Raw genomic sequence first — 47691 nt, 5'->3', positions numbered from 1 at the left:
GCAGGCGGTCGAGTTCGCGCAGCGCCGCCTCGGAGTGATCCGTGCTCACGCGAATCGAGGCCGCGTGATACTCGGTGAGCAGGCGACCGCGATCGCCCAGCCCGTCAGCCACCACCTCGAACATCGTGCCGGTGAGCGCCAGCGGCATCTCCTGATCGAGCCGCGCCATCGTGATGCCGCCCAGCTTCACCACCGCCCCGCTGTCCGGCACCTGCGTACCGTCGAGCACCTTCATGAAGGTGCTCTTGCCGGCGCCGTTCCGCCCCAGCAGACAGACCCGCTCCCCCCGCTCGATGGCGAAATCGGCGTGGTTGAGCACGGGGGGACCCCCGAAGGCGACACTGACGTCCTGCAACGATACGAGCGACATGCCGCACATTAGCTTGCAGCCATGGCCAATGCGACGGACACCTTGGTATCGGCGCGCCTGCCGGAGACCCGATCGGTGCTCCTGTACGACGGAGAGTGCGGATTCTGCGCAGGCAGCGTGCAGTTCGTGCTGCGGCATGAGCCGGCGGCGGCCCGCGCGCGTCTCGCCTTCGCACCGTTGCAGGGACCGTTCGGGAGCCGTGTGCGTGCCCAGTTCCCGGAGCTGATCGGTGTGGATTCAGTGGTGTGGTACGACCCGTCGGGGCCATCGGTGCGGGTTCGGAGTGCGGCCGCCCTCGCCGCCGTGGCCCACCTCGGGGGCGTGTGGGCGGTGGCGGCCGCGCTGGGCCGACTGGTCCCCCGACCGCTCCGCGACGCGGTGTACGACCTGATCGCCCGGCGCCGCTTCGAGATCGCTGCCCCCGCCTGCCTGCTGCCGACCCCGGAGGAACGCTCGCGCTTCCTCTCGTAGGGGCGGTAGTTTCCCGCATGTCTCTCCCCCTCCCCGAGTATGATGGGCTCGATGGACTCGCCATCGCCGATCTGGTGCGCCGTCGTGCCCTGAGCGCCGCCGAGGTCACCGAGGCCGCGCTGGCCCGCATGGCCGCCCGCAATCCACGGCTCAACGCCGTGGTCCGGCCCCTCGACGCGATGGCCCGAACGATGGCCGCCAAGGTCGACCTCGACGCGCCCTTCGCCGGCGTGCCGATGCTGATCAAGGATTTGATGACGACCGTCGCCGGCGTGCCCACCAGCAACGGGACGCGGGTGCTACAGTCCATCGTCCCCGATCACGACAGCGAACTCGTGGCCCGCTACCGGGGCGCCGGGGCCGTGTTCATCGGCAAGGCCAACACGCCGGAACTGGGGCTCACGCCCTACACCGAAAGTGAGGCGCTCGGCCCGGCCCGCAACCCGTGGGATCCCACCAAGACCACCGGTGGCTCGAGCGGTGGGTCAGGGGCCGCTGTGGCGGCGCGTATCGTGCCCATCGCCCACGGAGGCGACGGCGGCGGCTCACTCCGGATCCCCGCCTCGTGTAACGGCGTGTTCGCCATCAAGCCCACGCGCGGCCGTATGCCCACCGGTCCCGATTTCGGCGACGCGTGGCGCGGCTTCGTGCAGGAGCATGTGATCACCCGCAGCGTGCGCGATTCCGCCGCCATGCTCGATGCCACCGCCGGCGAAGATGCCGGCACCCCGGTGGCCTGCCCGCGACAGGATCGGCCGTTCCTCGAGGAGGTCACGCGCGAACCGGGGCGCCTGCGTGTGGCCGTCACCACCACGCCGTTCTTCGGCAGCACCGTGCACCCCGACTGCGTGGCCGCGCTGGAAGACGCCGCGGCGCTGCTGGAATCGCTGGGGCACGATGTGATCCGCGCCGAGCCGGTGGTCGATGCGCAGTCGCTGTCGCAGGCGTTTCTCACCGTGGTGGCGGCCGAGGCGCGCGCCGACATCGAGTGGATCGGCGAGCAGCTCAAGCGCGCCCCGCGCCGCGACGATGTGGAGCTTACCACGTGGGCGCTGGGGCTCGTGGGCAAGGCCGCCAGCGCCGCGGACTACGCGACATCGGTGCGCACGCTGCAAGTTGCCGGGCGCACGGTGGGTCGGTTCTTCACCAACTACGACGTGATGGTTACGCCCACGCTGGGCGCACCACCGTTTACGATTGGCGCGCTGCAACCGAGTGCCGCCGAGCGGGCCATGCTGCGCGTGGTGTCGGGGCTCGGTCTTGGTGGCGTGCTCAAGGCAGCGGGGCTGCTCAATGAGACCGCGAAAAAGGTGTACGGCTTCATTCCCTACACGCCGCTGTTCAATGTGACGGGACAGCCGGCGATGTCGGTGCCGTTGCATTGGAACGCCGCGGGGCTGCCGATCGGTACGCAACTGGTGTCGCGCTTCGGCGACGAGGCCACGCTGTTCCGCGTGGCCGGTCAGCTGGAACGCGCCCGCCCGTGGGCGGGGCGCGTTCCGCCACTGGTGTGATGCGTGATCTGATCAGGCGCTGACTACAGCTTGGTCGCAGGCTTGAGCGTCGCGCCGGGGCTGGCTCGATTCGAACGCGCGAATGTCACGGCAAGCGGCTGGAGGCATCATCGGCGCGCCGCCAGCGCAACCGACGGATCACGGGCGATCCGTCGGTCCGTCGTGCTTCGAACCAGATTAGCAGCGAGTCCCCCGCGACCACGAAGTGGCGGGTGAGCGTTCGCCCCACGTCGCCGGCCGACAGGGCCCCGATCAGTCGATGGGTTACCGTCCCCGCCACCGCGTCCACCTGGTAGGTCCCGAAGTACGCGTCATAGCCACCACTGGCCGCACTGTTGTTCGGATCGGACACCATGGATGGGGCACTCGCCGCCGCTCGCGCACGGTCGCGCGCCATGAGCTGTGCCTGCACATGGCCGCGTGTGTCGTAGCTGATCCAGGCAATGGGATCGGCACCGAGCGGCCCATCGGCAGGCTCGACCCCGCGCGCGGAACTGTCCGTGCGGGACACCAGCGTCCATGTGCCGACGGGAGCCTGCGCGGCAGCAGGGATCGCTGTGCCCACCACGGTGGCAATCGTCCACAAGATTGATGTGCATCGCATCGACTGTACTCGGTGGAAGTGGAAATGGACGTTGCATCGGGGTAGGCAGAGATGAGGCCACCGCCGCCTGCCTTGCGAGCTATTTCCCGAAGAAGGACTAAGGTCTCTTCCAACGGTTACGCAATTGCATTGGGCTACCGTCTGGACGAGAGCGTCTGTCACGCCTACGCTCGGTAGGCGAGCCTTCCGCCGTCGGTGTGATCAGGCGCTGACTACATCTTGGTCGCAGGCTTGAGCGTGGCACCGGCCAACCGGCCCACGCCGCCCAACGTGGTCTGCGCGGCATTGAGTCCCAGTCGGAAATCCTTGTCGGTGTACGTCGACCACACGTCGGTGGGCTGGTGCCAATGCGGGTTCCAGCCATTGCCCGTTTGCGTACCGCGCTCGTTCTCCCGCAAGCTGATCGCGGGAATGAGATCCTGGAACGGTCCCGAGTCGGTGTTGGTCATGTGCGGACCGACCTGCGCCGGGTAGTCGGTGGCGTACTTCGTGTTGGACTGGTGCAGCGCCCACGCCAGCTCCGACGACGCCTTCCACATCTTCGAGTTGATCTGAAACTCGATGTTCACATCGGCTTCGGGGCGCTGCTCCTTGGCCATGGTGCCGTCGGCCTTCGGCATGCCGTGATCCCACATCATCATGTCGTGCTGGATCATCCCCAGCCACTTGGGCTCCGGATACTTCCCCGATCCCTTGGGCTCTTCGATGCCCTGCAGCTTCGCACGCTGCTCGATGTACGCCCGCGCACCGTTCAGGCCACTCTCTTCGTTGTTCCACAGCACGAAGCGAATGGAGCGCTCCGTCTGCACATCAGGACTGCTGAACACGCGGGCCAGTTCCATCACGAGCGCGGTGCCCGAGCCGTCGTCGTTCACGGCCTCGCCCCAGCCGATACCGTCCATGTGCGCGCCTACGATGTACATCTCGTCCGGGTGCGTAGTGCCGATCTTGGTGCAATACACTTCCTGCCGCTCGCCCGGCATGCTCGGCTCCGCATTCAGCGCGCGCAGCTTCGGATCGGGCTGCAACAGGGAGTCGTTGTTCACCCCGGTGCGCGTGCGGATGCCGCGGTTGCGTCCACCGCCCGAGGCCTGCGTGGCCGGCGGGCCCACGCGGCGCAGCGGCGGCTGACCGGGGGCGGGCGGCGCGGCGGCAGGCGGTGCCGCCGGACGTTCGGCCAAGGTGGGCGGCTCGTAGCGATACGTGATGCGCTCGGTGTTCGAGCAGCCGTAGCTCTTGAGCTGCGCCTCGATCCAGTCCACGGCGTCGCGGTTGCGCTTGGTGCCCTGCTTCCGATCGCCGAACTGCGTGAGCCCCTTCAGCGTGGTCTTGTACCGCTCGAGGTCCAGTCGCGCGACCATCAGGGCCACCGGATCGGTGGAGTCGATCGGGGCGATCGCCGGCGGAAGCACCTGCTTCTGGGCCAGCGCCGGCGAGGTCGCCAACACGGCCACGACGGCCGAGACGGACAGGGAGGTAAGCGTGCGCATCGGACGCATGGTGGGGCGGGTGGGAAGGAAAACGTGGCGGGACCTTCAAACCATTCTGACGGACCGCGGCATCCCAGCGTTGAGGTCACCTCTCGGTTCTTGCCCGTGAGCTCAATGCTGGCCGCCGTTTCAAGCTCCGCCCGGTTCGCGCCGCGCGCAACCGTGGCGGCAGCAGGTTCCGTATCCGTCCGCTTGCGCCGGCCGACCATGTAGTTGAGCGTTCGCGCCATGCTCGATATGGCGCAGGACCACAACGCGCGGTCGTGGTGGCACTCCGTGCGGGGCGCGTTGCGCGGCACCAAGCACGATTACACCACCGGCCCGATCGGGCGCTCCATTTTCCTCCTCGCCATTCCGATGGTGCTGGAGATGATCATGGAGAGCCTGTTCGCGCTCTCCGATGTGTTCTTCGTGGCGCGACTGGGCGCGAGCGCGGTGGCCACGGTGGGGCTCACCGAGTCGATGATGATCGTGGTGTACACGATCGCGATGGGGCTGGCTATCGCCGGCACGGCGGTCGTGGCGCGACGCGTGGGCGAGCGCGATGCCGACGGCGCCGCGCGCGCGGCGGTGCAGATGATCACGCTGGGCGTGATCGCCTCGGTACTGATCGGTGTCGCGGGCGCGCTGGCCGCCCCCGCCCTGCTGCGCGCCATGGGTGCGACCGATGATGTGCTGGCCACCGGCACCATGTTCACGCGCGTGTTGTTGGGCGGCAGCGGCACGGCGTTCCTGCTGTTCGTCATCAACGCGGCCTTTCGCGGAGCCGGCGATGCCGCGGTGTCCATGCGCGTGCTCTGGCTGGCCAACGGCATCAACATCGTGCTCGGGCCGATGTTGATCTTCGGCATTGGACCGTTTCCGCAGCTCGGCGTCACGGGGGCGGCCATCGCCACCACCATCGGCCGCGGCACCGGCGTGTGCTACGCGCTGTGGCGACTTACGCGCGGCTCCGGACACCTGCGCGTCACGCGCACGCATGTGGTGTTCGAGTGGGATACCATGCGTTCCGTGCTGCGCCTGTCGGTGAACGCCACCTTTCAGGTGCTGGTGGGCAGCCTGAGTTGGATGGTGCTCATTCGCCTCATGGCGTCGTTCGGCAGCGCGGCCATGGCCGGCTACACGATTGCCGTCCGCATGGTCATGTTCGCCATGCTCCCCGCCTGGGGGCTCGGCAACGCCGCCGCCACCATGGTGGGCCAGGCGCTTGGCGCGCGGAACCCTGATCGCGCGAATGCCGCCGTGTGGACCGCCGCCCGCTACAACGTGGCGTTTCTCGGGCTCATGGGCGCGATCTTCGTGCTGTTCGCCCGGCCGATCGTGGCGGGGTTCACCAGCGATCCCGCCGTGACCGAGGTTGCGGTGTTCGGTTTGCGCATCATGGCGGCGGGCTTCCCGTTCTTCGCCTTCGGCATGGTGCTTACGCAGGCTTTCAACGGCGCCGGGGATACGCGCACGCCCACCAACATCAACATCGCCGTGTTCTGGGCCTTCGAGCTCCCGCTGGCGTGGCTGTTGACCACGCAGACGCGCATGGGCTCACATGCGGTGTTTGTGTCGGTGCTGGCCGCCTACACGCTGCTGGCGGCGGTCAGCGCGGTGATGTTCCGCAAGGGGGCGTGGCGCACGCAGCGGGTGTAGCGGGCGGTGTGCCCGCGGCACTGTCGGGAGCGAGCGCGGCGCGAAGCGATCCCACCAGCGTGCCACGATTGCCGAAGTCCCAGCTGGCACCGTAGCGCAGATCGGCGATCACGAACTGCGGGCTCTTCGGCTTGGCATTCGCGCGCGGCACGATCACCAGCGTGTCGGTCCACTTCACCGTGGGCGGTTGCATGGCATTCGTGAACGCCATCACGGCCAAGGTCGTATCACCGCGCGTGGCAATGCTGCGAATGCCGAACGACGTGTTTCCCTCGAACAGGCTGCTGAACAAGTCGCCGTCGATGAACGGAGGCTTCTCCCTCGGCACCAGGCGTGCCACCGAATCGCGCGCATGCCGCGCCTCGACCAGCAAGCGCACCAGCGTGGAATCGAGGTACGGCTGCACGGCGTCGAGCGCCAGCGAATCGGGCACGCCGCTCACGCCGAGGCCGTCGAGCAGCGTGTAAAACTGCGCCGCCGTTTCGGATGGCGACGACGGCGCGGAAGGACGGCAGCCGGCCGCGGCGGACAGCACAAGCGCCGTAGATGCCGCAGCCAGGCGCAGGCGATGCGTGAACGGCGCGATCACTTGGGCATTCCCGGTTTCGTTCGGCTCGGTACCCGCGACGACAGCGGCGCCGGCGTATACGACGGCACAAATCGACAGCCCTTGGCCGGGTCGTACATCGGGTCCACCGTGGCGCACGATGCCGCCACGGACGTGGGCGTGGGTATGGTACCCCGCTCCACCCACGCCAACAGCGCGCGCATCGCACTCACGTACTGTGCGTCACTCGTGTAACTGTGCTCGCTGTCCTGCGTAAACAGCTGCACCAACGCCTTGCCACGCCCCGCTCGCTCCATCGTGACGCGGAACGTGCTCTCGAGTTCCACGAACGCCGTGGGATCGTCGATGGCGTGCATGGTGAGCACGGGCACCGGAATGCGGCCGGTGGGATCGGCATCGGCGGCCAACGTGGCCACGGCCACGGCATCAGCCGCGTAGCGCGCGATCTTCTCGTTCAATGCCGCACCGCCGGCATAGGCCACTCCCACGGTCGTAAACGGATTCGCGCCGTTCGTCCGCTTCGTCATGATGTCCTGAAAGTGCCACGTGCCCCAGTTCAGGTGCGCGATCAGCGTGCGCTCGGGCACCTTCACCGCCGCAAGAATCGTGGCCAGCTTCTGCGCCTGCTCCGGCGAGCGCGCAGCTGCGGGCTTCCGTACACCAGTGCAGGCATCCACGCGATCCGCCAGCTGCGCGCGCGTGAGCTTCGAGCCCACGGGCAATCCCTGCCAGAGCGGATACTGCGGTTCGTCGGCCCGTGGATGGTCGCCACACACGGCTTGATACACCACGCGCAGATCCATCCGGAAGTCGTACGACAGGCTGGCGCCCCCCAGCACGCCGCTGGTGAGCAGCACGGCGTCGTACGGCACATGCCCCTGCGCATCGCGCGCGCCGAACAGCTCCGCCGTGCGCGCCGCCACGCCGGCGCCCCACGACTGACCGTGCAGGATCGTGCGTTCGGGAACGCCGAACTGCGCGATGAACCGCTGCCGTGAGCGCTCCACATCTTCCGCCGCCGACCGTACGGCCACGCCCCCCTGATGGTACGTGCTCGCCACCACGGCGGAGCCCATGCGCGTCCAGATGTTCCAGCGCGTGAGATCGTCCGCACTTCCCTTCGCATCGGGGGCACCGAGGTCGGGGCCACCATGGGCGTGCACGACAAGCTGCTTGTTCCACGGCGACGGCATGGCGATCCAGTAGAACGCCCCCGCGCTGTCCTTGCCAAGCGAACACTGCGTGGTGGCGGGGATGCCGTCGGGGCATGGCGTGGGTTCGGCGCGAGTCTCCTGCGCGCCACTCGATGCCGCGGCGAGCAGCGACAGCGCGGCGACCGCTCTGACACATCGCGTCACGCTGCCAACCGCGCCGATGCCATCTTCAGCTCCTTGCGCTGCAACTCGCTGCGCAACAGCCACAGCGCGAAGCCGGCCTGCAGCGTCATGGTGAGTACCGAGAGATACCAGACCTGCTTGATCTCAAAGCCCGCACGATGCGACAGCCACCACACCGGCACGGCGAAGGTGAGCAGGCGCGTGCCGCTGGCGATCAGCGAGGGCACAGTGTTGCCGAGCGCCTGGAACATGCCGCCACAGGTGAAGAGGAGTCCCGAGGCCACGAAGTTCCACGAGATCGTGCTCAGGAACTGCGTCGCGACGGCGAGTACGGCGGCCTCCTGGGTGAACCCCCGCACCAGCATGTCGGGGCGCCACTGACAGAGCAGCGTGAGCAACAGCATCGGAATGCTGCCCATGATCGCCGCCCACGTGAACGTGTCACGCACGCGATCGAGATGACCAGCGCCCATGTTCTGGCCGGCCATCGGCGCCGCCGAGAACGCGACGGCCATGGCGGGCAGGAACAGCGACTGCATGAGCCGTGAGCCGATGCCGTAGCCCGCCTGCGCTTCCGGGCCGAACGGCTTGATGGCCGTATAGATCACCGCCGTGAACACGAACATCAGCGCGAACTCCGCACCGGGCGGTACGCCGATCTTGAGCATGCGCGCGAGCACATCGGTGCGCACCGCCAGCAGCTCGCGCCGGAAGCCGACGTAGTGCTCGAGCCGGATGAAGTACAGCAGCATCACGAGCACGCCGATGCCGATCGCCAGTGAACTGGCGAGCCCCGCCCCGGCCACACCGAGCGGGCGCCCCGTTACCCACCCGGCAATGAGAATGGGTGCGAAGACCACGTTGAGCACCACCGTGAGCATCTGCACCAGCATGCCCGGCTTCACGATGCCCGTGCCGCGCAAGGCACTCCCCATGGACACCAGCGCGAACTGGAGCGCGAGCCCGGGGATGTACCAGCGCAGGTACGACGTGCCGGCGGCGATCGTGTCCGCGTTCGACCCCAGGGCGCTCATGTAGCGACCGCAGAGCACGTAGCCGACGACCAGCGTCCCGATGCCGCACACAAAGGCCCACAGCACGCTCTGATTGAACACCAGATTGGCGTCGGGCTGGTCCTTGCGACCCACTGCGTGCGCGATGAGCGCCATGGTGCTCACGCCCAGGATCTGCGTGAACGACATGATGATGAACTGCACGTTGCCGGCCGCACTCACCCCCGCCACCGCCGCGTCACCCAGGCGGGCCACGAAGTAGAGGTCGACCAGGTAGTACAGCGTCTGGAAGATCATCCCCAGGGCCATCGGCACCGCGAGGCGTACGATGTGGCGGGGGATGGAGCCGGTGGTGAGGTCGTTCATCCGTGAAGGCTGCCATCCACGCCTGCCGTTGGCAATCGCCGGTCGCGTCTCTTGCCCATTTCCTGATTGCGTGCTGATTTCCTTGCCTATGCGTACTCCCGCCCCGCTCCGTCTGTGCCCCCGGCGCCTGCTCGCCCTGGCCGTTCCCCTGTTCGTCGCCTGCGCCCCGAAGGGCGACGACAAGCCCGTGATCGGGCTGATCACGAAGACCGAGTCGAACCCGTTCTTCGTGAAGATGAAGGAAGGGGCCGAACAGGCCGCCGCTGCGCAGGGGGCGACGCTGATTGCCGCCGCCGGCCGTACCGATGGTGACAACGCCGGTCAGGTCACGGCCATCGAGAATCTCATGGCTGCCGGCGCCAAGGCCATTCTCATTTCCGCCAGCGACTCCAAGGCCATCGTGCCCGCCATCAAAAAGGCGCGCGACGCCGGCATCCTGGTGATCGCACTCGACAGCCCGACCGATCCGGTGGAGGCCACCGATGCCCTGTTCGCCACCGACAACTACAAAGCGGGGCAGCTCATCGGCCAGTACGCCAAGGCGCGCCTGGGAACCACGCCAGCCAGGATCGCCACGCTCGACCTCATTCCGGGGCACCCCACCAGCGCGCAGCGCCACAACGGCTTCCTGAGCGGATTCGGGCTCCCGTCGTACGAGAAGACGCGCAACGAGCTCGCCCAGCCACCGGAAGTCGTCTGCATGACCGATGCGATGGGTGATCAGGCCAAGGGGCAGACGGCCATGGAGAACTGCCTGCAGGCGCACCCGGACATCAACGTCGTGTATACGGTGAATGAGCCGTCGGCCGCGGGCGCCTTCACCGCGCTCAAGAATGCCGGCAAGGAGAAGGGCGTGTTGATCGTCTCGTTGGATGGGAGCTGCCGCGGGGTGCAGAATGTCGTGGACGGCGCGCTCACCGCGACCGCGCAACAGTATCCGCTTCGCATGGCCGAGTTGGGGGTGGAGGCAGCGATGGCGTTTATCACGACGGCCAAGAAGGCGAGCGGCTACGTGGACACCGGTGTGCAGTTGATCGCGAAGGACAGTGTGGCCGGCGTCCCCAGCCTCGGCGCAGACAAGGCCCTCGGACTCTGTTGGGGCGATAAGTGATCATTCGGCGGCTGGCCTTTGCCGGTCCGTTGGTTGCCTTGCTCTTGGCCTGTACGTTCTTCGCCGTGCAATCGCCGCGCTTCCTGACCGGCGCCAACCTGTCGCTGGTGCTGAGTCAGGTGATGGTGGTGGGCGTGCTCGCCATCGGACAGACGCTCGTGATTCTCACCGGCGGCATCGACCTCGCCTGCGGTATGGTCATGGCGCTGGGGTCCATCGTCATCAGCATGTTGGCGGTGCAGCACGGCTGGCATCCGGCGATGGCCATCGCCGGGGGCATGGGTGTGACCACCATGGTCGGCATGATCAACGGTCTGCTGATTACGCGCATCAAGCTCCCGCCGTTCATCGTCACGCTGGGCACGATGAACATCGCCTTCGCGATCACGCAGCTCGTGTCGCAGGCGCAGACGTTCACCGACTTGCCGCCGCTGCTCACGTGGCTTGGGAACGGCGTGCGCCTGGGGACCACGCCGATCGCGTACGGCGCGCTGGCCATGTTGCTGATGTACGCGCTCGCATTCGTGATGCTGCGCGAGACGGCGGCGGGCCGACACGTGTACGCCGTGGGGAACAACCTCGAGGCCGCACGCTTAGCGGGCATCAACACCAACCGCGTATTGCTCAGCGTGTACGCGCTTTCGGGACTGTGCGCCGGCGCCGCGGCGTTGCTCTCCATCGCGCGCACTGGCGTCGGTGATCCGCAAAGTGGACAGACGGAGAACCTCGACGCCGTGACCGCCGTCGTGCTGGGTGGCACGAGCCTCTTCGGTGGACGCGGGATCGTGCTCGGATCGATCGTCGGCGCGCTCATCGTGGGCGTGTTCCGCAACGGCCTCACGCTGATGGGCGTGTCGTCGGTGTATCAGATTCTCGTCACCGGCGTGTTGGTGATTCTCGCCGTAGCGACCGACCAATGGTCGCGAAGGTCATGAGGACGAGCATATGAGCACGGCGAACGCACCGATGGTGCTCGAGGCGCGTGGCCTGGTGAAATGCTACGGACACGTCACCGCGCTCGATGGCGTCGACTTCGAAGTGCGCGCGGGCGAGATCATGGCCGTGATCGGCGACAATGGCGCCGGCAAGTCGTCGCTCATCAAGGCGCTGTCGGGGGCCATGATTCCCGACGGCGGCGAGATCTGGCTGGATGGCGCGCGCGTGCAGTTCAGCGGCCCGATCGATGCACGTCGCGCCGGCATCGAGACCGTGTATCAGGATCTGGCGCTGGCTCCGGCGATGTCGATCGCGGAGAACGTTTTCCTCGGGCGCGAGCATCGTCGGGCTGGTATCGCCGGGTCGCTGCTGCGCTTGCTCGACCGCACGCGCATGGAGCGGGAAGCCGCCACGCATCTACAGCAGCTCGGCATCGGCATTCGCTCCATCACGCAGCCGGTAGACACGCTCTCCGGCGGCCAGCGCCAAGGGATCGCCGTGGCGCGCAGCGCAGCCTTCGCACGGCACGTGGTCATTCTCGACGAACCGACGGCCGCGCTCGGCGTGAAGGAGAGCGGCATGGTGCTCGACCTCATCACGCGCGTGCGCGATCGCGGATTGAGCGTGATTCTGATCAGCCACAACATGCCGCACGTGTTCGCGCTGGCCGATCGCGTGCACATTCAGCGGCTCGGGCGGCGGGCGGCGCTGGTGCGCACACGCGACATCGCAATGGCGGAGGCGGTGGCGGTCATGACGGGGGCAACGGCATGGCCGGCAGCTCTCGAGTAGTCCGATGATCGATTCGGCGGCTAGCGCAAGCTACGCCAATGGCTTTCAGTCCCTCATGCGCTTCATCGAGTCGCCGGTCTTCACCGCCGGTCTTCACCGCCGGTCTTCACCGCCGGTCTCCGGCGGCGTGGGCTATCTCGCCCGTCGCACGCCCGAAGAGACCGCGACCACGAGGACGATTGAACGTGCGCGCGTGACGGGAGCAGAGACGCGTGCGCGTCGATCTGATCGCCGGGCGAGGGATTCATCACCAACTGCCTGCCCTGCGCCGCCGAGTCGAGCCGCCCCGGGGGCCCACTGTCAGTCGCCACCGGCCCCACGCTCGGCAACGTGGGCATGACCGAGAGGGCGGGAGCGGTGCTGTCGGCGGTCCGTGTTTCCGGCTCGCGCGAGGGCGAGAAGGCGACGAGGGCGAGCCGGCGACGAGGGCGAGCAGGCGAAGCGGGCAGCGGCGAGCACTGCGATGGTGCGAATGACGGAAAGACGCTGAACCGGAAGCCCGTCGCAGCTCACCGTCTCACCGGCCGATCCACCGGGCGAACTTGATCAGAAACACATGGCGCCCCGGGTCGGCGAAGGCACGGCCCACCTGGTTCGCCACGCCGAAATCCGCCGCGTCGAAGTCCGCCTCACGCTGCTGGGACCACACGAAGAAGAGCGACGACCCCGGCTGGTATTCCCAGCGCAGCACCGCATTGCCGCGCAGGGCGCGCACAGTGAAATCCTGCGTCGGCACGAAAAACGGGCGCGCGGCTCCGCTGCCGTCCGGATCCACCGTGAGACCACCCGTGGTGGCGCTCACCCGTCCGCGATCGCGGCCATACTCGGCGAACGCGAAGGTGCGGGGCGTCGTGTATTCCTTGAAGCGCGAGAACTCGCCGGCCGATGCGAACGGCTGCAGGAAGAGCTGCAGCGACAGCCACGGCGAGAAGGTCCAGTCGACCCGCGCATCGAGGCGGGCTTCACGCTGGCGCACATCGGCGAAGACATACCGGCGTCCATACGTGGCCACGGCCAGTGGATCGGTGACGGCCTGGATGTACTGCCCCGTGGTGATGCCACCCCGATAGGAGGGACCGAGCCGGATGCGCGCCTGCGGCACTGGACGCCAGTCGACCTCCAGTTCCACCGAGTGCACGTCACGCCCGCTGCGGTCGGTCGTGCGCTGGGCTCCTACGTTGAAGATGATCGACTTGCGCCCATCGGTGGACAGCCCGATCGAGTGCAGCGTTTCCGTGGGGCGCAGCGCAAGGGGGCCACCACGCAGCAATCGGTCGTTCAGCGTTTCCGGCGAGTACGACAACCGGTAGCTGAGCTCCCAGAAGTTGAGCAGCGTCGTATTCGCAAGGAGACTCGTGCGCGTTTCGTTGCGATCGCCGGCGAAGTTGAAGCCGACCGTCTGGAACACACTGGCGCCCCATTCACGCGACCAGCGGTTCAAGAACGGATTCCGGAATGTCAACGCACTCGAAACAGATCGAGTATCGGAGCGCGTCTGAAACCCGAGATCGTTCGATTCGAACCCGGGGCTCGTTTCTTCATAGGTCACGCTGCCGAGGACGCGCTGACCGGCCAACTTCGCAAAGGAGAGCGCGACGAAGTGGCCGCTGAGTGAGGTGCGGTTGAGGTCGAACTCGAGATGGTCGGCATCGGGGCGTTGCCAGCTGCGGTAATTGGCCGTCTGCAAGCGTCCCATCACCGTTTCGCTCCCCGCCACACGACTGCCACTGAACACGCCGCTCACAGCATACGTGCGGTTGTTCCACGCGTGCTCCCAGTCGAGCCCGGCCACCGTGGCGGCACTCGGCAGGCGCGACGCAAGCACCGTGTCGCGCAAGTCACGACGCGTGTCGGCGAGGAATCCGCCCACCCCCGTATTGCCGCCGCGCAGCAGACGACGCAGCCGCGACACATGATAGTTGGCGCGGGGCTCTACCGGTTCACGCAGCACGCGGCCGTTGTTGAGCTGCACATCGGCATGTTCATGCGCCGTGACCGCATTGAGTACGCCCACCTGCCAACCGCTGGGCGTGGTACCGCTCAACTTGAGCGCGCCGAGGATGGGCGTCTGGGTGGTGATGCGGGTGGCCTGCAGACTGTCGCCGGTCGGGCGACGCTGCGGGGCCCGACCCACGCGGCGGCTGTAGAAGAAACGCGGGGGGTCGTTGTCGTTGAGCGTGCGCGTGTTGCCGAACGCGAACCCGTCGGCGTTTTCGAGAAAGAACGGACGACGCTCCGGGAAGAACACCTCGAACGCCGTGAGATTGACCACGGCCGGATCGGCTTCCACCTGCCCGAAGTCGGGGTTTATCGTGGCCGTGAGCGTGAGCGACTGCGGCAGCTTGAATCGCGCGTCACCACCCACCGCACCGACCAACTTCTGCCCAGGCACGAACGCATTCCGTGCACGCAGCGGCTGACTTTCGAGCTGCGTGCGCACATAGGGAATGAGCTCCGTACGCGACGGCGGCCGCAATGAATCGAGACCGGTAAGGGTACCGAAGCGCGAGACGAAGCCGGGGGCGTCGGCAGGGGTGGGCGCCCAGTAGGCTTCCTCACCGTGACGGGCGATTTCACGCCCGAAGTTCACCCCCCACGGCCGCACCGCGCCGCGGCCGTTCGCAACATCGTAGCGCAGCTGCGAAAGCGGGATGCGAAACTCCGCCGTCCATCCTACACTGTCGATGCGCGCCACCACGTTCCACACCGCATCCCACGTGGCGTCGAAGTTGTCGCCGTCGTCGTTCGTGACGTAACCGTCATTAAGCACACCGCGCGGATTGACACCGAACACGAACGCCGTGCGCTTGTCGCCGTAGCTGTCGAAGCCCACGTAGAACCAGTCGGCGTACAAGTCTTCGGCGTCGCGGCGCCCCAGCTGCTGTGCGATACTGTCGGGCGCCGTGTCAAAATTGCGCACGCCAACATAAAGCGCGTTGGCATCGTAGGCGATCCGCACTTCGCTCTTCTGCGAGGCGGGACGGCCGTTCTGCGGGGTGCGCTGCACGAAGCCCGTGGCCGGGGTTCCGGTTCGCCACACCGGCTCATCGAGCTTGCCATCGATCGTGATCGGCGCCGTAGCCCACTGAGCGTGAAGCGACGGCTGGGCAGCGAGGGGCACGGCGGCGAAGGCAAGTGTCACCGGGACGGCCAATAACGAGAGGTGCCTGAACATCCATGAAACATAATCAGGCACCCTGTTCCCTTGCGCCGCGCCGTCTCAGTTTCCGCGGCGCGCTGCCCGCCCTGGTTACCGCCGCTGTCACCAGGCTCGTGCTTCAAGGGGTCAGAGTCCTTGAAGTTTGCGTCGAGCTTCAAGGGGTCAGAGTCCTTGAAGCTTGCCTCGTGCTCGACGCACTGAGCGCACGCGCGTAACCGTCAGTACGACTGGCCATCGCGGAGCGGGGTCCGCAGATCGTCCAGTTCCTGCAGTTGCAGGCGGTCTTCCCAATGCGGCGCGAGCTCGCCAACGATCCAGCGTATCGCGCCGTGCGCGAGGAGAGCGGCATCGCCGCGTTTCTGCAAGAGCGTGCATGCGTCACGCGGGCGTCGGACCCGGCGACAACGTCGGCACGAAACGTCCCGCCTGCGCCGGAGTGATTGGCGGACGCGTGCGACCGGCATCATCGGCCGAGCGACGCGCAATCCACAGCCACGGGTCGAGAGACGTTTCCACGGCAATGGTGTCTGCTCCCTGCGTGATCTGCACGATGCCCCCATGCGCGGCCTCCAGCACGATCGTGTGCGTGAACAGGAGCACGCCCAGCGCGGCGCCGCGTATGCACGTCGACGGCATGGCGCTCACGGGTAGAGGTGGTAGGGGGCACTGATCGCGCGGAAGTGCTTGAGTTCTGTTTCCCACGCGGCAAAGATCTCCGCGGGTGTACGCCCCGCCTCCAGCATCTGCTTGAGCCGCGGTGTCGCCGCCAGCCGGTCGAGGGTCGCCTCGTTCCAGACGAGCTGGTCGCGGTGCAAGGCGTGTACCGCCCAGAGCATCGCCACGCCCACGCGATACGGTTGCACCGTGCTGCGATCGGTGACGTGAACGCGAATGCCACGCGCCAGGTCGCCGGCGTACATCGGCGGTCTGGCATGGAATGCCTGTTGGACCGGCGTGAAGGTGTCCGCCGCGAAGCGCACCCCCGGAAGTTTCAAGTCGTTCAGTAGCACGACCGCGCGCTCGTGCGCCAGCCAAGGCGCACCGATCAGCTCGAACGGCGCATCGCTTCCGCGCCCCGCTGACACGTTGACCGCCTCGAAGAGGCAGGTCCCTGCGTACGCAATCAGCGACGAGAACGTCACCAGGTTCGGCGATGGCTTCCGCCACGATTGGCCGGTCTGATCGAACCACTGATCCCGGGTCCATCCACGCATCGGCACCACGTGCAATTCTGCCATGCGTCCACCGCGTAGGCGCCGCTCGCCATTGTAGAAGCGTGCCAGTTCACCGGGCGTCATGCCGTGCAGCGCCGGAATGGCCGTGTACGAGCCGAAGCGATAGAACGCTTGCGAGTCGGCCACGAAGCCATCGGCGCCACGCCCACCCAGCGGGTTGGGCCGGTCGAGTACCACAACGCGAATCCCTCGCTCGGCGGCGGCCTCCATGATGAACCCGAGGATGTTGACATGCTCATAGAAGCGGGCCCCGACGTCCTGAATGTCGTAGAGCAGCACGTCCACGCCATCCAACATCTCCGGTGACGGCTTATGCTGTTCGCCATACAGACTGTACTTCGGCACACCGGTGCGGGCGTCGCGGGTGCGCTCTGGGTCGCGCGGCACGGAGTAATCGTTGCTCCGGATGTCGTACTCCATGCCGAAGAGCGCCACCAGCCGCACATCGCGATGTGCCGCGAGCGCATCGGCAAGATGCGAGCCGTCCGCCAGGCGCCCACTGTGATTCGAAACGAGCGCGACCGCACGACCGCGCACCAACTCGGCAAATTCGTTGAACAGGCGATCGGCACCCATCGTCACCACCGGTCGGGTGGAGGTGGACGACTGGGCCGACGTCGCCACTGGGAGCGCGAGCAGGATGAAGGCTAACAGCCCTCGAATGCGTACTGGCATATTCCGCCGAGGTTGTGGTCAGGACGGCTCGCATGAAGCCCTTGCCGCGTACCAGCTAGCGCATCCGGACGGGGTCGGGGACGGTCGTGGCGCAGCCTCGCCAGGTGGAGTCACCGCGCGTGAGCACCGCGCTGGCCGGATAGCGTCGCTCCGATGTCCCGTTACGGCACTCGCCACGCGCAATGACCAAGGTGAACTGCGGATCAACGCTGAAGCGATAGCTGCGGAACACCGCACGACCGTCGGCGTCAAACTCCGGCGCCGAGTATGGGTGGACGGTGCTGTCGGCGCCCGTCCGGCGGAACTGCATGAAGCCGGAGTGTACTTCAACCGACCAGAACGGCTCGGTGCCGATGGCGACGGTCAGCACGACGGGCTTGGGGCGCACGCGGGAGCGGTAGGTGACAATGGACAGGCCGACAAAGGCGATGAGTGCCAGGACTGCACAAAAGGAAGGCGACATATCGGGACGTCTCCAGCGGGACCGTAAGGACGCACGCAGGAATATGGCGGTGGATCGCTCGCTCCGAAACATGGACGAGCCGTTTGTCACCGTGTCTGCCGATGACTGCACCCCGATCTCTCGGTGCGCATTCCGAGACAGGACCGTCCGCGTTCCGTTGCGCCCGCACGCCCCGCGCACATGCTTCCGTCACTCGAAGGGCTGACGCGTCGGCGTCCGGTGTGGATCGTCCTGTCCGAGCTCTGGCTCGATACCGAGCTCACCGATGACGACCATCGCCGCATTGCGGCGGTGCTCCGAGTGTCGGGCTACACCATTCCCGAACTCGAGGCCATCTGCCGATCCGAGGTCGCCCCGGAGGTTTCGGGCAACCTGCGTTCCGTCCGGGATAGGAATTTCAATCGGGCTGGTCCACTATCGGTCGAGCAGACGGCGCGACACAGCCGCGCACGCCGAACGTCCCCGCGTGATCGCGGGGCGTCAGGGGCGCCAGACGCCCGGGTGGGTCGGGGCGTCGGCGGGCGGGCGTGGGGCGCGTGATGCCCCTCGGCTCGCGGGGGCCCGCGTCGATGGCGGGCTCCGCCTGGCCGCCTACAACGTCGACCCGTTGAACGCGCTCACGGCCGCTTCGGCAACGCCCCCAACAGCGCCTGCACCGCCGCATCCAGCTGCGAGTCCTTCCCCGCGTACGATTCACCGATCGGACGTACGACGGGAATGTCGACCGGCCGTGGGTTCATCTCCATGTCTTTGCCGCTGTTGTCGCTGACGCGCGTGCTGGGAAGCCGCAGCGACGTCGCGCCATCGAGCAGGGTCACGTTCGACGTGAAGATGATCCACCCGGCGGTGGGTTCGCCGACCACTTTGCCAAGGCCGAGCGTGCGGTAGCCCTCGGTAAAGTCCTCGCCGTCGGACAGCGTCTGCTGGTTGGTGACGAGAATGGTGGGGCGGTCGAGCATGCGCTGCCCGAGTCCGCTGCGCGCCGGCGTGACGACGCCGGTGCCGCGGTCGGTGAAGTTGAGATAGTTGCGGCGTGCCAGCACATCGATCGCATACACATTCACGAAGCCGCCGTTGTTGTTGCGCACGTCGACCACCACGCCCTCACGCGCCTGATTCTCGGCGTCGAGGTCGAGATACAGTTGGTCGAGCGACGGCTGTCCCATGTCGAGCATGTGCACGTACCCCAGTCGCCCGCCACTCGCCTTGGCGACGTAGGCGCGGCGCTCCTCCACCCACTGCCGGTACACGAGCCCCTTTTCGGTCCCGAGGTTCACGGGGCGCACCACCACCTCGCGCGCCGCGCCGCCTGACGCACCACCGGCGGACGCGATCACGGACAGCACCACGCGACGGCCAACCTTCCCCATCAGCAGCGAATCGACCGACAGTCCCGCACGCACCGGCACGCCGTCGACCGACGCGATGCGTTCGCCGAGCCGCACGTTCGCCACCGCCGCCGGCCCCTGCGCGATGATCTCGCTCACCACGAGACTGCCATCGCGCTCGAGCGCCGCCCGATCGAAGCGCACGCCAAGGCGGCCCACCGGAATGGACACCGCACCCGGCGTGGGACCGGAAATACCGAGATGCGAAGCATTCAGTTCGCCGATCATCAGGGAGAGCACGCGACGCAAATCGTCCGGCGTGCGGCTCCCTTCCACGTACGGCTCGATCTTCGTGGCCAGCGCCGGCCAGTCCACGCCATTCATGCGCTCGTCGAAGAAGTTACGCCCCAGAAAGGTCCACGCCTGCCGGAAGATCGCCTGCTTTTCAGCCGCGAAGTTCACATCCACTTCTGCCGTCGCCGCCACGGAGCGCGCGGCGCGCGATTCCACCACGACAGCCGAAATGCGACCACCTTCCAGGTACCAGAGCTCGCGCGAATCGGCGGACCAGTGCAGCTCGCTCTTGTTGCCCGCCGACGTGGTGAGCGCGCGCAACGTGCTTTCGCGCGCCAGCTCATCGAGGCTCCACGCGTAGATCTGCTGCTGCCCGCCGGCACTCCCGACGAACACCAAGGTGCGACCGTCGGGGCTGATCGCCATGTCGCCAACGCCAAGCCCCTGTGTGGGAAGCATGCTCGCGCGTAACCGAATGTTGTCGAACGCGACAACAACCGGTCGACGCGGCGAGGCGGTGCGCGCACTGTCACGCGGTGCCGCCGGCGCACCGGACGCACCCGATACCACTGGCGCACCCGGGACACTTGGCTGTCCCGGCGCCACCGGTGGTGTGACCGGACTTCTGGGGCCAAACAGATCCCGGAACTGATCCTCGCGGAAGCGCGGCGTGCGCGGCTGCAGGTCGACGCGCACGATGCGCGGCGTTTCGGTGCGCATGGCGCTCCGGTACAGCAGGTACGTACCATCCGGCGACCACAGCACATCGCCCACGTTGGCATCGGAGCCGAAGCTCACCTGCCGAGGCGCACCGCCGTCGAGCGTCGTGACCCACACGTTGGCGAAACCGCGGGCGTCGCTCTTCACGAAGGCCAGCCACCGCGAATCAGGCGCCCAGGCCACCGCGCCACGACTCACGAACGGCGCCTCACTGAAGTCCGATTCGGCCAGACGCCGATCATCGGTCCCGTCGACGCCCACCACGCGCAGTTCGCGTCCGTTGCGCTGATAGGCCACCAGTTTGCCGTCGGGGGACACGCGCGGAGCGACATCGCGACCAGCGCCGCGCGTGAGTTCACGCTCGCTGCGCGTCGACACATCCTGCAGGCGCAGATGCCACGCATTGCCTGTGTTCGACGCCCACACCACACGGCGGCTGTCGGGGAGCCACTCCGGCGTATCCTCGGTCTCGACGGACGCTGTGAGGCGGGTGGCCTCGCCACCGTCGCGAGCCCCCACCACGAACAGTTCGCCGCGGGCAATGAACGCCGCCTTGCGCGTGTCCGGTGAGACCGCGAGCGCGCGGAATCCCTGCGATAGCGTCTGACGTTCGGCGCTCGCTTCGGCGACGACGCCGCGCAGTGTGATCGGCACTTCGGTGGCCGCGTCCTTCGCGACATCGTACCGCCAGATACCGAAGTCCCGCTCGAATACGATCGCGCTGCCGTCGTACGCCATGCTCGGCCAGAGTACCCGTCCACGGCCGAAGCGCGTGACCGCACGCGCCGAACCGCCGATGGTGCGGCGCCAGAGGTTCTCCTGGCCGTTGCGATCGCTCATGTAGTACAGCGTTTGTCCATCCAGCCACATCGGCCAGGCGTCCTTGCCCCCACCAGCGTCACCGACGCGCTCGTACACCGGTGCACCACTCTCGAGATTGCGCACGGTCCAGATCTCGCTCTCGTCGATATGCGAGTGGCCGTGCCGCCACCACTGCCCCGACACCGAACCGCGGGCGGTGATCGCCAGCGCCCGGCCGTCGGGCGACGGGGCGGCCCAGTACTCGCTCGCATATCGATCGGCGGCCACCGCAACGGGCTGTCCGCCAGCAGCCGGCACGCGCCAGATGTCGTTCATGCCGGCGACGTCGCCGCTGCTGCTCGTGAAGTAGAGCGTCTTGCCGTCCCGCGACCACGCATCGAGTCCGTCGCGACCATCGTCAAAGGTGCGGCGCGACAGCGTACCGCTCGCGATATCGAGCACATAGATGTCGCCACCGCCCGTGCGCGTGGACACGAAAGCGAGCGAGCGACCGTCGGGAGAAAACAACGGACGCGACTCAGTCGCGGGGTGCGCCACCAGCAGGCGCGCCACGCCGCCGCCGGTGGCCACGGTCCAGACATCCCCGCCGGCGATGAACGCGATTTCGCGCCCATCGGGGGAGAGACTTGGGTCCGACAGCGCGGACCGGGGCGTGACCAATGCGCCGCCGGCAGGTTGGCCGCTGGCGGTGGCGGCGACTGCGAGCATGCCGGACAGGTGCAGGGCGACGAGCGAGATGCGAACCATGATCAGGTGCCGGAAGGGAGAGCTGGAAGGCGTACGCGAGGTGGGCGCCGCGTGCTCGCGCTACTTCGCCGCCGCCGGAAACGCCGGCAACTTGGTCACATCCCGCTGATCGTGCTGAATGATCACGGTGGCTTTGAGATTCTTGGCGATCCGCTTGAAGCGATCGATACTCGCCAGCGATGCCGCGCGATCGGTGTTGAAGGTGGGCACCCCATCGCTCTCGTAGTTCTCGCGGAAGTGTGACAAGTCGCCGGTGATGAGCACCGGTCCCATGTCGCGCAGCTTCACGAGCAAACTGTGATGACCGGGTGTGTGTCCCGGCATGTTCAGGATCATCACGGAACCGTCGCCGAACACGTCCTTGTCGGCTGCGAGCGGCTCGACCTTGGCTCCGCCGCTGATCCACGGCGCGAAGTTCGCGGGGTTGGTGGCGGCGGCCTGTTTCGGATCGGTGATCGCATCCCAGTCACCCTTCCCGATCAGCAACGTGGCCTGCGGGAAGAGCCGGGTCTGCCCGGTGTGATCGCCATGATAGTGACTGATGCCGACGTACTTCACACTCGCCGTCGGGAGCTTCAGCTCACCCAGCATGTCCACCAGGCTCTGCTTGGGCGCGGTGGCGCCGGGCCCCAGGGCGAAGCCGGTATCCCAGATCAGGTAGTCGTCGTTGTGGCGTACGAGATAGCAGCTATACGTGAGCTGCACCATGAGTCCACTGAACGCGTAAGTGTCGGAGAACCGGAGTCCCACGTCAGTTGGCGGCGCGTTCGTGCCGCAGGACATACGGGTGAGCGTCACCGTGGGAGCCGCCTGGGCAGACACATGCGCCGTTGGCCACGCGATGGCGGCCGTGAGGCTGGCCACGCCGAGTGCAAATGCCGGACGCAGACGCGCGGCGACGGTGCGGAGCGAGCGATTCATGCGAGCATCTCAGCAAAAGAGTAAAGCCGACGACTATCGGAATGCGTTATCGAAGAACGACGGCAGATCGAGCACGAATGACTCAGTGCCAGCGCGACGTCTTGGTGCCCCTCGTTGGGCGAGGGGGGCACGTGGAGCACTCCGTCGATGAGCTCGTAGCGCTGGCCATCGTCGGGCAAGGCGTCGAGCCTGTCGATCGTCCAATCGGCGACCAGTGCGGGCATGGCCATAAGCTGCGATCCTCGGCGCGGGGTTGGCAAGTACGCATGGCGCATCATCCGCGCGGCCTCACGCTGTTGATGCAGCCGGCTCAATACCCCGTCGTGCTGTCCACCGCATAGCGCAGCGGCGCACCCGCGCGGAACCGCTCGATATTCTCAGCATACAGCGCGATCACGTGCTCCCAGTGACGGGCGTTGAAGCCGGCGGAGTGCGGGGTGATCAACACGTTCGGTATGTCCCACAGTGGGTGTCCCGGATCGAGCGGCTCCTGCTCGAAGACATCGAGCAGTGCCCCGCCGAGCGCGCCGGTGCGGAGGGCGGCGAGCATGGCCTCCTGATCCACGATCGATGCGCGAGCCACGTTCACGAGAATGGCGCCGGGGTTGAGACGTGCGAGCTCGCGGGCGCCGACGAGCCGCTCGGTGGCACGGCCACTGGTCGCGGCGACGACGAGGACATCGGTGCCCTCCAGTGCCTCGTCGAGCTGATCAGGACCGTACACCGCGGACACAGCATCCGGGAGCGGCTCCTCCAGACGACGGCGCACACCGACGACGGTCATGCCGAACGCGTGCGCGCGGGCGGCGACTTCGAGGCCGATCCCACCGAGGCCGATGATCGCCATGCGCTGCCCGCTCAACACGATGGGCATGTCGTCGACGAGCGCGTTCTGAATCCAGCGGTGCTCGCGCTGCGCATCGAGCGTCTGCACCATTTTTCGGCGAAGCATCAGCAAGCCGCCGAGCACCGTTTCGGCGATCGGACCACCTTGAATCCCGCGTGAATTACTGATGGCGATGCCTCGGGCGGCCAGCTCGGGAAGCGGCAGGAGTCCGAGCACGTTGACGGCCGACGAGTGCACCCAGCGAAGGCGGGTTGCCGCCGCAACCATTTCAGGGGCCAGCCGCGCCGCCAACACCGCATCGACGTCAGGCAGCGCCGTCAACGCCTCGTCAGCCGTGTGCGCATGCACGAACTCGATGTCGGGAAAGCGGCGACGCAACGCCTCGACGGCGGTGTCCGGGATGCTCCAGGCGTGCACGGGCCAAGAGACGTAGAGGAGGATCTTCATGGGTGCGGAGCTGACACCGAAGCGGAGGGGCGGAGCGGTGGAATATACGGCGGCCGCGCAACGCACTCGCCCTGGCCGCTCGCCTCCCCGTACTCGCGCCTGGACCGGCGGAACCGACGCGCTGGCGTGATCGCCTCTGCAGTCTACAGTTTAGTGATGCCCGAGGGGTTGCCCGCGTACGCGACGCCCCCGTCCGCTCCACCTCCCGCCCCTGCCCTCATGCGCCGTCTCGCCCTCCTGCTCGTGCTCGCGTCGTCGAGCGCGCTTGCGCAGTCCGTTCCGCCGTCGTCCGCCACGATGCCGGCGGTCAACGACCTGCCGAATCCGTACCGCACCGTGACCGGATGGGCCAAGCTGCCCGAGGGGCGCACGTGGGGCTCTACGAGTGCAGTGGCCATCGACAAGGACGGCAAGAGCATTTGGGTCGCGGAACGCTGCGGCGTGAACAACTGCGCCGGCTCGCCGCTGCCCTCGGTGCTCAAGTTCGACGACAAGGGCAATCTCGTCACCAGCTTCGGTGCCGGCATGATCCTGTCGCCGCACGGCATTCACGTCGACAAAGACGGCAACGTGTGGGTGGTGGACTGCGCCTGCACCCTCGGCGCCGCGGCCACCGCGCCGGCCAACGCGGGCAAGGGGCACCAGATCTACAAGTTCTCCCCCAAGGGAGAATTGCTCATGACGCTCGGCACGCCCGGCGGCGGGCAGCGCGACACCTCGTACTTCTGGCAGCCGAACGCCGTCATCACGGCCCCGAACGGCGACATCTTCGTGGCCGAGGGGCACTCGTCGCGCAACACCTCCAACGCGCGCGTGTTCAAGTTCGACAAGAGCGGCAAACTGCTGAAGACCTGGGGCTCATGGGGCAAAGGCGCCACGGAACTCGATCAGCCGCACGCGTTGGCCTTCGACTCGAAGGGACGCCTGTTCGTGGGCGATCGCGGCAACGACCGCATCATCATCGTCGACCAGAACTTCAACGTGCTCGACACGTGGTATCAGTTCAGCCGTCCCAGCGGCATCTACATCGACAAGAACGACGTGATCTACGTGGCCGACTCGGAGTCGGGCTCGGTGAACCCGCCGCACGTCGCGTGGAAGCGCGGCATGCGCATCGGTAGCGCGCGCGATGGCAAGGTGACCGCGTTCATTCCCGATCCAGACGACAAAGCCCCCAGCACGAGTTCAGCCGAGGGCGTGGCGGTCGACGCCGCTGGTAACATCTACGGCGCCGAAGTGGGACAGAAGGCGCTGAAGCGGTACGAGAAGAAATAGCCGGTACGTCTGAGACTGCTCATCGGGTAGATTGTCATGGCTCTGGGTTGCCACAACTCGCACCAGACGATCCCATCATCAGACGATCCCGTTGACGCTCCTGGCACCATTGGCAGTCTCCCCGGAGACTGGGTCTCCTCATAAGCTGCCTGCTGAGCGGCGCTACTTCAACATCAGCGTTCTCTGGATCTTCTACTACGAGCGGGTCATCCACGCGCTGTACCGTCTGCGCGTGCGTCATGAAGTCGCGACGTTGGCGTCGATCGGTTCGGGGCTCGCCGCCGCCTACGTGATCGTGCGGGCGCACACGATGTCCGGCTTCCTGCTCGCCGCGCTTCTGGTGCACGCCAAGGATCTGTTCGATGCCTGTGACGGCGCGATCGCGCGCCTCACAGGCACCGGTCACCGGTTTGGCCGTTTCCTGGACACCATCGGTGACGGTGTCGTGTTCACGGCCTGGATCGCGGCCGGCGCGTATCGCGGCTTGGAGGCGGGTCTGACCCTTCCGGTCACGTTGTCCTTCGCCGTGGCCGCGTGGCTGTCGCTCTTCCTGCAGTGCTCGTATTTCAACTACCACCAGCTGCACTACGTGAGACGCTCCGGAGCGTCACTGACCAGTCGTCTCGACGAGCGGGCTGAAACGGACAGCGGCATCGTGGCGGTGTTGGCCCGAGTCTACGACCTCTGGTTCGGCTGGCAGGACCGCATGATTGCCAGACATGACGGATGGCAACGCGAGCGGTCGGGGCTCCACGAAGATCCGTTGCATCCAACCAACGATGCCTGGTTCGACCATCGCAACCTCATGGTCGCGAATTCCGCACTCTGTTTCGGCACGCATGCCTTCGTCCTGATCGTGTGCCTCATCGCCGGGTCGCCCTTCTGGTTTCTCCCGCTGGTCGTGGTGGGAATGAACCTGTACTGGTCCACGATCATCCTCACGCGCGCGGTGACGTTCCGGCGGGGGCTGACCGTTTCAGTCGCCTGAATCCGGGCCCAACGACAACGCCCTCAGCGCGAACTGCGCTGAGGGCGTTGCCATCGACGTGACGGAATGCGTCGCGCTTACTTCTTCACCGGCAATGCCAGCGCGGTCAGCTGCGTTTCGTTTTCCGCGCCGCTCGCGAACACGATGTACTGCCGCCCCTTGTGCAGGAAGGTCATCGGGACCGCCGTGGTCTTCGACGCGATTTCCACGGCGCCCACCTGCTTGCCGGTGACCTTGTCGAGCGCGTACAGCTTGGGCGCTTCACCCGGCGCCCCGCCGCTGCGGCCGGTGCCGTAAATCAGCAGCGTCTTGGTGGTGATCGCCTGCGCCTGTCCGCGTCCGCCCTGCGGTGGCAACGTGACACCGGCGAACAGCGGATCGCGGCTCGTGACCTTGAGCATACCGGCGTTCGGTGCCCACCACGACTTGTCGCCGCTCTTCATGTTGTACGCCGTGATGCCGCCGAATTCCTTGGGCTTCACGATCGACACGCCACCGATGATCGAGCCACCGGCGCGCCCGGCAAAGTCACCGCCGCGCTCGCGCACGGGGCCTTCGTAGCCCGGCGGGGCCGGCAACGCGCCCAGCAAGCCGCAGCTGTTGCGCGGGGAGCTGTAGTCGAACTCCGAGCACGGATCCTTCTGCAACTGCGCGGTGCTCATGCCGGTGATCGACGCCACATACATCATGCCGGTTTCCACGTCCACCGTGGCACCACCGTCGATGTTCACGCCACCGCTCGCACCGGGCGCGTACCACGAGCACTTGAGCCCCGTGCTCCCCTTGCCGTCGGCCGCGGCCGGCGGAATGAAGTACGGGCCCATGCGGCACCGCTTGGCCATCTTGAGTGCCGAATCCTTGATGGCCGGCGTGTAGTCGATGAGATCGGCCTCCACGAGCCCCTGCTGCGAGTACGGCGCGGGCTTGCTGGGAATCGGCTGCGTGGGCGATGACACCTCGCCCGGCACGTCGCTCTTCATCACCGGCGTTTCCACGATCGGCCAGATGGGCTCACCGGTGGCGCGGTCGAACGTGTACACCCACCCCTGCTTGGTGGTCTGCGCCACGACCTTTCTCAGTTTGCCGTCGACCGTGACGTCCATCAGGTTCGGCGCCATCGGCGTGTCGTAGTCCCAGATGTCGTGATGCACCATCTGGAAGTGCCACTTGCGAAGCCCTGTCTTCGCATCAAGCGCTACGAGCGAGTTGCCGTACAGGTTGTTGCCCGGACGATGTCCGCCGTATTCGTCCATCAGCGGCATACCCACCGGGATGTACACCAGGCCGAGCTGTTCGTCGGCGGCGTACGGTGCCCATGCGTCGTTCTTGCCCACTCCCTTCGAGCCGTTCTTCGACCCGTTCTTCCACGTTTCGGCGCCGAACTCGCCCGGCTGCGGCACGAGGTTGAACTTCCACGCCTGACGTCCGGTGCGGATATCGAAGCCGCGCACGGTACCGGTGACGTTGTGCGTGCGGATCGGGTAGTAACCGTGAATCGACGAGTTACCGACCACGAGCATGTTGCCCACCACCATCGGCGGGGAGCTCGCGGCGATCTGTCCGGCGGCGGGGTCGAGGCCCACCGTGCCGTCGGCACCGATCTTCTTCACGGGATCCCACGTTTCGCCGGGCTTGGCTTTGCGCATCGGCGCGGCGTCGGAGATGATGAGCGGCCCCGAGTCATCGACCGCCAGCGGCACCATGGGGTAGCCCAAGCCGTCCATTAGGTCGACCACACCGTTCTTGCCGAACAACGGATCGGGCTTGCCCGTCTTCGCATCGAGCGAGACGAGATGATAGCCCGGCGTCACCAACAGCACGCGTTCGATGCGACCGTCGGTCCAGTACGACAACCCGCGACCGGCGAACTGACGCGGCGCCTTCTGCCAGCGGATGCCTTCGTCCAAGCGGTACATCCACAACGTCTCACCCGTTTCCGGATCGAGTGCGGTGGCCACGCGACGCGTGCTGGCCACGGTAAACAAGCGGCCATTGGCGAAGATCGGCGTGGTGCGATAGTACTCGTCCTTGCCGAACGCGCTGGCCTTCCACTCCCACGCCACCTGCAGCGAATCGAAGTTGCCGGCGTTCACCTGTTCGAGCGGCGAGTAGCGCGTGCTCCACTGGTCTGCTCCCCAGTGCCGCCATTCGCCATATGCGTTACCGCGCACGAGGGGCTTGCCCTGTTGCGCCACCGTGGGAGCGACACGCGTGAAGGTCGCGCCGATGATAGCGGCACCTGCGACCAGCGCAAAGCCGACGAGCCGTGTGGTCCTGCGTTGCATCATCTGATCTCCGTCAAAGCTGCGGGACGAGTCTGAACCTGCGTACTTCCCAACGATCTTCCAACGGCGATGGCGCATTGCTCGGTACTGCGTCAATGCGCACCGCTTTCAACCAACTCGGCTCGGCGGTCAGTTCGACCTTGCCGGCGGGCATCCCGTTCAGTTTGAGGATGTAGGCGGTCACCCACACGTACTCCTCTTCGGTGAGCGTACCGGGTGCCGACTTGGGCATCAGGTTGCTGAGGTAGCCGTATAAATCCCACAAGGGACGCCCGAACCACTTGAGCTCGAACGCGGCCCCCATGTGCGTGGCGGTCGTGTGACAGCCCAGGCACGCGCCATTGAACACGTTCTTGCCTTTCGCGGCCTGTCCGAGCGTGTACACACCCTGCGTCGTCGACTTGGGCGCCTGCGCGGTGCTCGTGCGCGGAGCAAAGAGCGCGGCAGCGCCGACGAGCAGCAGTCCAGTCGCGGCTGCTTTCGACGCGACGCACGCCCCAGACAGTCGACGCATCACGCCCGAGAGTCCCCACGCCACCCCGATCACGATCAGCACCCCCATAGCTCCCCGTAAGACATCCGCCAGAAACAGCGCATCGAGCACTGGTGGCGCAAATCGGTACGTGCGCAACGTGGCCGCGCGCTCCAGCAGCCAATGCCACGCCTCATGCGTGATGAACGCCGACGCGATGATCACGCCTATGCGCTCCGGCACCGCGCGCGCGAACACCAAGCGCAGTACCGGCACCGACACCGCCAACACCGCCAGCTGTGCGAGCTCCACGCCCACGTTGAACGCCGCGAGCGAGGTGAGCAGATGCGACCCGGCGAACTGCAACTGCTCGCGCAACGCGGTGGAGAATCCGAAGCCATGGACCAGACCAAAAGCGAACGCGATCACCCAGCGCTGCGGCACGCGGGCACCGACGATGTTCTCGAGTGCCAGGTACACGATGGAGCCCGCTATCAGCACTTCCACCAACGGTGGAAACCAGAGCGCCGTGGGCGCGTACCCCAACGCCGACGCCACCAAGGTGATCGAATGCGCGATCGTGAACGCCGTGATCACCCCGACGAGCGGCCGCATGGCACGAATGGGCAACACCAGACAGAGCACGAACAGCAGATGATCGATGCCGCTGAACATGTGCGCCATCCCCGTGAGCACGAACCGCCACGCCGCGTGCCACCAGCGCGGATCGAGTCGTACCGCACCCGGGTTGCCATCGAACGTGATCACACGTTCGGCACCGCTGCTCAGCATGAGGGTGACCACGGTCGTAGTGCGCACCCCAAGATGCGCCCACGTGGGTTCGAGCACGAGATCGGCGTCGTCGCCCACCGGCAGCCCGCCGGACGGCACCTCCAGCAACACGTCGAGCAGCACCTGTCCCACCGGAATGTCGGTACTGGCCGGCAATGGCGACGTCTGCACGGCGCGCAACGCGCTGTCGTACGTATCGAAGGCGCGATCGCTGGGCAGCGCCGCTCGCACGGCCACGACCTGCGGCGCCGCCAATGCGCGATCACCAACCCGCAGGCGCAATCCATCGGCAATCCACAGCTGCGCCGCATCGCGCAGCGTGGGCTGCGCCCGCGCGACATCGAGCAGCCCCGCTCCACGCGTGGGGAACGACACGTCGCGCATGCTCTCCAGCGGCACGCGCACCAGCACCCGCACGCGCGCACCGTCCGGCTTCACATACGTGCGCACCACGACGCTGGCCGGGATTTCGTGCGCCTGCGCACGATGCCCAGGCACGAGCAACAACAGCAGAGCGAACAGCGGGAAGAGAAAGGGCATCGCGAAGCGGGCGTCGATTCTCTGGACAGGCGGGGGGTGCGGCGTTACTAAGGAGGGATTCGCGGCGTGGCCGCAATTACTCTAACGTACCATCCCGCCCCGGAATCCACACGGGGTCCTACCCTGATGGAGACGCTGATGACGAGGAAGCGCCAGACGATGCGCTGGACCGCCCTGATCGTGACCATCGGTGCGCTGGGCGTCGCGCAAGCGTCGCTCCGGGCCACCGACCGGCAAATGGTGCAGGCCCCGCGGTTCGAGGTCGACCCCGTGTGGCCCAAGCCCATGCCGAACCACTGGATTCTGGGCTCGGTGATCGGCGTCGGGGTAGACAGCCGCGACCACGTGTTCATCATCCACCGCGGCGATTCCACGCTGAATCAGCGCACGGAAGCCGGCATGAACGCAAAGCCGCCTATCGGCGAATGCTGCGCGTCGGCCCCGCCGATCCTCGAGTTCGACCCAGACGGCAACCTGGTCAAGGGATGGGGCGGACCGGGCGACGGCTACGTGTGGCCCGGCTCGAACCACGGCGTGGCGGTGGACGACAAGGACAACATCTGGATCGGCGGCAACGGCCCCACCGACTCGCACATCCTGAAGTTCTCGCACGACGGCAAGTTCCTGGCCCAGTACGGTACGCCCGGACAGGGATCGGCCAGCAACGACAGCTCGCACTTCGGTCGCGTGGCCAAGATCACCTTCGACACCAAGGCCGGCGAGGCGTATGTGGCCGACGGCTACGGCAACAAGCGGGTGGCCGTGCTCGACATGAACAGCGGGAAGCTCAAGCGTTTCTGGGGCGCCTACGGCAACAAGCCCGACGACGCGCGCATGCCGCCGTACGATCCGTCGGCGCCGCTGGCGCAGCAGTTCCGCAACCCCGTGCACTGTGCCGAGCCGACCACCGATGGGCTGGTGTACGTGTGCGACCGTCCCAACGATCGCATCCAGGTGTTCCAGAAGGATGGCAAGTTCGTGAAGGAAGTGCGCGTCGCGCCGGCCACGCGCGGCGACGGCTCGGTGTGGGATATCGCCTTCTCGAAGGACCCGGCGCAGAAGTACTTGTATCTGGCCGACGGCAAGAACGAGCGCGTGTATGTGATGGACCGGCAGTCGCTGGAAATCCTCACCAGCTTCGGCGACGGCGGCCGTCAGCCCGGCCAGTTCTTCGCCGTGCACAGCATCGCGACCGACTCCAAGGGCAACATCTATACCACCGAGACCTACGAAGGAAAGCGGCTGCAGAAGTTCCGCTACAAGGGCATCGGGCAGGTGAAGCGCGGCAACCAGGGCGTGGTCTGGCCGACGGGGAAGTAGCTCAGAATCCGCGGCTGTAGACCGCAGAACAGAAAGGCCAGCGCGGTTCTCGCGCTGGCCTTTTCTTATCCCTCAAAAAAACAACAAAAGAACGGCTTGCCGCGGATTAGCACGAATATCACGCGGATTCGCTCGTGCCAATCCGCGTTCGATCCGTGGCAATCCGCGGTAAAGTTGTCTTTGTTTTGAAAAGCGGTGCGACCTGACCTTAGGGAATCACGCCCGCGCACTCGATCTCGACCTTGGCGCCCGTCGATACCAGCGCGGCGACCACCACCGTGGAGCGCGCCGGCGGTGCCACCGGGAAGAACTCACGATACACCGAATTCATCCCGGCGAAATCCTTCACGTCGGTCAGGAATACGGTACACTTCGTGGCGTTGGCGAGCGTGGTCCCGGCGGCCTCGAACACCTTTTTGGTGCTCTCGAGCGCCAGACGGGTCTGCCCCTGAATGGTGGTGTCCGGCGCCGTGCGGCTCATGCCCAGCTGCCCTGAGGCGAACAGCATGTTCCCCACGCGGATGCCGGGAGTGAGCGTGGGCGACGCACTCTGCCCTTCGGGAATCACCTGCTGTCGGGCAGCACTCGCTTGCGCCAGCGCGGTGCCGGCGAGCAGCGTAGTAGAGAGCGACGCCGCGATGGCGGCAGTGGCGGCAACAACGAACGAACGACGCATCAGCAATCCTCCAGGTAGACGGGAGCGGGAATCATATGCCCATGTTCGACTTTGTGTGTACGGCCTGTCAACAGCATTTCGAGGCGTTGGTGCGCGGCAGCACGCCGCCGACCTGCCCGGCGTGCGGCAGTACCGCCCTCGAAAAGCAGATGGCACTGCCCTCCATCAAGACCTCGTCCACCCATGGACAGGCCATGCACGCCGCCAAAAAGCGCGACGCCGCGCAGGGCAAGGACCGGATGCACGAGCAGCGCAAATACGAACTGAGCCACGACGACTGAGGGCACATGGGCCCGGCCGGCGTGGCTCAGCGGAACGCGGAGTTGGGCGGTCAGCGGCTCAGCAGGACTTGCACTTGTTGCTGTTCTTCGCGCCCATCTTGACCAGGAAGTCCACGGTTTCGAGGAACGGCGGAATGCGCTGCACCGGACCATTCGCCATATCGACGGTGGTCTGACCACGACGGCTGATCGCCATGATGTCCCCGCCTTTGCTGGCGAGATACGTGATCAGGTCGTTATCGCCGCGGGCCGCCGCATGGTGGACGGCGTTGTAGCCGTTGTGGTCGCGCATGTTCACGTCGACCTTGAGCTCTTCGATCAGATACTTGGCCGACGCCATCCACGCGTCGGGCGCATGCCGGTGCGAGTTGGCCGCAAAGCCTTCGCCGTAGCCCACCCCCGTGGCCGCGTGAATCGGATACACCCCCGGCCCCCCGTCCGGAATCGGGTCGAGCCCCGAGGGATCCTTACCACCGGCCGCCGCGTCGTCACCGCCCGAATCGTCGCCCGGCAGACGTCCCGACGGCTTGATCGTCGGGATGGTGATATCGGCCCCGTACTTCACGAGCAGCTTCATCGCGGGCACGTCGGTGCCGTACGCGGCACGCCAGAACGCCGTGGCGCCCACGGTGTTCACGCCCAGCAGATCGAAGTTGTACGACATGAACCACAGGTGCTTCTTGAGCCGCACGTTCACGTCAGCGCCGGCCTTCAGGAACGCCTCCATCAACTCGAGGTGTGAGGTCGTCTGCTGCAGCTGCGCGGTGGGCTGCGGATAGAGCGACTTGGCCGCCCACTGCACGTTGATCGTGGCGTACAAGGGCGCGGCACCGGCGTCGCTCTGCAGCTTCACATCGGCGCCCTTCTCGAGCAGCATCTTGGCCATGTCGAAGCGGCCGTTGATTGTCGCCATGAGCAGCGGGCTGGTATGGTCGCCCTCGCTCACATGATTGATCTTCGCGCCAGCCTCGAGCAACCGCGCGACGCAGGCGTCGCTGCCATCACGCACCGCGAAGAGCAGCGCGGTGAGGCCGCCCTTGTTGCCGATCAGATCGCCGTACGTCGGCCCACGACTGTTGAACCCCGTCTGCGGGGGAGGCGTGGGAGCGGAATCACGCTTCACCGGCGCACCAGCGGCCGCGGGCGCCTTCGACGCCGCTGGAGCCGGAGCCGGAGCCGGAGCGACCGCCACGGCCACCCGAGGCGTCGCCGGCGCGGCCGGAGCCGCACCCGCACCACCGGGGCCAGCCGCCGCCACCGTCGGCGCCGCATCGGCCGCCTTCATGGCCGCCACGCGACGTCCGCGCTGCACCAGCATGGCACGCTCCGCCTTTTCCTTGGCCGAGATGTCTTCGATCTTCGACGCGAGTTCGAGATTCGCGCCGCGCTTGATCAACACATCGAGCGCCGCCAATCGATTGGCCGACGCCGCCCACATGAGCGGCGTCTGTCCCCACGCCCCTTCGCGCGTGTCCACCGGCGCCCCCTTGTCGAGCAGCGCCGACACCGTGGCCGGGTCGCCGTTCGACGCCGCGAAGTGCAGCGCCGTGACCGCACCCGTGGTGGTCACCGCGTTCACATCGGCACCAGCGGCGAGCAGCGCCTTCACGGCGGCCGCGCGGCCGCTCCGCGCCGCCAGGTGCAACGGCGTGTAGTTGCCGTTGCGGGTCACCGCGTCCACGCGCGCACCGGCGTACATCAACATCTGGGCACCGCCGACATCGCCGCGCTGCGCCGCCCAGTGCAACGCCGTCATGCCGTCGGGCTGCGCCGCGTTGACGTCGAGTCCCTGCTTGATCAGCTGCCGCACCCGCGAGCTGTCGCCGCGCATGACCGCGTCGGCAACCGGCGATTCGTCGGCCGGCGTGCGCGCCGCGCCCAGCGCCAACGAGGCACCGAACAGCGACGCGATCACCGCCAGACGATAGCGCATCGGCGATCCGGACTTAGGCATAGGAGTTCAGGTTGAGGGCACCCGTGGCGTCACCGAACTTCGTCTGATCGTTCAGGCCAAGCGTGTGCATCATGCTGAGCATCGCATTCGCCATCGGCGTGCCGTCCGGCGCCTTGATGTGCAGGTTGCCGGCAAGCTGCCCTTCGGCCTTGCCCAGCAGGATGAGCGGGCAGCGGCGATGGTTGTGCAGGTTCGAGTCGCCCATCGGCGACCCGTAGATGATCATCGTCTTGTCGAGCATGTTGCCATCGCTTTCCTGGATGCTCTTCAGCTTGTCCAGGAAGTACGGCAGCATCGAGACGTGGTACTTGTTGATCATGTTGAAGTCCTTCACGCCGCGCTCGGTCCCGCCATGGTGCGAGGCCGGGTGGAACGGCTTGTCGGTGCCGCTCTCCGGGTACGTCCGGCTGGAGCCGTCGCGACCCATCTTGAAGGAGAACACACGCGTGATGTCGGCCGCGAACGCCAGAGCCTGAATGTCGAACATCAGCTTGACATGCTCGGCGAACGAGTCGGGCACGCCGGCCGGCGCTTCCGGCAGCTCGCGCGGATCGCCGCTCTGGTTGCGGGCTTCCACCCGCTGAATGCGGCGTTCCACCTCGCGGATATCCTCGAGGTACTTGTCGAGGCGCTGACGGTCGTCGGGACCGAGGTTCACCTTGAGCGACGACATCTCCCCCGACACGAAGTCGAGAATGCTGCGCCGCGTGCGACGACGCTCGGCGCGCTCGGCGCTCGTGCCGCCCACGCCGAACAGCTTCTCGAAGGCCACGCGCGGATCGCGAATGACCGGCAGCGGTTCGGTGGGCGACGACCAGCTGATGGAGTCGGTGTACACGCAGGCGTAGCCGTACGCGCAACCGCCCGCCTGGTCCACGTTCTCGATGCACAGCTGCATGGAAGGGATCGGCGTATCCTGGCCGAAGCGGTTCGCATAGAGCTGATCGAGCGACGTGCCGACCTTCACATCCGAGCCTTCGGTCTGCTTCGCGTGCGCCTGCGTGAGGAACGTGGCGCTGGAGCGGAAATGGTCACCGCCGATTTCGTTGGGCGACGAGGGCTCCGCTTCGCGAACGTCGGTGTTGCTGATGATCGTGAGGTAGTCGCGATAGTTCTCGAGCGACGACATGGCCGTCGGCGAGAGATCGAACTGCTTGCCGGCCGCCGCCGGCGACCAGAGGTTGAGCTTCGCGCCAAGTTCGTTGCAGCCAGCCGCGCCGTGCACCATTTCGATGGCCACCAGGCGAGGCGCCTTGTTGGCCAGGATGCGCGAGCCACGACCCGTCGGGATCATCGCGTCGAGATACGGCAACGCGATGGTGGCGCTGAGATTCTGCAGGAACTGCCGGCGGGGCATCGCCTTGCCGCTGAGGAAGTACATGGTGTGGCGTCTCCGGTATCGTGAACGGGTGTGCTATTCGTTTGCGAATGAGTTCAGCGAACGCCGGGCGCGCTGGCGCCCTTCGTTCCCGAGTCAGCCTGCTCCATCACCTTCTTCAGTCGGAAGGCGTCGCTCTTCACGACACCGACGATGAAGTCCTGCATGCGGTAATTGTTGGCCTTCACCTGCGCCTCGATCTTCCGCACCGCCGGGTGATCGTAGTACTCCACGCGACGGCCAAGGGCGTACGCCATCAGGTTCTGCGTGAAGTTGCGCACCAGCGGCGTGGGGCGCTTCAGCAGCGCCTTCTGGAGTTCGAGCGCATTGGTGATCTTCGTGCCGTCGTAAAAGTCGCCACGGGTATCGAGCGGCGTGCCGTTCTCGCGAATGCGCCACTGTCCGTTCACATCGAAGTTGTCCATCGCCAATCCGATGGGATCGATGAACACGTGACACGACCGGCAGCTCGGGTTGGCGCGATGCTCTTCCATGCGCTCGCGCGTGGTGAGCATGCGCCCTTCCTTGCTGTCACCGGTCTTCTCGAGATCGGGAACGTTTGGCGGCGGCGCGGGGGGCGGCGTGCCCATGAGCACTTCCATCACCCACTTGCCGCGCAGCACCGGCGAGGTGCGGTTCGCATGCGACGTGAGCGTGAGGACGCTGCCGTGGCCGAAGATACCGACACGGCCGGAGTTGGCCGGATACTCGACGCGACGGAACTCGGTACCGACCACGCCGGGGATGCTGTAGTGCTTGGCGAGATCCTCGTTCACGTACGTCCAGTTGGCCGTATACAGGTCGAGGAAGCTGCGGTTCTCCCGCACGAGATGATCGAAGAACAGCTCGGTTTCCTGCACCATGTCCGACGCCAGCTGTTCGCGATAGTCGGGATACTGCAGCGCATCGGGATGCACCTTCTCGATATCCGACAACCGCAGCCACTGGGCCGCGAAGCGCGTGGACAACGCGCTGCTGCGCTTGTCGGCGAGCATGCGCTTGGTCTGCGCGATCAGCACGGTCGTATCGGTGAGGAGACCACGACGCCCCAGCGCGACCAACTGGGAGTCGGGCGGTGCGCCCCACAGGAAGAACGAGAGACGCGACGCCAGGTCGACGCCGTTCACCGCTACGCGCGAGCCCGGCTTGGAGACCGCCGGCATCTCTTCCACGCGGAAGATGAAGTGCGGGCTGGCCAGCAACGCTTCGACCGCGGTGCGAATACCGAGCTCGAAGCCGCCGTCCTTGGCACCGGCGTCGTAGAACGTGAGCAGTCCCTTCAGGTCATTCGGCGCCAGCGGGCGACGATACGCCTGCGCACCCAACCGCGTCATGATCTTCTCGGCGCACGGACGCGCCTCGCTCGGCGCCAGCGGGCGGCAGCTGAAGATGCGACGGCGGCTCGGCGTATCTGACACCCCGGTGGGGTTGAACGGGCCGGTGACCGCAAACATCTGCACGTGCGACTGCGTAGTGATACCGGCCTGCGATCCGATCTGTGTATCGGCAATGCTGTGCCCGATCGGCGCAATGTTGTCGTTCACCGGACCTTCAAAGGTGCGGATGAACGCCGCCGTAATGCGCTGCGGTCCGGCGCGCACCGAGATCGGCTTGGTGCGGATCTCCATGCCGTTCGGGTCGGCCTGCGACATGCCGCGGTCCACCTCGAGCACCGACATGCGTTCGCCGTTTACCGAGATTTCGATCTTCTCGTCGAACGGCGCCGCGGAACCGAACAGCTGGCCCGTGGGAATCGCGTGCAGGGTGATCGTGAACACGTACTCGCCGTCGGCGGGGAACGTGTGCACCACCGACGTGCCACCGCGTGTGCCGGCCGGCGCGCCTTCCACCGGATCGACCTGCGACGCCAGACGGGCAATCTTGTAGCTGGAGGTCGAGACGCTCGCCTTCGGGTCGCCCACCGCCAGGCGGCTGATTTCGCTGGCCGCGTCGAGGTAGGAATCGAGGAGCGTGGCCGACGGCATCTGCACGTCGGCGATGTTGTCGAAGTTGGCGCTCTTGGTATCGAGCGGCAGCCACGACTCCGCCTTGATGTCCACGCCAAGGAGGTCCTTCACGGACCGCTCGTACTCGGCGCGATTCAAGCGCTGGAAGGTGCGCGTGCCCGGATTTGGATTCAGCGCGTAGCGTGCGTCCATCATCCGTTCGAGCGTACCGGCGAGCACGTTCAGCGTGTCGCCACCCGGCTTCGGACGCCCCGGCGGCGGCATCATCCCGGCCCGGAGCTTGCCGATCATCTTCTCGGCCAGCTCCGGGCTCTCGTTGATGCTCGCCATGTCGAAGCCCTGCAGCGACAGGTTGCCCTGTTTCCGCTGCTCGCTATGACAGCCGGCGCAGGTCTTCTTGACCACGTCGGTCAGCGCCGACGGGGCGATCGCCGTGGCTGCGGGAGCCAACACCGGATGCCCTAGGCCGCGACGCGCAGGCGCCACAGAACGCGCAGGTGGGTCCACCAGCGGGGCGGTGAACGCGGCGGACGTGGCAAGCGGCGGTGTCAGCGTCGGGCTCGCGGTCGGATCAGGTCGATCGATGATCGCGACGGCGAGGAGCGACAGGCCACCGACCGAGGCAGCAACCAAGGACTTCATCCCCGGACCTCTGGGTTCTGGCGGGAGCGGGCAGGATACGGCAACAATCGCGCGTGAAGGAATACGCGCGGCGGTTGGGAACCGCTGCAATATAGCCACGGCTCAGCACGACGCGCGGGCGGGATCGGATTTGGCGACGAAGTCTCAACACTCTTGCCCTCGATCTCGTTGGGGGGCATATACGCCCTACCTGGGGGCACTCCTGCCCCTCTCCCACCTGGAGGACTCTCCGTGCGCCCCTGCTGGATGCTGTCGGCCGCTGCTGTGGCCGTTTCTCTGAGCGCTGTCTCCCCCCTGCACGCTCAGGCGCGTTTGAATCCCATCATCGATCTGATTGCCAAGAAGCAACCAGTGTTCGGTCTGTACGGCCCCGCCAACCGCCGAGCCCGCCCCGGCCAGCCGGCCATCTCCCCCGACTCGCTCAAGTCACCGGCGCAGCTCGCCACCGAGGCGCTCGGCTACAAGAAAAACGACTACATCTTTGACGGGAGCATGGAAGGCGACTTCGATGCCGCCCTGCCACAGTTCGCCGCCTTCTCGAAAGGCATGGTCGAACAAGGCTCGCTGCAAAAGGGGAAATCCCCGCGCTTTACGCACCCGATCTACGTGAAGACGCACGACATCTCACCCGATCCTGCCCTCGCCGTCAAGCGCATCGGGCAGCAGCTCAATCTCGGTGTGGCGGGGGTGGTGTTCGTCGATGTGGACAGCCCGGAAGAGCTCGAGCAGGGGCTCGCCGCCATGCGCTTCAAGAGCAACGGCGGCACGCGCTCCGACGACGTGGGCGATGCGCCCGCCATGTGGGGGATGACGCCGGCCGACTACAAGGCCAAGGCCGATCTGTGGCCGCTCAACCCCAAGGGTGAGCTGTACAACTTCACGATCGTGGAGAGCAAGGCCGGCCTGGCCAAGATTCGTGAGATCGCCGCCGTGAAGGGTGTTGGCGTGCTCTTCCCCGGCGCCGGCACGCTCCGTGGCGTTTTCACCACCACCGACGCGGCGGGCAAGCGCACGTTCGACGAGAAGGCGTGGGAAGCCGCCATCCAGTCAGTGCTCTCGGCCTGCAAGGAATTCAACGTGCCGTGCGGCTATCCGGCCGGCGCCGCCGACATCGAAATGCGCATGAAGCAGGGGTTCAGCGTGTTCGTGATCGGCTGGGGCGAGCCGGGCTTCAAGGCCGTCGAGATCGGCCGCGGCGTCGCCGGTCGCTAACCGCTTCTGCCGTACAGAACGAAGAAGGCCGCCGATGCACTCTGCATCGGCGGCCTTCTTCGTTCACGACGTCATCAACCGACCGTTACGGGTTGCGGTCAAGGCAGCCGTTGAACTTCGGGTTGTTGCGCTCGTCGAACGGGATCGGCGCGTTCACGTCGTTGCCGTACGTGCCAGCCAGCGGCGACGGCAGGTTGCCCGTCGGGAACACCGAGTTGGCCGTGCGGCCATACTGACGAATGAGACGACGCAGATCGCCCAAACGGTGACCCGTGAGGTACAACCAGATCGCGCGCTCCTCGAACAGCTGTGACACGGCGGCCGCCTGCGTGGTGGCTGCCGAGCCGGGCAACGGCGCCATCGCCGGCGAAATGCCCGTGGAGCGGAGCGAGTTCAGCCCGGCAAACACCGCGTCACGAGCGGCCTGGTTATCCGTACGGAGCTGGGCCTCGAGTTCGATCAAGCGCGCTTCGATGCCTTCGGCAACCGCCACGGAGCCCGTCCGCGCGTACTTACCCTGCGTGGGCAGGTTCGTGCTGGTCCCGTTGAAGCCGACACGCGTCGACGGGGTCCACGGGATACGCGGATCGGCCGGCGTGCGGAGCCAGTCGATGCCGTTTCCGCCCTCGCGGTTCACGATGGCGTACCGCGAATTGGCGATCGAGAGGGCGTTCCACACGCCGTTCTCCTGACGTGCGCTCGAGGTCGAATGGGCCGTGAGGTACTTGAACGAGGTCGGCACGCCCGCCACGGCCGTGGCGGCCTGTGCGAACTGCCCCTGATTCAGGAGCACGCGACCACGACCGATGCGCGCCAGATTCTGAACGTTCGCGCTCGTTCCCGAGGCCGCGAGCGCGGAATCGAAGGACGCCAGAGCACGCGTGTAGATCTGCGCGGTGGTCTGCGGATCGCCGAAGAACGTGACGCCGTCCTTCTGACCGGAGAACGGCACGCCGGAGCAATAGGTCTCGGCGAAGAACGTCTCGGTGAACCCGCGGAGCGCGTACAGCTCGCCGATGTTCTGCACCGGCGTGGGGGCGAACTTCTGGAGCACGAGAATCGCCTGCGTGGCGCCTTCACGAGCACGGTGCAGGTTGCGATAGAAGCCGTCCATGGCGGGGAGATTCTCGACCATGGCGCGCTGGTTCGGGAACAGACGGTCGTCGAACGTATCGGTGGAGTAGATCTCGTCCGAGATGTTGGCCGTGACGATGACCACGTTCTCGATGCTCAGATTGCCCGCGAAGACGTTCTGGAAATCCTGAAGGGCACCGAGTCGGAGCGGCGTCGCGCCGGCAACGGTCTGGTAGTCACTGACGTTGAGCACGTCCGGATCGGTGATCTCGAGCGTGCTGCTACTGCAACCCGCGGCGACGCCGCAGGCGAGCAAGACGGCACTCGCCGGTCGGATGACGCGGCGAGTCACGAAAGAAAATTGCATCGGTGTGATCGCCTGATCAGAAGTTGAAGTTCATGCGGAACGTGAGGTAGCGCATCGGCGGCGTGGAGAAGAATTCTTCGTTGCCGCGCTGATCGCCATTGCCGACGGTCGTTTCGGGATCGACACCGGTGAACGGCGTCCACACCCCGAGGTTGCGGCCGGTCAACACCACATTCCAGCGGTCGGCCCGAAGCGCATTGGCCCACTTCGTCGGCATCGTGTACGAAACAGCGAGTTCGCGGAAGCGGGTGAACGACCCGTCTTCGTAGAACCCTGTGAAGATCGAGCCCGCCGCGGCGACGGCCTTGGCCTGCTCTTCGAGCGGTGCACCAGCATAGAGGCCCTGGCAGGACTGTCCGGCCTGGCACTGGTGACGCTTCGTGTTGTTCAGCTTCTTCATGCCCCACTTGGAATCGAGCTGACCGCTGATGCGGAGCTTGCGATTGAGCAGTTCGATCGTCGGCGAGAAGGCAAGTTCACGAGTGGGGTACGTAGGGCCGATGAACTGGTTCGCGCCGTACGTCATCTCGCCGGCGACAAGGATGCCGTCGTTGTTGGCGTCGTTGTACGTGTACGGACGGCCCCAGAGGCCAAACAGCGGGAAGCCCGGCGAGTTCAGCTGCGTATTACGGTTGCCGGTAGGGATCGGGGAAACGCCTTCGCCCAGCGTAATCAATTCGTTCTTGATCGTCGAGCCAGTGACGACGAAGTCGAGGGCGAGCGCCTTCCGGTCGAGGACCTTCTGGTTGTACACGAGCTCGAGACCCGAATTCCGCACGTTGCCGATGTTCTCGAAGCGCGACGTGACGCCGGCGATCGAGGGCGCGATACGACGCTCGATGAGCGCGTCGGTGGTGTTCTTGTTGTAGTACGTGACTTCGAAGTTGCTGCGACCGCTGAACATGGTGAGGTCGAAGCCGCCTTCGAGTTCGGCCGAGTACTCCGGCTTCAAGACGGCGTTGCCGAGCGAGCCGATGGACACACCGGGCTGATCCGCCGTGCCCGAGATCGTCGTGCCGAACGGCGAGAGGAAGCGCAAGGCATCGGTGGCGCCGGGAATCTGCCCCGACGCGCCGTACGTGGCACGGAAACGCAGCGAGTTGATGGCGTCGGTCTGCGGGAAGAAGCCCTCTTCCGACACGAGCCACGACGCACCGACCTTCGGGTAGTTCACGGCGCGGAAGTCCTTACCGAACGCGCTGGCGGCGTCGCGGCGAAGACCGGCAGTGATGAAGAGCTTCTCGTTCACCGAGAAGATCTGCTCGATATAGTACCCGAGCGTCCGCTTCTCTTCGGTGCCGGCCGCGGCGTTGCGCACGGCGGCGGCAGTGATCGTGGTGGCGCCCGGCGGCAGCGAATTGCCGGTACCGCCCGTCTGCGTGAAGTAGTTGCGGATGTACTGCATGCCAAACGACGTCTTCGAGCCCAACCACGAGAACGGCTGCTTGGTGACCGTACCACCAAGGTCGACCGTCTGCTGGTTGATCTCGGAGCGCTGATCGCTGATGTTGCCGACGCGATTCACGCCGAGCACGCCCTGTTCGAACAGCTGGACACCACGATCAGCGCGGGACGCGAAGTCCATGCCGACCGTCGCGCGGGTCGAGAGCCAATTGGTTGGCTCGTAGCGCGCCTGGGCGCTGTTGATGAAGCGGTTGACGTCCTGCGACACCGTGGTGGACAGGATGTCGCCCATCGGGAACGCACGCCAACCGAGCAGCTTCACGCCTCGGCTGTCCACCAGATCCTGACGCCAGTTGCCGCCGAGCATGCCGACCATGAGGCCGTTGCCGTTGTCTTCGTTCTGCGGCAGCCGCTGACGGCTGTTGATGAAGCCCGAAGACACCTGCAACGTGGCCTTCTCGGAAATCTGCGCCGTGAGGTTGGCGCGTAAGCTGTTGCGGTCGAGCGCGTTCGGACGGATCTGCGACGACGGCAGGCCGCTCACGCCGCGCTCCGTCTTGAGGCGCGCGATTTCGATCTCGGGCATCTTGTAAATACCCGTCTCGACTTCGGTTTCGCCGGCGACGAAGAACTGCACACGATCGGTACCGCCCGAGACCTGCATGCCATACTGGCTGCGCGCGCCACGGTCGATCGGCGTCAGGCTGTCGATACCGAACGGGTTACCGACGCGCAGGCTGTCGGCTCGGCAGGAGCCCGACGCGATCGCGGTCGCGAAGCACTGCACGCGATTGCCAGCATTGGCGCCGGTCAACGCCGTGCCCCAGCCGTAGTACATATCCGGGAAAACGTTCGGATTCGTGATCGCACCGTTCTCGGTGTACACATTCCAGCGCGTCTTGCCGGCCTTGCCGCGCTTGGTCGTGATGTTGATTACACCGTTGGCCGCTTCCGTGCCGTACAGCGTGGCGGCGGACGGGCCCTTGACGACTTCGATGGTCTCGATTTCCTCGGGATTGAGGTCGTCGAGACGCGACGGTGCCGAGCCACCGACACCAATGGCAGAGCTGCCCGACGTCGACGTCATACGCACGCCGTCGATGATCACGACCGGATCGTTGCTGAGCGACAGCGAGGACTGGCCGCGAATACGGATACGGGAGCCAGCGCCCGTGGCACCGGCGGACACCACTTGCACGCCAGCCGCGCGGCCGGACAGCAGGTTGCCCATGTTGGCCACCGGCAGCTCGGCGATCTTATCGGCCACCGCAATCTGCGTGGTGGAGTTCGCCAGTTCGACCTTACGCTGCTGACCAGTCACCGTGGTGACGACGGCCGAGAGCGAGAAGGCGGCCTGCGTGATCGCCACGTCTACCACGACTGGGGCCGTTGCCCCCGTCATCGTGGCGGTGACCTTCTTCGCCTCGTAGCCGATGCGGTTCACGTCCAGCGTGACCACGCCGTTCGTCGTCACGCGAATCGTGTAGCGACCGTTCTCGGCGGTCAGGGTGCCGTTCTGCGTGCCGGCGACCAGCACGCGCACCTGCCCCACCGGGGTGCCGGTGGCGGCATCAGTGACGCGGCCGGTGATGGTGCCGCCGGCGGCCTGTGCTTCCGCACGCGGCGCCGCGGTCAGAGAAGCGCCGAACAGCCCTGCCAGCAGGGCGAGTCGGGCGCAAGCAGCGGCCAGTGGGCGGCGATAAGCGGCATGATGTAGCGAGCGACGACGCTCGCTACGATCAGTCGCGACGGGTCCGAACAATCGCATCTCGGGACTCCCTCAGAGAGCTGGATCACTCAACGGCCACCCAGTGTGGCCGAATATGGCCACGACCAACGTCCCTCGCACGCCGGACGGCGCGCGATTCGGTTGACCATGCCACTACGGTGCACGGGCGTCGAAACACCCGATTGGCGCGAGAGGAGCGGGCAGACGCGGCGGACAACGCGCATCGGACCCGGGTGCGTGACGAGCACGCGGCAGGAACTTCTGGAAAAAGCAGTGTTGAGCGGTACAACAGCCCGAACCGACAATCCGTCACCGAGGGCCGCGAAAACCGGTCGCGCCGCTACTGGACTGGTATCGGAATGATACAGAAATGTGAGGGTACGGCGCGGCACGTCCCCTGTCAATATCAGACGGCACTTCGGGCGCACCGACGACCGCACTGTCATTCCCGTCGACGGACGACACGTCCGCCGACGGGGACGACAGGAGCTACGGTACGAAGAGCGACGGCGACGGCGGCGACGGCACCGCGAACTTGAGCGTCGACATGGTCGCCGAATCAGGCACGAGCGCCGTCTCACCGGCCGGAAGGCCGTTGAGCTTGAGGATGTACGCCACCGACGTCAGGTACTGGTCGGGCGTGAGCGTCCCCGGAGCGTCGTCCGGCATGGTCGTCCGGATCTGCTCATACAGTTCGAACAACGACCGACCGACCCATTTCGTCTTGAAATCGGCGCTCGTCACGTCTTTCGACTCATGGCAGCCCGCACAGGTGGCGGTCCACACCTTCGCCCCTTCGGCCGCTTGGGCTTCGGTGTACATCTTCGCGCTGTCGACCATGAACATCGCGGCGCGCAACGGGGAGGCGGCCAGAGGGCGCTGAGCGGACATCCGGCTGCCACCAAACACGCTGGCGGCGATTACCGTCGCGAGAAACGCGCTGGGGAGAGTTTTGCTGATCGTCATGGCCGATCAAGCTGTGTCGCGGGGAGAACGCTGGCAAGGTGGGCTGTACGCGGCATCTCGTGGTCCTATCGAAAAAGTCGATTGCGATTGTGCGGGCCCGTCGGCATTTTCGCCCTATGACGCTTACCCCGCCTGACCCTGAACGTTTGAATGCCGCTGCGGATCCCACCGACGATCCGTCAGCCCTCCCCCGTCGCGACTTTCTCCGGATCGCCGGTGTCGGCGCGGGGGCCTTGCTCGCCTCCGGCTGCGCCTCCGCGGGGGCCTTTGCCGCCGCCGCACCGGTCCGCGGCATCGAGCGTGGCCGCGCCAAGGACGGTGGGGTCGGCCATGTCGTCGTCATCGGGGCCGGCGCGTGGGGCGGATGGACCGCCTATCACCTGCGCCAACGCGGGGCCCGCGTCACCCTCATCGACGCCTACGGCCCCGGCAACTCGCGCTCGACCAGCGGCGACGAGACGCGCGGCATCCGCTCCTCCTACGGCGATCGCGCGACCGGCGAGCTCTGGACCCCATGGGCCCGCGCGGCGATCGAGCGCTGGCGGCTGTTCGAGAAAGAATGGGCGCCGGTGTTCCGGACGTCGTATTTCCATCAAACCGGCGACGTGATCATGCGCGCCACCGCCGAGCCGTTCATCACGAAGACGCTCGACCTGTGGAAGGCGAACAACGTGCCGCACGAGGTGCTCAACGGCGCCGAAGTGCGCAAGCGCTATCCCGTCATTCAGGCCGATGACATCACCATCGCCATCACCGAGCCCGATGCCGGCGTCGTGCGCTGTCGCGCCGCCACGCAGGCCGTCGCCGCCGTGGGCGAAAAAATGGGTGTGAAGCTCGTCATCAGCCGGGTTCGCCCCGGACAAATGGTGAACGGCGCGATGGATGGAGTGATCCTGGAAGACGGCACGACCGTGCGCGGCGACGCCTATGTCTTCGCCTGCGGTCCATGGTTGCGCAAACTCTTTCCCTACCTCGAAAACCGGATGCGCGTGCCCATCGGTGTCGCGTGCTATTTCGGGGTCCCCGTTGGCGATTCACGCTTCACCTTCCCGAATCTCCCCAGCTTCAACTTCCCCGGCGTCACCGGTTGGCCCGTGCTGCCGGTCGATTCCCGTGGCTTCCGCGTGCGCGGCGCCATCGCGCCCGCGGCCTCGCCGGCCCGAGCCGGAGCAGCGCCCGCCGGCGCCGGACCGGCCGCCGGCGCGCCGGCACCCGCCGATCCGCTCCAGCAGGATCCGGACACCAGTAGTCGCTGGGCCAGCCAGGACCGCATCGACGGCTCCCGTCGCTTTTTGGCGGCCCGCTTCCCGGCGCTGGCCAACGCGCCGCTGCTGGAGACTCGCGCCTGCCATTACGAGTCGAGCGTGAACAGCAACTTCATCATCGATCACGTTCCTGGCGCGTCGAATGCGTGGATCGCCGGCGTGGGGCAGGCCGAGGGCTTCAAGTTCGGCCCGGTCGTTGGCGAGTACGTCGCCCAGCGCGTGCTCGGCATTACGGGCGACCCGAAGCTCGTGGCGGCGTTCAAGCTCCCCACCGAAGAGTACGAGAAGCCCCCCGGCTGATGCGACGCCCTGCTCTGCTTGTGTTCGCGGCGATCTTCTTCGCCTACGAACAGTGGTCGTTCTATACGTGGATGCAGATGCACGGCACGGCCTCGGCCGGGCTCGCGCACGCGTGGACCACGCTCCGTCAGGACCCCATGGTGTTCATGGCCTGGAACGACATGGGCGTGTTCACCGCCATCGTGCTCGTGTGGCTGGCGCGTGATCTGCGCGCCCGTGGCCGCGCCATCTGGTGGTGGCCGGCCACCCTCATCATGGGATGTCCGCCGCTGTTGGTGTATCTGGCCACCGGTAGCGACGCGTCTCCCCGTGGCGCAGCACGCGAAACCGATCCGGCGGTAACCCGCGCGCCGTGAGCGCGGCCGCCAGATCGCGCGGCGGTTGATCGAGCGGCTCGTCGGTAAGCGCGAACGTACCCCAGTGCACACCGATGGCTTCCTGCGCGTTCACGTCGAGCATCACCTGCACGGCTTCCTCGGGGTTCACGTGCTGCGTGCGCATGAACCAGCGCGGCTCGTAGGCGCCGATGGCGATCGCGGCCGCATCGAAGGAGCCGAAGCGCGCGCCGATCTCGCGCGGCTCATGTGAATACCCGAGATCTCCTGAATACCAGAACCGGAAACCGGGATGCACGATGGCCCAGCTGCCCCAGAGCGACTGGTTGCGATCGAGCATCGTGCGATTCGACCAATGCTGCACCGCCAGGAAATGCAAGGCGAGTTCGCGCGTGCGTCCGGGCCACCGAACGACGTCGTCCCACGCGCAACCGATCACCTGAGCGTCGCGAGCGGCCCGCGGCAGGTTCGCGGCAAACCACGACTCGGTACCGCGCGGCACGATGAACGCCGGTGGTCCACCGGTCTGCAGCGCCACGTCGCGCATGGAGCGCCGATCGAGATGATCGTAGTGGTTATGCGACAACAGCACCGCAT

Annotated in this window: 38 protein-coding genes; 14 read left to right on the top strand and 24 right to left on the bottom strand. The window is 66.4% G+C overall.

Annotated features, from left to right (window positions below; translation table 11 throughout):
- Nucleotides 1–370 (bottom strand): ATP-binding cassette domain-containing protein (locus ACIRA7_RS05060; protein ID WP_396219740.1); only part of this gene is annotated, 370 nt, incomplete at its 3' end.
- Between the two features lie 21 nt (nt 371–391).
- Between ACIRA7_RS05060 and ACIRA7_RS05055 the strand changes: the two genes are divergently transcribed.
- Both ACIRA7_RS05055 and ACIRA7_RS05050 read left to right on the top strand, forming a co-directional pair.
- Nucleotides 392–841, top strand: coding sequence for a thiol-disulfide oxidoreductase DCC family protein (locus ACIRA7_RS05055; protein ID WP_396219739.1), 450 nt, complete (start codon nt 392–394; stop codon nt 839–841).
- Between the two features lie 17 nt (nt 842–858).
- On the top strand, nt 859–2355 hold the full coding sequence (locus ACIRA7_RS05050; protein ID WP_396219738.1) for an amidase: 1497 nt from the start codon (nt 859–861) through the stop codon (nt 2353–2355).
- A gap of 85 nt (nt 2356–2440) precedes the next feature.
- Here ACIRA7_RS05050 and ACIRA7_RS05045 read toward each other — a convergent pair whose 3' ends face one another.
- Both ACIRA7_RS05045 and ACIRA7_RS05040 read right to left on the bottom strand, forming a co-directional pair.
- Nucleotides 2441–2959: a lipocalin-like domain-containing protein gene (locus tag ACIRA7_RS05045; RefSeq protein WP_396219737.1), complete on the bottom strand. Its 519-nt coding sequence runs from the start codon at nt 2957–2959 to the stop codon at nt 2441–2443.
- A 212-nt stretch (nt 2960–3171) separates the two neighbouring features.
- On the bottom strand, nt 3172–4449 hold the full coding sequence (locus ACIRA7_RS05040) for a M28 family metallopeptidase (RefSeq protein WP_396219736.1): 1278 nt from the start codon (nt 4447–4449) through the stop codon (nt 3172–3174).
- 228 nt (nt 4450–4677) lie between these two features.
- Between ACIRA7_RS05040 and ACIRA7_RS05035 the strand changes: the two genes are divergently transcribed.
- Entirely contained in the window at nt 4678–6090 is a 1413-nt protein-coding gene (locus tag ACIRA7_RS05035) for an MATE family efflux transporter (protein WP_396219735.1), read from the top strand.
- Here ACIRA7_RS05035 and ACIRA7_RS05030 read toward each other — a convergent pair.
- From ACIRA7_RS05030 to ACIRA7_RS05020, 3 genes are read right to left on the bottom strand one after another with little or no spacing between them, the layout of a single operon-like run.
- Complete coding sequence (locus tag ACIRA7_RS05030; protein ID WP_396219734.1) at nt 6041–6679, bottom strand: hypothetical protein; 639 nt, start codon at nt 6677–6679, stop codon at nt 6041–6043. The genes ACIRA7_RS05035 and ACIRA7_RS05030 overlap by 50 nt on opposite strands.
- On the bottom strand, nt 6676–8016 hold the full coding sequence (locus ACIRA7_RS05025; protein ID WP_396219733.1) for a hypothetical protein: 1341 nt from the start codon (nt 8014–8016) through the stop codon (nt 6676–6678). The genes ACIRA7_RS05030 and ACIRA7_RS05025 overlap by 4 nt, the downstream gene beginning before the upstream one ends.
- Nucleotides 8013–9374, bottom strand: a complete 1362-nt coding sequence (locus ACIRA7_RS05020; protein WP_396219732.1) for an MATE family efflux transporter — start codon at nt 9372–9374, stop codon at nt 8013–8015. The genes ACIRA7_RS05025 and ACIRA7_RS05020 overlap by 4 nt, the downstream gene beginning before the upstream one ends.
- An 88-nt stretch (nt 9375–9462) precedes the next feature.
- Between ACIRA7_RS05020 and ACIRA7_RS05015 the strand changes: the two genes are divergently transcribed.
- From ACIRA7_RS05015 to ACIRA7_RS05005, 3 genes are read left to right on the top strand one after another with little or no spacing between them, the layout of a single operon-like run.
- Entirely contained in the window at nt 9463–10485 is a 1023-nt protein-coding gene (locus ACIRA7_RS05015) for a sugar ABC transporter substrate-binding protein (RefSeq protein WP_396219731.1), read from the top strand.
- A complete protein-coding gene (locus ACIRA7_RS05010; RefSeq protein WP_396219730.1) occupies nt 10482–11420 on the top strand; it encodes an ABC transporter permease in 939 nt (312 codons plus the stop codon). Before ACIRA7_RS05015 ends, ACIRA7_RS05010 begins: the two co-directional genes overlap by 4 nt.
- Before the next feature lie 10 nt (nt 11421–11430).
- Nucleotides 11431–12213, top strand: coding sequence for an ATP-binding cassette domain-containing protein (locus ACIRA7_RS05005; protein WP_396219729.1), 783 nt, complete (start codon nt 11431–11433; stop codon nt 12211–12213).
- Between the two features lie 517 nt (nt 12214–12730).
- Here the strand turns inward: ACIRA7_RS05005 and ACIRA7_RS05000 are convergent.
- The 4 genes from ACIRA7_RS05000 to ACIRA7_RS04985 form a co-directional block, all read right to left on the bottom strand.
- Nucleotides 12731–15388, bottom strand: coding sequence for a DUF5916 domain-containing protein (locus tag ACIRA7_RS05000; RefSeq protein WP_396219728.1), 2658 nt, complete (start codon nt 15386–15388; stop codon nt 12731–12733).
- A 363-nt stretch (nt 15389–15751) separates the two neighbouring features.
- Complete coding sequence (locus ACIRA7_RS04995; RefSeq protein WP_396219727.1) at nt 15752–16018, bottom strand: hypothetical protein; 267 nt, start codon at nt 16016–16018, stop codon at nt 15752–15754.
- Nucleotides 16015–17283 carry an exo-beta-N-acetylmuramidase NamZ domain-containing protein gene (locus ACIRA7_RS04990; protein WP_396219726.1) on the bottom strand — a complete coding sequence of 423 codons (1269 nt, stop codon included), beginning with the start codon at nt 17281–17283 and terminating at the stop codon, nt 16015–16017. The genes ACIRA7_RS04995 and ACIRA7_RS04990 overlap by 4 nt, the downstream gene beginning before the upstream one ends.
- Before the next feature lie 55 nt (nt 17284–17338).
- A complete protein-coding gene (locus ACIRA7_RS04985) occupies nt 17339–17746 on the bottom strand; it encodes a hypothetical protein (RefSeq protein ID WP_396219724.1) in 408 nt (135 codons plus the stop codon).
- Nucleotides 17747–17926: 180 nt separating this feature from the next.
- Here ACIRA7_RS04985 and ACIRA7_RS04980 point away from each other — a divergent pair, with 180 nt between their 5' ends.
- Entirely contained in the window at nt 17927–18286 is a 360-nt protein-coding gene (locus tag ACIRA7_RS04980) for a hypothetical protein (RefSeq protein ID WP_396219723.1), read from the top strand.
- 77 nt (nt 18287–18363) lie between these two features.
- On the opposite strand, the gene ACIRA7_RS04975 is transcribed toward ACIRA7_RS04980, so the two are convergent.
- The 4 genes from ACIRA7_RS04975 to ACIRA7_RS04960 all read right to left on the bottom strand — a co-directional run bounded on the left by ACIRA7_RS04975 (nt 18364) and on the right by ACIRA7_RS04960 (nt 23872).
- The gene (locus tag ACIRA7_RS04975) at nt 18364–21657 is read right to left on the bottom strand and encodes a S41 family peptidase (RefSeq protein WP_396219722.1); all 3294 of its coding nucleotides are present in this window, start codon (nt 21655–21657) and stop codon (nt 18364–18366) included.
- Nucleotides 21658–21717: 60 nt separating this feature from the next.
- Nucleotides 21718–22578: an N-acyl homoserine lactonase family protein gene (locus ACIRA7_RS04970; RefSeq protein WP_396219721.1), complete on the bottom strand. Its 861-nt coding sequence runs from the start codon at nt 22576–22578 to the stop codon at nt 21718–21720.
- Nucleotides 22575–22802, bottom strand: a complete 228-nt coding sequence (locus ACIRA7_RS04965; RefSeq protein WP_396219720.1) for a hypothetical protein — start codon at nt 22800–22802, stop codon at nt 22575–22577. Before ACIRA7_RS04965 ends, ACIRA7_RS04970 begins: the two co-directional genes overlap by 4 nt.
- A gap of 86 nt (nt 22803–22888) precedes the next feature.
- Nucleotides 22889–23872, bottom strand: a complete 984-nt coding sequence (locus ACIRA7_RS04960; protein ID WP_396219719.1) for a D-2-hydroxyacid dehydrogenase — start codon at nt 23870–23872, stop codon at nt 22889–22891.
- 219 nt (nt 23873–24091) lie between these two features.
- Between ACIRA7_RS04960 and ACIRA7_RS04955 the strand changes: the two genes are divergently transcribed.
- Nucleotides 24092–25147 carry a hypothetical protein gene (locus ACIRA7_RS04955; protein ID WP_396219718.1) on the top strand — a complete coding sequence of 352 codons (1056 nt, stop codon included), beginning with the start codon at nt 24092–24094 and terminating at the stop codon, nt 25145–25147.
- Between the two features lie 109 nt (nt 25148–25256).
- A complete protein-coding gene (locus ACIRA7_RS04950; RefSeq protein ID WP_396219717.1) occupies nt 25257–26135 on the top strand; it encodes a CDP-alcohol phosphatidyltransferase family protein in 879 nt (292 codons plus the stop codon).
- Between the two features lie 77 nt (nt 26136–26212).
- Here ACIRA7_RS04950 and ACIRA7_RS04945 read toward each other — a convergent pair whose 3' ends face one another.
- Nucleotides 26213–28423 (bottom strand): PQQ-binding-like beta-propeller repeat protein, encoded by a 2211-nt coding sequence (locus ACIRA7_RS04945; RefSeq protein WP_396219716.1) that lies wholly within the window; start codon nt 28421–28423, stop codon nt 26213–26215.
- A gap of 10 nt (nt 28424–28433) precedes the next feature.
- Entirely contained in the window at nt 28434–30224 is a 1791-nt protein-coding gene (locus ACIRA7_RS04940; protein ID WP_396219715.1) for a HupE/UreJ family protein, read from the bottom strand.
- A 138-nt stretch (nt 30225–30362) separates the two neighbouring features.
- Between ACIRA7_RS04940 and ACIRA7_RS04935 the strand changes: the two genes are divergently transcribed.
- Nucleotides 30363–31544 carry a hypothetical protein gene (locus ACIRA7_RS04935; protein ID WP_396219714.1) on the top strand — a complete coding sequence of 394 codons (1182 nt, stop codon included), beginning with the start codon at nt 30363–30365 and terminating at the stop codon, nt 31542–31544.
- 208 nt (nt 31545–31752) lie between these two features.
- Here the strand turns inward: ACIRA7_RS04935 and ACIRA7_RS04930 are convergent, their stop codons facing one another.
- On the bottom strand, nt 31753–32220 hold the full coding sequence (locus tag ACIRA7_RS04930) for a RidA family protein (protein WP_396219713.1): 468 nt from the start codon (nt 32218–32220) through the stop codon (nt 31753–31755).
- 41 nt (nt 32221–32261) lie between these two features.
- Here ACIRA7_RS04930 and ACIRA7_RS04925 point away from each other — a divergent pair, with 41 nt between their 5' ends.
- Nucleotides 32262–32501, top strand: a complete 240-nt coding sequence (locus tag ACIRA7_RS04925; protein WP_396219712.1) for an FmdB family zinc ribbon protein — start codon at nt 32262–32264, stop codon at nt 32499–32501.
- A 58-nt stretch (nt 32502–32559) separates the two neighbouring features.
- Here ACIRA7_RS04925 and ACIRA7_RS04920 read toward each other — a convergent pair whose 3' ends face one another.
- Genes ACIRA7_RS04920 through ACIRA7_RS04910 form a run of 3 tightly spaced genes read right to left on the bottom strand, consistent with a single transcriptional unit; the run spans nt 32560 to nt 38442 of the window.
- Nucleotides 32560–34455: an ankyrin repeat domain-containing protein gene (locus ACIRA7_RS04920; protein ID WP_396219711.1), complete on the bottom strand. Its 1896-nt coding sequence runs from the start codon at nt 34453–34455 to the stop codon at nt 32560–32562.
- Complete coding sequence (locus ACIRA7_RS04915) at nt 34448–35836, bottom strand: DUF1552 domain-containing protein (protein WP_396219710.1); 1389 nt, start codon at nt 35834–35836, stop codon at nt 34448–34450. The genes ACIRA7_RS04920 and ACIRA7_RS04915 overlap by 8 nt, the downstream gene beginning before the upstream one ends.
- Before the next feature lie 53 nt (nt 35837–35889).
- Nucleotides 35890–38442, bottom strand: a complete 2553-nt coding sequence (locus ACIRA7_RS04910; protein ID WP_396219709.1) for a DUF1592 domain-containing protein — start codon at nt 38440–38442, stop codon at nt 35890–35892.
- Nucleotides 38443–38673: 231 nt separating this feature from the next.
- On the opposite strand from ACIRA7_RS04910, the gene ACIRA7_RS04905 reads away from it, so the two are divergent.
- Entirely contained in the window at nt 38674–39654 is a 981-nt protein-coding gene (locus ACIRA7_RS04905; protein ID WP_396219708.1) for an aldolase/citrate lyase family protein, read from the top strand.
- An 85-nt stretch (nt 39655–39739) separates the two neighbouring features.
- On the opposite strand, the gene ACIRA7_RS04900 is transcribed toward ACIRA7_RS04905, so the two are convergent.
- The 3 genes from ACIRA7_RS04900 to ACIRA7_RS04890 form a co-directional block, all read right to left on the bottom strand.
- Entirely contained in the window at nt 39740–41080 is a 1341-nt protein-coding gene (locus tag ACIRA7_RS04900; protein ID WP_396219707.1) for a hypothetical protein, read from the bottom strand.
- A 31-nt stretch (nt 41081–41111) separates the two neighbouring features.
- Nucleotides 41112–44267 (bottom strand): SusC/RagA family TonB-linked outer membrane protein, encoded by a 3156-nt coding sequence (locus tag ACIRA7_RS04895; protein WP_396219706.1) that lies wholly within the window; start codon nt 44265–44267, stop codon nt 41112–41114.
- 450 nt (nt 44268–44717) lie between these two features.
- On the bottom strand, nt 44718–45194 hold the full coding sequence (locus ACIRA7_RS04890; RefSeq protein WP_396219705.1) for a c-type cytochrome: 477 nt from the start codon (nt 45192–45194) through the stop codon (nt 44718–44720).
- Between the two features lie 116 nt (nt 45195–45310).
- Here ACIRA7_RS04890 and ACIRA7_RS04885 point away from each other — a divergent pair, with 116 nt between their 5' ends.
- Both ACIRA7_RS04885 and ACIRA7_RS04880 read left to right on the top strand, forming a co-directional pair.
- On the top strand, nt 45311–46759 hold the full coding sequence (locus ACIRA7_RS04885; RefSeq protein ID WP_396219704.1) for an NAD(P)/FAD-dependent oxidoreductase: 1449 nt from the start codon (nt 45311–45313) through the stop codon (nt 46757–46759).
- Nucleotides 46759–47115 (top strand): hypothetical protein, encoded by a 357-nt coding sequence (locus ACIRA7_RS04880; RefSeq protein WP_396219703.1) that lies wholly within the window; start codon nt 46759–46761, stop codon nt 47113–47115. Before ACIRA7_RS04885 ends, ACIRA7_RS04880 begins: the two co-directional genes overlap by 1 nt.
- Here ACIRA7_RS04880 and ACIRA7_RS04875 read toward each other — a convergent pair.
- Nucleotides 47012–47691: MBL fold metallo-hydrolase (locus ACIRA7_RS04875; RefSeq protein ID WP_396219702.1), on the bottom strand; the 680-nt coding region annotated here is incomplete at its 5' end. The genes ACIRA7_RS04880 and ACIRA7_RS04875 overlap by 104 nt on opposite strands.

Origin of the sequence: Gemmatimonas sp., from assembly GCF_044376735.1 — a bacterium.
Taxonomy (GTDB): Bacteria; Gemmatimonadota; Gemmatimonadetes; order Gemmatimonadales; family Gemmatimonadaceae; genus Gemmatimonas.
The sequence above is the reverse complement of the archived record's forward strand: the minus strand, read 5'-3'. Positions and strand labels throughout refer to the sequence as shown.

Bases quoted from the DNA above. Each gene is read 5' to 3' on its own strand.
- ACIRA7_RS05055 (WP_396219739.1), top strand. From the start codon at position 392: ATGGCCAATGCGACGGACACCTTGGTATCGGCGCGCCTGCCGGAGACC.
- ACIRA7_RS05050 (WP_396219738.1), top strand. From the start codon at position 859: ATGTCTCTCCCCCTCCCCGAGTATGATGGGCTCGATGGACTCGCCATC.
- ACIRA7_RS05045 (WP_396219737.1), bottom strand. From the start codon at position 2,959: ATGCGATGCACATCAATCTTGTGGACGATTGCCACCGTGGTGGGCACA.
- ACIRA7_RS05040 (WP_396219736.1), bottom strand. From the start codon at position 4,449: ATGCGCACGCTTACCTCCCTGTCCGTCTCGGCCGTCGTGGCCGTGTTG.
- ACIRA7_RS05035 (WP_396219735.1), top strand. From the start codon at position 4,678: ATGCTCGATATGGCGCAGGACCACAACGCGCGGTCGTGGTGGCACTCC.
- ACIRA7_RS05020 (WP_396219732.1), bottom strand. From the start codon at position 9,374: ATGAACGACCTCACCACCGGCTCCATCCCCCGCCACATCGTACGCCTC.
- ACIRA7_RS05015 (WP_396219731.1), top strand. From the start codon at position 9,463: ATGCGTACTCCCGCCCCGCTCCGTCTGTGCCCCCGGCGCCTGCTCGCC.
- ACIRA7_RS05005 (WP_396219729.1), top strand. From the start codon at position 11,431: ATGAGCACGGCGAACGCACCGATGGTGCTCGAGGCGCGTGGCCTGGTG.
- ACIRA7_RS05000 (WP_396219728.1), bottom strand. From the start codon at position 15,388: ATGTTCAGGCACCTCTCGTTATTGGCCGTCCCGGTGACACTTGCCTTC.
- ACIRA7_RS04990 (WP_396219726.1), bottom strand. From the start codon at position 17,283: ATGCCAGTACGCATTCGAGGGCTGTTAGCCTTCATCCTGCTCGCGCTC.
- ACIRA7_RS04985 (WP_396219724.1), bottom strand. From the start codon at position 17,746: ATGTCGCCTTCCTTTTGTGCAGTCCTGGCACTCATCGCCTTTGTCGGC.
- ACIRA7_RS04980 (WP_396219723.1), top strand. From the start codon at position 17,927: ATGCTTCCGTCACTCGAAGGGCTGACGCGTCGGCGTCCGGTGTGGATC.
- ACIRA7_RS04975 (WP_396219722.1), bottom strand. From the start codon at position 21,657: ATGGTTCGCATCTCGCTCGTCGCCCTGCACCTGTCCGGCATGCTCGCA.
- ACIRA7_RS04970 (WP_396219721.1), bottom strand. From the start codon at position 22,578: ATGAATCGCTCGCTCCGCACCGTCGCCGCGCGTCTGCGTCCGGCATTT.
- ACIRA7_RS04965 (WP_396219720.1), bottom strand. From the start codon at position 22,802: ATGCCCGCACTGGTCGCCGATTGGACGATCGACAGGCTCGACGCCTTG.
- ACIRA7_RS04960 (WP_396219719.1), bottom strand. From the start codon at position 23,872: ATGAAGATCCTCCTCTACGTCTCTTGGCCCGTGCACGCCTGGAGCATC.
- ACIRA7_RS04955 (WP_396219718.1), top strand. From the start codon at position 24,092: ATGCGCCGTCTCGCCCTCCTGCTCGTGCTCGCGTCGTCGAGCGCGCTT.
- ACIRA7_RS04945 (WP_396219716.1), bottom strand. From the start codon at position 28,423: ATGATGCAACGCAGGACCACACGGCTCGTCGGCTTTGCGCTGGTCGCA.
- ACIRA7_RS04940 (WP_396219715.1), bottom strand. From the start codon at position 30,224: ATGCCCTTTCTCTTCCCGCTGTTCGCTCTGCTGTTGTTGCTCGTGCCT.
- ACIRA7_RS04935 (WP_396219714.1), top strand. From the start codon at position 30,363: ATGACGAGGAAGCGCCAGACGATGCGCTGGACCGCCCTGATCGTGACC.
- ACIRA7_RS04930 (WP_396219713.1), bottom strand. From the start codon at position 32,220: ATGCGTCGTTCGTTCGTTGTTGCCGCCACTGCCGCCATCGCGGCGTCG.
- ACIRA7_RS04925 (WP_396219712.1), top strand. From the start codon at position 32,262: ATGTTCGACTTTGTGTGTACGGCCTGTCAACAGCATTTCGAGGCGTTG.
- ACIRA7_RS04920 (WP_396219711.1), bottom strand. From the start codon at position 34,455: ATGCCTAAGTCCGGATCGCCGATGCGCTATCGTCTGGCGGTGATCGCG.
- ACIRA7_RS04915 (WP_396219710.1), bottom strand. From the start codon at position 35,836: ATGTACTTCCTCAGCGGCAAGGCGATGCCCCGCCGGCAGTTCCTGCAG.
- ACIRA7_RS04910 (WP_396219709.1), bottom strand. From the start codon at position 38,442: ATGAAGTCCTTGGTTGCTGCCTCGGTCGGTGGCCTGTCGCTCCTCGCC.
- ACIRA7_RS04895 (WP_396219706.1), bottom strand. From the start codon at position 44,267: ATGCGATTGTTCGGACCCGTCGCGACTGATCGTAGCGAGCGTCGTCGC.
- ACIRA7_RS04890 (WP_396219705.1), bottom strand. From the start codon at position 45,194: ATGACGATCAGCAAAACTCTCCCCAGCGCGTTTCTCGCGACGGTAATC.
- ACIRA7_RS04885 (WP_396219704.1), top strand. From the start codon at position 45,311: ATGACGCTTACCCCGCCTGACCCTGAACGTTTGAATGCCGCTGCGGAT.
- ACIRA7_RS04880 (WP_396219703.1), top strand. From the start codon at position 46,759: ATGCGACGCCCTGCTCTGCTTGTGTTCGCGGCGATCTTCTTCGCCTAC.